The organism is Pseudomonas sp. 3B-A001-10F, assembly GCF_056313565.1.
The window spans coordinates 57,672-114,252 of sequence record NZ_JBQYFW010000004.1; the positions used below are offsets into that span (position 1 = coordinate 57,672).

The window sequence follows — 56,581 nt, forward strand, 5'->3', positions numbered from 1 at the left end:
CTGGCCAAGGAAGATCCGCGCCTGCGCGTGCTGCACCTGGCGGAAAACCAGGGCAAAGCCGTCGCCTTGCGCATGGGCGCTATCGCAGCGCGCAGCGAGTATCTGGTATGCATCGACGGTGATGCGCTGCTGGCGCCGAACACCGCAGCCTATCTGGTCGCACCGATGCTGGATAACGCACGCCTTGGCGCGGTGACCGGTAACCCGCGGATCCGAACGCGCTCGACGCTGGTCGGGCGGGTGCAGGTCGGCGAGTTCTCATCGATCATCGGCTTGATCAAGCGCACGCAACGGGTATTCGGGCGGATTTTTACCGTCTCCGGGGTGATCGTCGCGTTCCGCCGTACCGCGTTGAACCGCGTCGGTTACTGGAGCCCGGACATGATCACCGAAGACATCGATATCAGCTGGAAGCTGCAACTCGACCACTGGAGCATCTTCTACGAGCCGCGCGCGCTGTGCTGGATCCTCATGCCGGAAACCCTCGGCGGTCTGTGGAAGCAACGACTGCGCTGGGCGCAGGGCGGTGCCGAAGTGCTGTTCAAAAACATTCGTGGTATCTGGCAGTACCGTCACCGTTACCTGTGGCCGCTGCTGTTCGAATACTGCCTGTCGACCGGTTGGGCGTTCACCTTCCTGTTGTCGGTGATCTTCTGGGCCGTTGGCAAATTTGTGGTCATGCCGGAGGCGATCGCGGTGGATCACCTGATGCCGCCGGCATTTACCGGGTTGCTGCTGGCCTTCGTCTGCCTGGTGCAGTTCGCGGTAAGCATCGTCATCGATCGGCGCTATGAGCCGGGATTGGGCCGCACGATGTTCTGGGTGGTCTGGTATCCGTTGGTGTTCTGGCTAATCAGCCTGCTGACCACGTTGGTCAGCTTCCCGAAAGTCTTGTTCGGCCAACATCAGAAACGTGCGCGTTGGGTCAGCCCTGACCGCGGCATCAAACCGATTGGCGACGACGAAGAGGAGGTTATCAAATGAAAATCATCCGGACCCGCCAGCGGCCCTTTCTGGTCGTGATCGACGTGATCCTTACGGTCATTGCCTGGGTTGGCCTGCTGTTTCTGCTGATCCGTGGCTTGTGGCCGCTTATTGAGACTCACGCGGGCGGGCCGCTGCTTGATAAATCGGCGTTCGACGCGCTGGGCACCTTGCAGATTTATCTGTGGATTGCCTTGGTCAACGCGGTGATTCTGATTTCCTGGGCGCGCTATCAGCATCGCAAAAGCCGCAGCTTCGCCCAGCGCCGCTTGCCATCGCCGGTGATTGACGATGAAGGGCTGAGCAAGAGTTTCAAACTCTGCGATGAGCGCTTTCAGAAACTGCGCACGCCTGGGGTGATGACCATTCATAACGATCAGGAGGGTGACATCAGCCATGTGGTGACACATTTCTGGCCGGTTCATCCGCAGGAGTTGCCACCGCCGCTGGCACCACTGGAGCATCCGCGGGTGATCTTTCTGCATGCTGAAGATGACGATAATCGCGAACCCCTTCCCCGTTAACTAATCGTTCCCACGCTCCGCGTGGAAATGCCTCTAGGGACGCTCTGCGTCCAGTGACGCGGAGCGTCACGGGCTGCATTCCGACGCAGAGCGTGGGAACGATCAAGCGTAATCGCGGATCAATGTCCAGGCCTCTTCCATTGCCAGCGGTTGCTTCATCCGTTCGGCCAACAGCGCCATTGCACGTTCTTCTTCGCAGGCGACTGCAGCGACCAGCACACCGTTTCTGCCGAACAGACCGATAAAGGGCGGATTTTCGGGTTCGCCGAGAAACTCCACTTCATCCCAGTGTTCGGCGTGGCCGAGGTAGTCGTAATTCTTGCCGAAGTGCCAGGTCCAGAAAAACGGCACATCGAGGTAATGCTCCTCGCCACCCAGCATATTGGCAGCCGCGATTCGCGCATGCTGCTGGGCCAGGCGCCAGTGTTCGATGCGTTTCGGCTGGCCGTGAAACGGGAAAGTAGCGATGTCGCCGATCGCCCACAGGCCGTCCGTAACGCGCATACCGTCATCGACGCGCAATGACTGATCTTTTTCCCTCGGCAGTGACGCGAAGGCCTCGGTGGCCGGGTGCACACCGATCCCGGCCAGTACCAGATCCGCCGAAAGACGCAGGCCATTGTCCAGCAATACGGCCTCGACTTTGCCATCGCCGATGATCTCGGTGGCTGCGTGTTCGGTGATGAACTTCACCCCGTTCTGTTCGTGCAGCGCGCGGATCGCCTTGCCCACGGCTTCACCGAATTGTGCAGCGAAGGGAATCGCGTGGCGAGCCAGTACCGTGACGTCGAGGCCATATTGGCGTAGGGCCGATGCGCATTCGAGGGCGATGAAGCTGTCGCCGATGATCACCGCGCGTTGCTCCGGTCTGGCTGAGCTCATGATCTGCTCTGCCTGAGTTTTTGAGCGTAAAACGAACACCTGAGGCAGGTCGGCGCCGGGTAACTTCAGCGAGTTGGGCTCACCGCCAGTGGCCAGCACCGCGGCGTCATAACTCAGCGTCTGGCCGTCGATAAGGTGCAAGGTTTTGTTCGGCGCGTCGATTGCGCTGATTTCGCCTTGTTGACGTTCAATGCGCTGGTCTTTATAGAAATCATCTTCACGCAGCGGCGGTATTTCTTGCGGTGGCATCTCCCCGGCAAGGACAAATTTGCTCAGCACCGTACGGTCGTAACCCGCCCCCGGCTCGTGATCAATCATCACGATCCGGCCACCGAAACCCTTTTCCCGCAACGCCACCGCGCACGCTGTACCTGCCGCGCCGGCACCGACAATCACGAAAGTGCGCGAATCGTCCGCCGGCGGCGTATGCGGGTCGGGCAACGGCTGATCATCGACCCAAACCTCGTCGCCACGCAGCTCCAGCGGATAGCGCTTGAGGCTGTCGAGCGCCGGGGGCTCGCACAACGCACCATCCTCGGCGCGAAACGCAGCCTTGTGCCAAGGGCAAATCAGCCGTCCGTGACACAACGCACCGTCAGCCAGCGGTGCGCCGGCATGTGGGCATTCGCCCTGATAGGCACGTAATTGCCCACCGGCGCGCAGCAGCACGATCTTGCACGCGCCGATTTCAACTTGCAGGCCACGGTCTTCTGGGACATCGGCGATACGGGCGACACGGTGCACTGGCATGATCGGCTTCCTCGCGGGCATTTCTCTTGTGAGTTTGCGCGGTAGTGCGAGGTTCAGCCATTTGCTACTGCCACGGCGCGAACGGTACAGCTATAGTTTGCAAGCCGACGACGGCCCAACTGCACAAGGTGCTCCCGGAATGACCCGATTGACCTCTCTCAACCCATGGCTGGCGGCTCTCGCCGTCACCCTTTGCGTGCAGTTTCCGGCGCAGGCCCAGGAGCGTTTCACCCTGAACATCCCGGGTGTTTCCGATAACCGCCTGTTCACCTCGGCCGCGGCCAGCGATGCGCCCGGTTGCGGCGGCAAGAACCAGTCGCCGGCGCTGAGCTGGAACGCTGGACCTGTCGGCACCCAGAGCTACGCGATCGTCATGCACGACCCGGATGGCCAGAAAGGCCTGGGCGTCGATCACTGGATTCATTACGGCATCAAAGCCACCACGCACCAGATTGCAGCGGGCGTCGGTGCCAAATCCGCGCTCGAAGGTCTCGGCGGCACCAACAGCAAGGGCAACACCCATTACATGGGGCCGTGCCCGCCAGTGGGCGACAGTGCGCACCACTACATCATCCAGATCTACGCGCTGGATCTGGCCCCGGACGCCTTGCCCGCCGGTCTGACCCGCGCCGAGCTGATGGAAAAAATCAAAGGCCATGTGCTGCGCAACAGCAGTGCGGTGCGCCGTTATCACCGCTGAGAATATTTTTAGCGGCGTTTAACCCGAACTGAAAGGGCTGCCCGTCTCAGGGGATGAATGATCAAAATCATCCCGAGGTCAGCCCCCATGTCTCATTCTCTTTTGCGTCCTGTTGCGGTTGGTGTGCTGCTGGCGCTCGCCGGTTGCGGTGCTTCGTCCACACCCGATTCTGCTGCTGTGCCAGCGCCGGAGGAGCCTGAGGTGTTGGTTCAGCAGGAAGCAGTCATGGCCGGTGGGGCGATGGCCAAGCGTATGGCTTATCCTGCGCCCATCGCCAGTTTCGCGGCGATGCCGGCTGCAGACAGTTATCCACAGGGCTACCGTGACGAGCCGCGCGAGCAATATCAAAAACTGGCCGACAACCCGATCCACAGTGTCGTCGAAACCCCGGTTTCAACCTTCAGCGCTGATGTCGACACGGGTGCGTACGCTAATGTCCGGCGCTTGCTCAATCAAGGTCGACTGCCACCGGAAGGTGCGGTGCGCCTGGAGGAACTGGTCAATTACTTCCCCTACGACTACGCGCTGCCCAGTGATGGCTCGCCCTTCGGCGTGACCACCGAACTGGCCGCTTCACCGTGGAACCCGCACACGCGCTTGCTGCGCATCGGCATCAAGGCCTCCGACCGAGCCGTGGCGGAACTGGCCCCGGCCAATCTGGTATTTCTGGTCGACGTGTCCGGCTCGATGGATCGCCGCGAAGGCCTGCCGATGGTCAAAAGCACGCTGAAATTACTGGTCGATCAGTTGCGTGATCAGGATCGCGTTTCGTTGGTGGTGTATGCCGGCGAATCGAGAGTGGTGCTGGAGCCGACTTCTGGACGTGAAAAAGCGAAAATTCGTACAGCCATTGAGCAATTGACTGCAGGCGGTTCGACCGCCGGCGCTTCAGGCATCGAATTGGCCTACCAAATGGCACAGCAAGCCTTCATCCCCAAAGGCATCAACCGCATCCTCCTGGCCACTGATGGTGACTTCAATGTCGGCGTCAGCGACTTCGCCAGCCTCAAGCAAATGGCTGTGGATAAACGCAAAAGCGGGATTTCGCTGACGACCCTGGGTTTCGGTGTGGATAACTACAATGAACACTTGATGGAACAACTGGCCGACGCAGGCGACGGTAACTACGCCTACATCGACAATCTGCGCGAGGCACGCAAAGTATTGGTGGATCAGTTGAGCTCGACCCTCGCCGTGGTGGCGCAAAACGTCAAACTGCAGGTGGAATTCAACCCGGCGCAGGTCAGCGAATATCGCCTGCTCGGCTACGAGAACCGTGCGTTGAAGCGTGAGGATTTCAGCAATGACAAAGTCGATGCCGGCGAAATCGGCGCAGGACACACGGTGACCGCGCTGTACGAAATTGTTCCGGCGGGCGAAAAGGGCTGGCTGGAGCCGTTGCGTTACGGCAAATCTGACGCCGCTGTTTCGGCAAAGAGCGGGGAATTGGCAATGCTGCGTGTGCGTTATCAACAGCCTGAAGGTGGGAAAAGTTTGCTGATCGAGCGGCCGATTGCCAATCGGGTCACGCCTGCCAGCGAAGACCTGCGCTTTGCCGCTGCAGTTGCCGCGTTTTCCCAGCAGCTCAAGGATGGTCGTTACACCGGCGACTTCAGCCTGAAAGATACGGAGACACTGGCCCGTGGCGCGCGTGGCGATGATCGCTTTGGCCTGCGTAACGAGTTCGTGCAACTGGTCGAGCTGGCGCAGAGCTTGCGCAACTCAACTGTAGCGAGCGCACAGCCCACTGAACGACGGATTGAATAAGTGAGTCGTCTGAAAGGCTTCATCAGTCAGCTGTTTGCCTCGGCAGACAGCTCAACTGCCAGCAGCGACGAATCGCTGCTGGCGCGTTATCGCGAGGGCGACAGCGCGGCGTTCGAGATCTTGTACGCGCGCCATCGTCAGGGTTTGTACCGGTTTCTGCTCGGTTTGAGCGGCAAACCGGAACTGGCCGACGAGGTGTTTCAGGAAACCTGGTTGAGCCTGATCCGCAGTAGCAGTCAGCCACAAGGGCGGGCGACATTTCGGACGTGGTTGTTCCAGATTGCCCGTAATCGCCTGATCGACCACTGGCGCAAACACGGCGCCCGGCAACCGCTGCATGACAGCTATGACGAGCAAAATCACGCTGTCACCGATGAGGCGAACGATCCCGAACAACTGCTCAGCCTCAGTCGTGATAGCCAGCGTCTGGAAAGCGCCCTGCAAACCCTGCCCGCCGACCAGCGCGAGGTGTTCTTGCTGCGCGCCCACGGCGACCTCGACCTGGCACAAATCGCCAGCCTCACCGAAACATCGCTGGAAACCGTCAAAAGCCGCTTGCGCTATGCCCAGCAAAAACTGCGTCGGCTGCTGGCCGAGGAGGTACTGACATGACTGACGCCCGCCAGACACCCGAAGATTCGCTGATCAAGCATGTGCGCGAACAGCACAATGCCGAACCGCCAGCGCACCTTGATGCGTTCATCCTCAACGCTGCGCAGCGTCAAACCCCTGCGCCGAAACCAAGCCTGTGGCAACGCTGGGCGGATTTATGTCGCAAACCACGCTGGCAAGTTGCGTTCGCCAGTCTCGTCGGCGTGGCTTTGATGTTATCGCTGGTACAGCGCGCCCCTGAACCGCTGCGCCAGTATGACTACGCGCCAGCCCCCGAGCTTGCCGTACCGATGACCGACACGGACTCAGCGCAACTGCACCGATTGTCCGCTCCGGCCGGCGCCATGCCGGCACCTGCGCCGATGATGGAAATGGCGGCGCCGATGCAAGATCAAGCCATCAGCGCCGATGAAGCCAAATTCAGCAAACGCGCCACCGCCCCGGCCAACGGCCTCGACGCACAACTGCGCGAAGTCCTGCGCCTGCGCGAATCCGGCCAGTCGCAAGCCGCCGACAGCCTGTTCAACAACCTGCACAAACGCTACCCGAACACCGATCTCGACGCCCGACTCCAACAGCTGCAGAAAAAATGACCGCCTGACCCCTCAGCCATTTGGCATTGCCCCGCAAAAACGCGCACTATCGGGGCATTGCCGATGCGCTGGAGGACAACGTGGCAGCAAAAATTGACCGCATCGCCCAACTGCTCAACTGCCCGGAGAAGGGCGAAGAGATGCGGCGAGCGATTACCGAGACGCGTAAGGAATTTCTGCTGAATCAGCCGGAAGAGGATGTCGTTGATGAAGACGACGTTTTTGAAGAGGTTGAGGAGGAAGAGGATGACGATGATTACGACGAGTTCGACTGGACGACGGAGTAACGTCGTTCCGGTCCATTTGCGTCACCCACAAAAAAGCCCCGGACCATCACAGTCCGGGGCTTTCTCGTTTAAATCAATGGTGCACCAGGCGGGATTCGAACCCACGACCCCTGCCTTCGGAGGGCAGTACTCTATCCAGCTGAGCTACTGGTGCAGCGGGCGACATCATACCTAGGTCGACTCGGGGCGTCCATGCCGGGTTTTGGCGGGTATTGTCAGTGCGCGTGTCGGCAGAAAGCGCTGCATTCCATAAAGCGGTAACGTCCTGCAAAACCCTCGCTTGGCGCTTTGGCAGGGTTGATCTAAGGTTTTCCTGCGGCGGGGACTTTTGGCTCGTTGATCTGAAAAATTCCACAAACGCGGCGTTTTTGTTCTTTTTTTCGAACGACCTATTGTCCTTTACCCCCTTTGATCCTACGATCCGTTTGAGATTTCAAACGCTCGTTGACCGGGCGTTGAAGCGCCGGTGTTTCGAATCGTGCACGGTTGATGCGCCACGCCCGGTCACTGATTTCCCTGACGGCAGCCTTGCGAGGCGCCTTTCTACAATCATAATTTGCTCCGCGCAGGCCGCGGTGCTGTTAAGGAAAGCCGACATGCAGCTTAAAGACACCCTGTTGTTCCGCCAGCAAGCCTTCATTGATGGCGCTTGGGTCGATGCGGACAACGGTCAGACGATCAAGGTCAACAACCCGGCCACCGGCGAAATCCTCGGTACCGTGCCAAAAATGGGCGCTGCCGAAACCCGCCGTGCCATCGAAGCTGCTGACAAGGCGCTGCCGGCCTGGCGTGCCCTGACCGCCAAAGAGCGTGCCGGCAAGCTGCGTCGCTGGTTCGAACTGATGATCGAGAACCAGGACGACCTCGCACGCCTGATGACCCTCGAACAGGGCAAGCCGCTGGCCGAAGCCAAGGGCGAAATCGTTTACGCCGCTTCGTTCATCGAGTGGTTCGCCGAAGAAGCCAAGCGCATCTACGGTGACGTGATTCCGGGCCACCAGCCAGACAAACGCCTGATCGTGATCAAGCAGCCAATCGGCGTGACCGCCGCGATCACCCCGTGGAACTTCCCGGCGGCGATGATCACCCGTAAGGCCGGTCCAGCACTGGCTGCCGGTTGCACCATGGTGCTCAAGCCTGCTTCGCAAACTCCGTTTTCCGCTTTCGCGTTGGCCGAACTGGCCCAGCGCGCGGGTATTCCTGCGGGCGTGTTCAGCGTGGTCTCCGGCAGCGCTGGCGACATCGGCAGCGAGCTGACCAGCAACCCGATCGTGCGCAAACTGTCCTTCACCGGTTCGACCGAAATCGGTCGTCAACTGATGTCGGAATGCGCCAAGGACATCAAGAAAGTCTCGCTGGAACTGGGCGGCAACGCGCCGTTCATCGTGTTCGACGACGCGGACCTGGATAAGGCCGTCGAAGGCGCGATCATTTCCAAGTACCGCAACAACGGCCAGACCTGCGTCTGCGCCAACCGTCTGTACATTCAGGATTCGGTCTACGACGCGTTCGCCGAGAAGCTGAAAGTGGCGGTGGCGAAACTGAAGATCGGCAACGGTCTGGAAGACGGCACCACCACTGGCCCACTGATCGACGAAAAAGCCGTGGCCAAGGTGCAAGAGCACATTGCTGATGCCGTAGCCAAAGGCGCCACCGTGCTGGCTGGCGGCAAGCCAATGGAAGGTAACTTCTTCGAGCCGACCATCCTCACCAACGTGCCGAAAAACGCCGCTGTGGCCAAGGAAGAAACCTTCGGTCCACTGGCGCCGCTGTTCCGCTTCAAAGATGAAGCCGAAGTGATCGCGATGTCCAACGACACCGAGTTCGGCCTGGCCTCCTACTTCTACGCTCGCGACCTCGGTCGTGTGTTCCGTGTCGCGGAAGCGCTGGAATACGGCATGGTTGGCGTCAACACCGGGCTGATCTCCAACGAAGTCGCGCCGTTCGGCGGCATCAAGGCCTCGGGCCTGGGCCGTGAAGGCTCCAAGTACGGCATCGAAGATTACCTGGAAATCAAATACCTCTGCCTGGGCATCTAAGCCCTGTAAGAGACCGCTGCAAACGCAAAGGGCACGAGAGCGCTGTCCCTTTGCGTCGTTTCAAACCGGAATTTTCTCTGCGGCCAGGAACGCCGTGGCAGTCGATCATCGCATGCTGCCACCGTCGATTTCTCCCGCTAATCCTTGAACCACGCCGCCCGATGAGCGGCGAATGAGGACTGTAATGAGCAAGACTAACGCTGAACTGATGGCCCGTCGTACCGCAGCTGTTCCACGTGGTGTTGGCCAGATTCACCCGATCTTCGCTGAATCGGCGAAGAACGCCACCGTGACTGACGTTGAAGGTCGTGAATTCATCGACTTCGCCGGCGGTATCGCGGTACTGAACACCGGCCACGTGCACCCGAAAATCATCGCCGCCGTGACCGAACAGCTGAACAAGCTGACTCACACTTGCTTCCAGGTACTGGCTTACGAGCCGTACGTTGAGCTGTGCGAGAAAATCAACGCCAAGGTGCCAGGTGATTTCGCCAAGAAAACCCTGCTGGTCACCACCGGTTCCGAAGCCGTTGAAAACGCCGTGAAAATCGCCCGTGCCGCCACTGGCCGCGCTGGCGTGATCGCCTTCACCGGCGCTTACCACGGTCGCACCATGATGACCCTGGGCCTGACCGGTAAAGTCGTGCCGTACTCGGCCGGCATGGGCCTGATGCCAGGCGGCATCTTCCGCGCGCTGTACCCGAACGAACTGCACGGCGTGAGCATCGATGATTCGATCGCTTCCATCGAACGCATCTTCAAGAACGACGCTGAGCCGAAAGACATCGCCGCGATCATCATCGAACCTGTGCAGGGTGAAGGTGGTTTCTACGTTGCGCCGAAAGAGTTCATGAAGCGTCTGCGTGCCCTGTGCGACCAGCACGGCATCCTGCTGATCGCTGACGAAGTACAGACTGGCGCTGGCCGTACCGGCACCTTCTTCGCCATGGAGCAGATGGGCGTTGCTGCCGACCTGACCACTTTCGCCAAATCCATCGCAGGCGGCTTCCCGCTGGCCGGTGTGTGCGGCAAGGCCGAATACATGGACGCCATCGCCCCGGGTGGCCTGGGCGGCACTTACGCCGGTAGCCCGATCGCTTGCGCCGCTGCGCTGGCGGTGATGGAAGTGTTCGAAGAAGAGCAACTGCTGGACCGCTGCAAGGCTGTCGGCGAGCGTCTGGTTACTGGCCTGAAAGCTATCCAGGCCAAGTATCCGGTGATCGGCGAAGTCCGTGCCTTGGGCGCGATGATCGCGGTCGAGCTGTTCGAAAACGGCGACAGCCACAAGCCGAACGCCGCCGCTGTAGCGTCCGTTGTGGCCAAGGCGCGCGACAAGGGCCTGATCCTGCTGTCCTGCGGCACCTACGGCAACGTTCTGCGCGTCCTCGTACCGCTGACCTCGCCGGACGAGCAACTGGACAAAGGTCTGGCGATCATCGAAGAGTGCTTCTCGGAGCTGTAAGCCGCGCACTGTGTGATCGGATAGACAAAAAAACCCGCTTCGGCGGGTTTTTTTCGCCCCGTGAACCTATCAATTGCTTTAGCGCTGTATCGAATGGCCAGCATTGGCTAAGGTTCAGGCATTGCAAGGGAGAGCGCGCATGACTGCCGTTGATTTACCCGCCGTACCCCGAGTGCTGATTGCCGAGGCCGATCCGTGGTCCCGGGACCTGCTCAAACAAGTGCTCCTGAACGTGCGTTGCGATGCGCGGATAGACTTGTGCGCCGACGGGCAGCAAGCCCTGTCATTGCTCAGTGAAGTGCCGTATGACCTGGCGATCGTTGATTGGGAGTTGCCCGGCATCGATGGTTTGAGCGTGCTGCGCAGCGTGCGTCAGCGCAAACGCAACCCGCCGTTGCCGTTCATCCTGATGAGCAGCCGTAACGACAGCGCCAGCGTGCGCGAAGCGATTCCGTTGGCGCCGACGGCCTATCTGACCAAACCACTGAACATGGAAAGCCTGACCGAGCGTTTGCAGGGCTTGCTGCTGAATGCCGGTGAAGAGGTTTTCTGTGAAGTACCGGCATTGGCGCCGGGCATGACCTTGTCGGTGTTTCTCGAGCGACGTCGTGAGCAGGCTGACGGTGCGCCGTTGATGACCGATGTGCAGGTGGCGGTGAAGCGCAGCCTCAATCCCAATGGCCTCGATCTGAAGCTGTTGGAAGATGAGATCAAGACCGACCCACAAATCACGGCGGTGCTGATCGCTGCGGCCAACAGCGCGGCGCAGCACCATGGCGCGCCGGTGCAGACACTGGCGCAGGCCCTGCATCGGCTGGGCACCGGGCAGAGCATGAACCTGATTCTGGGGCTGGCACTCAAGCGTAGCGCCAGGCTCAGCGATCCATGTCTGGCGGACTATGCCGAACGTTACTGGGGGTTGTCGCTGCACACTGCTGAATATGCGCGCACCCTCGCGCGGCTGCTCGATCTCGATCAGGAACGCTGCTACTGCGCGGGCATGCTGCATCGCCTGGGTGATCTGGCGTTGTTGCGTTGTCTGCAGGAGTGGAAACAGGCCGGTGGAGAGCTGGATGAGTGGGAGGAGGTGGGCGACGCGCTGGCCGAGTTTGGTGCGGCTTATGGTTCGGCGTTGCGTACCCGATGGCGCCTGCCGCTGGAATTGCGGGAGCTGATTGCGTCGGTCTACCAACTCGGCGGCGGGGTGTATTCCCGTGAGGCGTTGGTGATGAACATGGCGGCGCAGATGGCGCATCTGACCGAGCATGAAGGCGTTGAGGAACTGGCGAAGAGTCGCACGGCGCGGTTGCTGAAGATTGGCTTGCCGGAATTGATGCGGATGCGCAAATAACCTGACTTACGCAAACCCCTGTAGGAGTGAGCCTGCTCGCGATAGCGGAGTGTCAGACACCAACGGTTCGTTTGACACTCCGCTATCGCGAGCAGGCTCACTCCTACAATGGATCTCTGTGTAGCTGAGATACGGGTCAGGCAGAAATAATGCGGTTCTTGCCCTGTCGCTTGGCCTCATACATCGCCGCATCCGCGCGGGCGAACAGGCTGTCGAGGCTGTCGTCGGTCTCGGTCAGACTGGTCAACCCCTGGCTGACGGTGATACCGAACGTCTGGCCATCATGGCTGAAACTCAACCGTTGAATCTCCTGCTGCAGCCGTTCCGCCACTTGCATGGCCATGTCCGGCGCACAACCGGGAAATACCGCTGCAAACTCTTCGCCGCCAATCCGCCCGAACAGATCTCCTCGACGTAATGACCCGCGCCCGCACTCGGCAATCCGCTGCAACACGTTGTCGCCTTCGGGATGACCGTAGGTGTCGTTGATCATTTTGAAATCATCGATATCCAGCAGCAGAAAGGCCATTTGCGCGCCCTGCACCCGCGCTACTTCGAACTCGCGATTGGCGCACTCGAAGAAGTGCCGGCGATTGCTGCTTTGTGTCAGCACGTCGGTAGTCGCCAAACGGTGCAGCTCGGTTTCCATCTGCTTCTTTTCAGTAATGTCTTCGGCGATGCCGACGATGATCACCGGCTGACCGGGTTCGTCCTGACGGTTGATGAAGCATTTGTCGCTGAGCCAGCGCACCTGGCCGTCGGCGGCGATGATCCGGTATTCGCGATCTTCCACCGCGCCTTTGTGCAGGACTTCGGCGAGGCTGCGTTCGGCGTAGTCTAGATCGTCGGGGTAGATGCTGTCGCGCCACTGGTTGTAGTCGGCGAGCAGCAGGCCGGCGGAACGGCCGAAAATCCGTTCATAGGCGGGGCTGACGTACAGCACCTGCCGGGTTTCCCAGTTGAAGGCCCAGAGCACGGCGTTGACGCTGACCAGCAAGGAGCTGAACAGCTGCTCGCGTTCGCTCAGTCGAGCGACTTCACCTTGGGCGTGCATCAACGCCATGAGGGTTTGCGCGGCTTCGGGCCACTGCGGGAAGGATGAGTCTTTTTGATTGTTGTTGACCATCGGCACAGATCTCAAAGGACGTGCCGCAATTCGACAACGGCCACAGTACAGCCCGCCGGGATGGCGAAGTGTCTTTGAGATAGGCGATTTTTGGCGAAGTTCCGAAGGGTGCACCCGGGAGCCGGGTGCACCGATCAACGGTCTCAGACCGCTGCAGGACGCAACGAGTAGGTTTTCAACTGATCAGCAAATTCGCGCAGGGACTGGATGCCGCTGGCTTCTGCCTCGTGAATCCACTCTTTGATGGCCGCGAGCATGTCGTGGCCATTTGCACTGGTCTTGACCCAGATCTGCTGCAGGGCCAGGCGTTTTTCGTAGATTACCTTCAGCGCCTGGCTGTGCTCGAGCATGGTCTGGATGCGCAAGTGATGGCGATCTTCCAGCAGGCTGGTTTCCCGCGACAGCAGACGTTTGGCGCGGTGGAACTGGTGACGCACCGAATGATCGACCTTGGCCAGCTCTTGCTTGACCAGCGGGCCGATTACCAGCTTGCGGTACTGGGCCATGATCTGGAAGCGGTTGTTGAGGATGGCCATCGCGGTGTCCATGTCCAGATTGCCCTTGCCTTCGACACGGTGGGCAATTGGCGCGACACGCTGGACCTTGGCCAGACGCAGGAAGCAGAAGACTTTGATCCATGCCCAGCCGAGGTCGAACTCCCACTTTTTCACCGACAGCTTGGCCGAATTAGGGTAGGTGTGATGGTTGTTGTGCAGTTCTTCGCCGCCGATCAGGATGCCCCAAGGCACCAGATTGGTCGCCGCATCGCGGCATTCAAAGTTGCGATAGCCGACGGCATGGCCCAGGCCATTGATCACGCCAGCGGCCCACACCGGGATCCACATCATCTGGATCGCCCAGATGGTGATACCGATGGTGCCGAACAGCAGGAGGTCGATGACGCCCATGATCGCCACGCCCAGCAGCGGGTAGCGGCTGTAGACGTTGCGTTCGATCCAGTCTTCGGGGCAGTTCTTGCCGTAGATGCGCAGGGTTTCCGGGTTCTGCGCTTCGGCACGATACAGCTCGGCGCCGGTGCGAAGTACGGTGGAAAGGCCTTTGATGACCGGGCTGTGCGGGTCATCTTCGGTTTCGCACTTGGCGTGATGCTTACGGTGGATGGCGGTCCACTCGCGGGTGTTCTGCGCCGTGGTCAGCCACAGCCAGAAACGGAAAAAGTGCTTCAGGCCAGCATTCAGCTCCAGCGAGCGATGGGCCGAGTAACGGTGCAGATAGACCGTGACGGCAACAATCGTCACGTGGGTCATCAACAGGGTGACCGCGACCAGAGACCAGGCCGACAAGCCAAGAAAACCTTCGTACCACATAGGCTATAGGGCCCTCGATAAAGATAAAAACAGCCGTTGCATTATCACCAAGCACACAGATAAAACCAGTCGCCCTTTCAGATAAGAGTCGCTGGATGTTTCTTGACCTATAATTCCAACCTTTTTGTAGGGACATGGACAGCCGAATGCGTGCCACTTACCGCGATGCTTTGCGTGCAGCGCTGCTCTATCTCGTGCTTGCCGCTGTCTGGCTGCAAGGTACTGATCATTTATTAAACAATTTCTTCGATAACTCCGTCGATCTTGCCCGATGGCAACTGATCAACGGTTACGTGTTTGCGGCGCTCAGCGCCGGGCTGATCTTTCTGGCGCGGGCGCGCTTGTGCGAGTTTCTCGGAATCGGTGCGCGGTTGCGCGAGCGCCACGCTGATCGCGAACGCCTGCGTCAAGCGGCGGCCGTGTTCGATTGCACCCGCGAAGGGGTATTGGTCACCAATCACCAAGGGCTGATCGTGCACGTCAATCGGGCGTTTATCGAGATCACCGGTTATCGGCGTGAAGAAGTCCTCGGGCAGCAGCCGAGCCTGTTCAAGTCCGGCCATCATCCGCCCGGCTTCTACCAAGCGATGTTCGCCACCCTGGAGTCGCAGGGCGAGTGGAGCGGCGAGATCTGGAACCGGCGTAAAAGCGGCGAGATTTATCCACAGTGGCAAACCATCCGGGTCATTCACGATGATCAGGGCCGGCTCAGCCATTACGTTGCGGTGTTTTCCGATATCAGCGCCATCAAGGATTCCGAGCATGAACTCAAACACCTGGCGCACCACGATCCGCTGACCGATCTGCCCAATCGCCTGCTGTTCAGCGACCGCGCCGAGCAGGCGCTGGCTTCGGCGCAGATCCACAAGCGCGGCTGCGCGTTACTGATGCTCGATCTCGATCATTTCAAAATGATCAACGACAGCCTTGGCCATAACGTCGGCGATCGCTTGCTCAAGGCAGTCGCGGCGCGCCTGCAAGAACTGTTTGGCCCCGGTATTACCCTGGCGCGCCTGGGCGGCGACGAGTTCGCGGTGTTGGCAGAGAGTTGTCCACAGCCGGTGCAGGCAGCGGCGCTGGCGCAACGGATTCTCGATGCGCTGAAGGAGCCGTTCAGCATTGATGGCAATCAGTTGTTCATCAACGCCAGCCTCGGCATCAGCCTGTTCCCCAGCGACGCGCTAAGCGCCGAGCAACTGTTGCGCAATGCCGATGCGGCGCTGTTCAAGGCCAAGAGCAGCGGCCGCAACGGTTATGCCTTGTATACCGAAGAACTCACCGCCCACGCCCAGCAACGTGTGGAGATCGCATTCGAGTTGCGCCGGGCGCTGGAGCAACAGGAACTACGAGTTTATTACCAACCGGTGCATGACTTGAAAACCAGTCGCTTGATTGGCGTTGAAGCGTTGGTGCGCTGGCAGCATCCGCAACGCGGTCTGGTCTCGCCTGCGGAGTTCATCCCGATTGCCGAACGCACCGGTTTGATCGCTGACATCGACGCCTGGGTCATGCAGCAGGCGTGTCGGCAAATGTGCCAATGGCAGCAGGCCGGAGTGGTGTTGTCGTTTGTCGCAGTGAATGTCTCGTCGCGCCTGTTTGCCCGGCGCGAGTTGTACCAGCAGGTGGCGCAGGTGCTGCACGACACCGGACTGGATCCGGCATATCTGGAGCTGGAAGTCACTGAAAGTGCAGTGATGGATGATCCGGAAGTCGCGCTGGAGCAGATGCACCGTTTGCGCGAATTGGGTATTCGCCTGGCCATTGATGATTTCGGCACGGGTTACTCGTCACTGCTGCGGCTCAAGCGCTTGCCGGTGCAGAAGCTGAAGATCGATCAGGGTTTCGTTACCGGGTTGCCGTGGGATGAGGATGACGTGGCGATTGTCCGGGTGATCATCGCGCTGGCCCGAAGCATGGGCATGCAGGTGCATGCCGAGGGCATCGAGCAGGTTGAGCAGGCGGCGTTTCTGCTTGAGCAGGAATGTGATCTGGGGCAGGGCTACTGGTTTGGGCGACCGGCTCCGGCGCAGGAGATTGATTGGGCGAGAACTCCGATGGCTAGCTAAGACAGGGGCAAACTTGTTCCTGCGCTCAGCAAAGGGGCGCTCTGCGTCGGCCCAAAATCGCGGCGCAGAGCGCCGCCGGCTGCATTCCTTTGCTGCGCGTGGGAACGATCAGTTTTTCAGTTATATAAACATTCTTAAATAGTCTTTTTAAGAATATCTGCGCCTCTCTTATATTGCTCCCACGCCGAACGCAGTGCCGCCCACTGCCAGGCAAATCCCATTCAAAGGAGCAGCACCATGAGCGCATCCCTTCGCAGCGTTGACGGTCAGGACGAAACCACCATCTTGCGTGAAATCCAGAGCGCTCTGCGCGATCTGCGTTTCGGCGCGGTGGAGATCACTGTGCACAACGCCCAGGTCGTGCAGATCGAACGCAAAGAGAAATTCCGTTTGCAGCAACCGGGCAAACAACCGGGCTAAAAGATCGCAGCCTGCGGCAGCTCCTACAGGGGGCTGTGCGTAGGAGCTGTCGAAGGCTGCGATCTTTGAACCGACAACACGATTCCCGAAATACATAAGAAAAAGCCACCACCCAGAATTCCAGGAGCTTTCACCATGTCGTCGATTCGCCGTTACGCTTTGGCCGCCCTGGCCAGTGCTGTGTTTGCCGGTTCCGCCGTTGCCAAGGATTACGAACTGCTCAACGTGTCGTATGACCCGACGCGCGAGCTGTATCAGGACTACAACGCTGAATTCATCAAGTTCTGGCAGAAAGATCACGCCGGCGACACCGTGAAAATCCAGCAATCCCACGGCGGTTCGGGCAAACAGGGCCGCGCGGTGATCGACGGTCTGCGGGCTGACGTCGTGACTCTGGCGCTGGCTGGCGACATCGACGAAATCGCCAAACTCGGCAAGACCCTGCCCGCCGACTGGCAGAAGCGGCTGCCGGAAGCGAGCACGCCGTATACCTCGACCATCGTCTTCCTGGTGCGCAAAGGCAACCCGAAAGGCATCAAGGACTGGGGCGATCTGGTCAAGAACGATGTTTCGGTGATCACCCCGAACCCGAAAACCTCCGGCGGTGCGCGCTGGAACTTCCTCGCCGCATGGGCCTACGGCCTGAAAGCCAACGGCGGTGACGAAGCCAAAGCCAAAGAATATGTGCAGACCCTGTTCAAGCACGTGCCGATTCTCGACACCGGTGCACGCGGTTCGACCATTACCTTCGTCAACAACGGTCAGGGTGACGTGTTGCTGGCGTGGGAAAACGAAGCGTTCCTGGCACTGAAAGAAGATGGCGGCGCCGATAAGTTCGACATCGTCGTGCCTTCGTTGTCGATCCTCGCCGAGCCACCCGTGGCCGTGGTCGACAAGAATGCCGAGAAGAAGGGCAACGAGCAGATCGCCGAAGCTTATCTGAAGCACCTGTACAGCCCGGCCGGCCAGGAAATTGCCGCGAAGAACTTCTACCGTCCGCGTGATAAGGACGTGGCTGCGAAGTACGCTCAGCAGTTCCCGAAACTGGAACTGGTGACCATCGACAAGGACTTCGGCGGCTGGAAAACCGCGCAGCCGAAATTCTTCAACGACGGTGGCGTGTTCGACCAGATTTATCAGGCGCAGTAATCTGACTTCAGCCACACATCAAGCCTGAAGCCAGGCGCAGAAAATGTGGGAGCGAGCTTGCTCGCGAAAGCGCAGTGTCAGACGACGTGGAGTTGGCTGATACTCCTTCTTCGCGAGCAAGCTCGCTCCCACATGGGTGCGTTCAGCGGATCGCTTTTTAACCAAGGACTTTTATGTCGCGTCGTATCTCCCCCGTCATACCCGGCTTCGGGCTGACGCTGGGCTACACCTTGGTGTACCTCAGTCTGATTGTGCTTATCCCGCTGGCGGCGATGTTCGTCCACGCCGCGCAACTCACCTGGGATCAGTTCTGGACGATCATCTCCGCACCGCGCGTGCTGGCCGCCCTGAAGCTGAGCTTCGGCACCGCGCTGTGTGCCGCGATCATCAACGGCATCATTGGCACGCTGCTCGCTTGGGTGCTGGTGCGCTACACCTTCCCGGGGCGCAAGGTGATCGACGCGATGATCGATCTGCCGTTCGCCCTGCCGACAGCGGTGGCCGGTATCGCGCTGACCGCGCTGTATGCGCCGGCCGGTCTGGTCGGGCAATTCGCCGCTGACCTCGGTTTCAAGATTGCCTACACCCCACTCGGTATCACCCTGGCGCTGACCTTCGTCACCCTGCCGTTCGTGGTGCGCACGGTGCAGCCGGTGCTGGCCGACATTCCCCGTGAAGTCGAGGAAGCCGCCGCGTGCCTCGGTGCTAAACCCTTGCAGGTGTTCCGCCACATCCTCGTTCCCGCATTGTTGCCCGCTTGGCTGACCGGTTTTGCCCTGGCCTTCGCCCGTGGCGTCGGTGAGTACGGTTCGGTGATTTTCATCGCCGGCAACATGCCGATGAAAACCGAGATCCTGCCGCTGCTGATCATGGTCAAACTCGACCAATACGATTACACCGGCGCTACCGCCATCGGCGTGCTGATGCTGGTGGTTTCCTTCGTCCTGTTGCTGCTGATCAACTTGCTGCAGCGGCGCATCGAAACCCCATAAGGAGGCGCGAACATGTCCCAATCGTCTATTGCGGCCGCCTCTTCGGCCAACGCTGCACGCCGTGGCAGTGCCACTTCGCGCAGAATCCTGATCGGCCTTGGCTGGCTGGTCTTTTTCCTGTTTCTGTTGCTGCCGTTATTCATCGTGGTATCGCAGGGTTTGAAGAATGGCCTCGGCGCATTTTTCACCGCGATCTTTGAGCCGGATGCGCTTTCGGCGCTGAAACTCACCGTATTCGCCGTGCTGATTTCGGTACCGCTGAACCTGGTGTTCGGGGTCAGCGCCGCGTGGTGCGTGAGTAAATACTCGTTCCGCGGCAAGAGCATGCTGGTGACCCTGATCGACCTGCCGTTCTCGGTGTCGCCGGTGATCGCTGGTCTGGTCTACGTGCTGATGTTCGGCGCGCAGGGTCTGTTCGGGCCGTGGCTGCAGGATCACGACATCCAGATTGTCTTCGCCCTGCCGGGCATCGTACTGGCGACGATTTTCGTCACCGTGCCGTTCGTCGCTCGTGAGCTGATTCCACTGATGCAGGAACAAGGCACGCAGGAAGAGGAGGCCGCGCGTCTGCTAGGTGCCAATGGCTGGCAGATGTTCTGGCATGTCACTGTGCCGAACATCAAGTGGGGCCTGATCTATGGCGTGGTGCTATGTACCGCGCGGGCCATGGGTGAATTCGGTGCGGTGTCGGTGGTCTCCGGGCACATTCGCGGGGTGACCAACACCTTGCCGCTGCACGTCGAGATCCTCTACAACGAATACAACCACGTGGCCGCGTTCGCCGTGGCGAGCCTGTTGCTGATCCTGGCGCTCTTCATCCTGCTGCTCAAGCAGTGGAGCGAAAACCGTATCAACCGCCTGCGCGCCAGCGCCGCGGAGGAATAATTCATGTCGATCGAAGTGCGTAACGTCAGCAAGAATTTCAATGCGTTCAAGGCGCTGGACAACATCAGCCTGGACATCCACAGCGGTGAACTGGTCGCATTGCTCGGCCCGTCGGGCTGCGGCAAAACCACGTTGCTGCGGATTATCGCCGGCTTGGAAACCCCGGATAACGGCAACATTGTCTTCCACGGCGAAGACGTCTCCGGCCACGACGTGCGTGATCGCAACGTCGGTTTCGTGTTCCAGCACTACGCCTTGTTCCGCCACATGACCGTGTTCGATAACGTCGCGTTCGGTTTGCGCATGAAACCGAAAAACCAGCGTCCGAACGAAAGCCAGATCGCGGTCAAGGTGCATGAGCTGCTGAACATGGTGCAGCTGGACTGGCTGTCGGATCGTTATCCGGAGCAGTTGTCCGGCGGTCAGCGTCAGCGTATTGCTTTGGCCCGCGCACTGGCGGTGGAGCCGAAAGTGCTGCTGCTGGATGAGCCGTTCGGCGCCCTCGATGCCAAGGTGCGTAAGGAGCTGCGTCGCTGGCTCGCCCGCCTGCACGAAGACATCAACCTGACCTCGGTATTCGTGACCCACGACCAGGAAGAAGCGATGGAAGTCGCTGACCGCATCGTGGTGATGAACAAGGGTGTGATCGAGCAGATCGGCTCACCGGGCGACGTCTACGAAAACCCGGCCAGCGATTTCGTTTATCACTTCCTCGGCGATTCGAACCGCTTGCTGTTGAGCGACGACAACCACGTGCTGTTCCGCCCGCATGAGGTGTCGCTGTCCAAACATGAGCTGGAAGATCACCACGCTGCTGAGGTGCGTGACATTCGGCCGTTGGGCGCGACCACGCGGGTGACGCTTAAGGTCGAAGGGCAGACGGATCTGATCGAGGCCGAAGTGGTGAAAGACCACGACAGCCTGATCGGCTTGGCCAAGGGTGAAACTCTGTTCTTCAAGCCGAAGGTCTGGCAGAAAGTCGCTAGCCTCTAACTGATCGTTCCCACGCTCTGCGTGGGAATGCATCCCGTGACGCTCCGCGTCACAGTGGACGCGGAGCGTCCATGGCGGCGTTCCCACGCAGAGCGTGGGAACGAGCAGGGTTGAAGTCTAGATTGCCGCACGATTCGGATTAACTCGTACCACCCCCGCCCGCGCCTCGATCTGCTCTTTCAATTCATGCCGCATGCCGAGCATGAACGCCACCTCGGCCACGACAAACAACGGCCCGACAATCAGCCCCGAGACATCATCGACAAACGCCGGTTTGCGCCCTTCATAGTGATGCCCGACAAACTGGATCACCCAGCCGACCACAAACATCGCCAGACCACTGCTCAGCCAGACCATGGTGCTCTGCTGCGCCAGCACATGCCCGGCCCAGACTGACAGCCCCATCAGCAGCGTCATCAGCACCCCGAACTTCACCTCCAGACGCAGATAAAACCACGCCGAGGCCAGCGCCACGACAACGGCTGGAGATATCCACAAGCCGCCCAGCGACCATTCTGGCCGCGACAACAAAACCGCCACCGCCACCACGATCAGCGGAATGCCGATAAAGTGGCTGGCGATATTACGCGGATCACGGTGGTAGGCGGCGTATTGACTCAGATGGTCGACGAGGCTTTTCATTGTTGTTCCTCCGGTAGGGTTGATCGCATCATCCCTCGGGATCAGGGTTCGCTCTGTCAGGCAGGCGACAATCCAGGAGTGTTTATGCAAATACGTTCACGGCTGATGAGCGGCCAGTGGTTCAGTCATCTGCCGGCGTCCTTTCAGGATAGTCTGTTGGCTACGGCCCGGGAGCGGCGGCTGACGGCAGGGCAGCGGCTGTTCCAGCGCGGTGATCCACCGTGCGGTTTATACGCGGTGCTCGACGGCGCCGTGCGTATAGGCGCGGTGAGCGAGCAGGGCAAAGAGGCGTTGTTGAGTCTGGTCGAGGCGCCGCACTGGTTCGGCGAAATCTGCCTGTTCGATGGCCAGCCGCGCACCCATGACGCCTATGCAGTCGGGCCGTGCACCTTGCTCAATATCCCTCAGGCGACGTTGCTCAAACTGCTCGACGAACACCCGGTGTACTGGCGGCATCTGGCGCTGCTGATGAGCCATAAACTGCGCCTGACCTTTATCAATCTCGAACAACTGAGCCTGCTGCCAGCCCCGGCACGCTTGGCCCATCGTTTGCTGATGATTGCCGAAGGCTACGGCGAGCTCGATGCACCACGCCGCGTTCTGCAACTGCCGCAGGAGCAGTTGGCATCGATGCTGTCGCTGTCGCGGCAGACCACCAACCAGATCCTCAAGGATTTGCAGGGGCAGGGGATTATCGGACTCGGGTATGGAGAGATCGAAATCCTTGATGCCATGCGATTGCGCGCTCTCGCCACGATCTAGGATCTAACACCGAACCATGTAGGAGTGAGCCTGCTCGCGATAGCGGTCTGTCAGTCACAGATTGATCAACTGACAGATTGCTATCGCGAGCAGGCTCACTCCTACAGGGGCATTTGTGTAGGGCTCAGGAACCGCGATAGGTCGAGAAACCGTACGGGCTGAGCAGCAGCGGGATGTGGTAATGCTGATCGGTCTGCTTCACTTCGAAGATCACCGGAATCTCCGGGAAGAAGGTGTCGTGCTTGATCTTCTTGTAGTACTCGCCGGTCTTGAACACCACGCGGTATTCACCCGCTTCAAAAGGCTGTCTGGCCGGGAACAGTTCGGCAATTCGCCCCTGTTCATTGGTCGTGCCTTGAGCCAAGGGCTGCCAGTTCTGGCCGACGTGTTTTTCCAGTGTCACGTCGATGCCCGGCGAAGGCAGGCCGTTTTCCAGATTGAGCACGTGCACGCTCAGGGGATTGCCGGCAGCCAGAGCCAGACTGGAAAAAGCGCTCAGGCCGAGCGCGGCGAAGGTCATGCGCAAAGTGCTCATGGATGCATCTCCTTATTGGGAACGGGTAGTGGCCAGACCGGTTTTCCCGGCAGCCTTGATCGCACAGTTTTCGTCTTGCTCGCCGCCGCCGGAACCGGCTACACCCATCGCGCCGACCAACTCATTAGCAGCGAACAAAGGGATGCCGCCGCCGAGCAACAGCAACTCGTCGAGGGTGTTGAGGTTGGCGGTTTCCGGGTTGCTGCGAGCGCGTTCGGCGAACAACCGGGTCGCGGTCTTGGTCGACAGCGCGGTGTAAGCCTTGCGCTGGCTGGCAACAGTGTTGTGCGGGCCTACGCCATCGCCGCGCAGGGTCACTAGAAGATTGCCGCCCCGATCGAGCACCGACACCGTGCCGGTGCAGTTGGCCATTGCCGTGTCGGCGAGCAGCCGTGCAGTTTTCAGGTCGAGATCAGCGTGACGCGGCAGCTCAGGACTGGCGACAGCGACGCCACTGAGGCCGATCATCAGGCTTGCAACGAAGTATTTGAAAGTCATGAACAGGCTCCAAAAGCGAAGGTGGTCACCTTAATCGCCGGTCTTCGTCAGAACCTCGTCAGTCTGATTACAAGTTTGTAATGGGCAACGCCTTCGAAGGCGCCTAGCCTGTGTGCCTGATCAATCGAGGTGTGCCATGCGTTTGCTGGTCGTAGAAGATGAAGCCAAAACCGCGAATTTCCTCGCCAAAGGCCTGGGCGAGTCGGGTTTTGCCGTAGACGTGGCGCTCAATGGCCTCGATGGGCGCTATTTTATCGAGCAGCAGGAGTACGACCTGATCATCCTCGACGTGATGCTGCCGGGCCTCAACGGTTGGCAATTGTTGCAACTGATCCGCCAGCGCGGCGCCACGCCGGTGCTGTTCCTGACCGCCAAGGACGCCATTGAAGATCGCGTGCGCGGCCTCGAGCTGGGCGCCGATGATTACCTGCTCAAGCCCTTCGCCTTCGCCGAACTGCTCGCGCGGGTGCGCACGTTGTTGCGGCGCGGGCCGATGCGCGAAGCCGAGTCGTACACCATCGCCGATCTGGAAATCGACGTCCTGCGCCGCCGCGTCAGCCGTGGTGGCCAGCGCATTGCCCTGACCAACAAGGAATTCGCCCTGCTGCAATTGCTCGCCAGTCGCCAGGGCGAAGTGCTGTCGCGCACGCTGATTGCCTCGCAGGTGTGGAACCTGAATTTTGATAGCGACACCAACATGGTCGAAGTGGCGGTGCGGCGTTTGCGCGCGAAAGTCGATGACCCGTACATGCCGAAACTGATCCACACCGTGCGCGGCGTCGGCTATCAACTGGAAGCTCCGGACGATGCGCTCTAGGTCGATCGCCTGGCGCCTGGCGCTGGCGTTCGCATTGGTTTGCGCCTTGGTGTTGAGTGCTATCGGTGTGTTTCTCTACCGTTCGCTGGCCTCGGAAATCGCCTACCGCGACGACCTCGCGTTGCTCGGTCGACTGGAGCAAGTGCGCGCGTTGCTCGCTGACAGCGACAGCCTCGATGCCTTGCAGGCGCGGCCACGGCTGTATCAGAACATGCTCGGTAATCTCGACAGCCTGTTGCTGGTGCGCCGCGCCGATGGCTCCAGTGTGATCGCTATCAACCCACGGCAACGCGAGTTGCCCGCGCTGAACGCGATCCCCCGCGAGCAAACGCCGCAGCGCCGTGATGTGTTGACGTGGCAAGCGCCGGACGGTGCCGAACTCGCGCTGTTGTCCGGCGAAGCGCAGGGGCCGAACGGCGAACCGCTGACCGTGATCGCCGGCAAAGTGCTTAGCGAGCGCGAACAGATGCTCGGCAGCTATCGCTTTCGCCTGTACTTATCTGTTGGACTGGGTGCTTTGCTGGCCTTTGCCTTGGGCTTGCTGTTGCTGCGCCGGGGTCTGCAACCGTTGCGGCAGTTGAGCGAAGCGGTACGCGGTATCGATCTGCGTAGCCTCGATCAACGCTTGCCCGCCACCGGCACGCCCGCCGAACTGCTTGAGCCGGTGCAGGCGCTCAACGGCATGCTGGCGCGGCTGGACGACAGCGTGCAGCGCCTCTCGCAGTTTTCCGCCGACCTCGCCCACGAGATACGTACGCCGCTGCACACCTTGTTGGCGAGCAACGGTCAGGCGCTGAATCATCCGCGCAGCACCGAGGAGTATCAGGAAGTCCTCGCCTCGAACATGGAAGAGTTCGAACGGCTCAAGCGCATGGCGGAAAACCTGATGTTCCTTGCCCGCGCCGAGCAGGCCGAGCGCGCGCTCAATCTGCAAACCCTGGATTTGCACAGCGTTGGCAGTGAACTGTGTGATTACTTTGAAGCCTTGGCCGATGACCGCGACCTGCGGCTGGACAATCAACTGCATGGCGAACTGCGTGCCGATCAGCAGTTGCTGCAACGGGCGCTGGGCAACTTGCTGGCCAATGCCGTGCGTCATGCTGACTCCGAAACCGTGATCAGCCTGCGCCGCCGTGACGAGTCGGGCTGGTGCTGGTTACAAGTGCACAACCATGGCCCGGCCATTGCCACGGAGCATCTGGGCAAACTGTTCGACCGCTTCTACCGCGTCGATCCTTCGCGCGCGGAGCCGGGGGATTCGGGTGGGCTGGGGTTGGCGATCGTGCAGTCGATCATGCAGTTGCATGGTGGGCAGGTGCGGGTGAACAGTGATGTTGGCGGCACCATTTTTGAGCTGGGCTTTGCGTTGAATTAAAAGGCGCTATCGCGAGCAGGCTCACTCCTACAATTGGAATGCGTTCCCCCTGTAGGAGTGAGCCTGCTCGCGATGGCGCCAGATCAGACAAACTGATTCTGGATCAGCGCAACCCATCACGAAACTGCCCCGGCGTCAGCCCCGTCCAGCGTTTGAACGCGCGGCTGAAACTGCTGGTGTCGGCAAAACCCAGCAAATAACTCACCTCACTCAACGAGCACTGCGGATCGCGCAGGTGCAGCAGCGCCAGATTCTCACGGCTCTCATTGAGCAATGTGTCGAAGCGACAACCCTCATCCGCCAAGTGCCTTTGCAGGCTGCGCAAACTCAGGTGCAAGGCCTGGGCAATGCGCTCTGCACTTGGTTCACCTTCCGGTAATTGTTCTTCAATCGCATCGCGCACCTTACGCTCCCAAGTCAGCGGCTGGAGTTGGGCCATGGTGCGTTTGAGCACCGCTTCATTGTGTTCGGCGAGTTCCGGATTGGCGTCGTCGAGGTGGCTGTCGAAGTCGGCGAGGGCGAACTCCAGGCGATCCTCGAGGCAGCCGAAATGCACCGGAGCGCGAAAGACTTTGTGCCATTGGTGCGCATCGCTCGGTTCCGGGCGGCGCAGGTACACAGCCAACGGTGCGTAATCACGGCCAAGGCGATTACGGCAGGTGCGCACGTAGATCGCGGTGAAGGCGTCGATGGCTTCGAAGGCTGGCGCGGGATTGCCTGACGGAATTTTCAGACGAAATTGATAGCGGTCGTCGCCACGACTCAGCTCCAGTTCCAGCGCATCGCTGACCACCGGGTGATAGCGCACGATGCGTTCGAACACTTCACGCAGGCTACCGCTGGCCACCAGTGCATAACCGAGCGCGTGGAACGTAGTTGGACTGACGAAGCGTGACACGCGCAAGCCAATCGCCGGGTCGCCGCTGACCTGCACGGCAATTTCCCACAGGCGCGTGGTGCCGGACAGTGGATAGCGCGCGTTGGGATCATCCATCAAGCTCGGATCGAGCCCGGCCTGTTGACACAGGGCAATGCTGTCCAGCCCCAACGCATCGAGTTGCTTGCGCAAGGCACGGGTCCAGCTGGCGAGGGAGGTCGGTTCCTTCATGCTGATTGGCGCTTCCGGTCAACAGGTTGGCGTTCTCGGCTACCGCAATTGAAGCCTTGGCGAGGCACGATGCGAACATCATAAACCCGAGGATGGAAGCATGGACGGTACTTCTGCAAGTCCCCAGCGACACAATGCGGCCCAGCGATCAGCGCATATTCGTGAAGTGGTGCTGGCCAAAGGTGTCGAACTGCGCGAGCGCTACCCGATTCTCCAGCATCAGGATGCGCTGGGCGCGGGGATTCTGGCCGTTGCCCTGATCGGGATGATCGGCTCGGCGACGCTGTACATCACCGGCCATATGGCGTGGTGGGTTTGTCTGTTGCTCAACGCGTTTTTTGCTTCGTTGACCCATGAGCTGGAACACGACCTGATCCACAGCATGTATTTCCGCAAGCAACGCGTGCCGCACAATTTGATGATGGGGTTGGTGTGGCTGGCGCGACCGAGCACTATCAATCCGTGGATTCGCCGGCATCTGCACCTCAATCACCACAAGGTCTCCGGCACTGAAACCGACATGGAAGAACGCGCGATCACCAACGGCGAGCCGTGGGGCTTTGCGCGGTTGTTGATGGTTGGCGACAACGTGATGTCGGCGTTCATCCGCATGCTGCGAGCCAAAACCTGGGCGCACAAGTTCAGCATCATCAAGCGCACGCTGAAGGTCTACGCGCCGCTGGCGCTGGTGCATTGGGGCGCGTGGTATGTGTTTCTCGGTTTTCATGCGGCCAATGGCATTGCGTATCTGCTGGGCGCGCCGATTGAATGGTCAGCGACGACGTTATCGGTGATGCAGGTAATCGATATCGCCGCCGTGGTGATCATCGGCCCGAACGTGTTGCGCACGTTTTGCCTGCACTTCATCAGTTCGAACATGCATTACTACGGGGACGTCGAACCGGGCAATGTGCTGCAGCAGTGTCAGGTGCTCAACCCTTGGTGGCTGCGGCCATTGCAGGCGTTCTGCTTCAACTTTGGCAGCAGTCACGGGATCCATCATTTTGTCGTGAAGGAGCCGTTTTACATTCGCCAGATGACCGTGCCGGTGGCGCATAAGGTGATGCGGGAGATGGGGGTGCGGTTTAATGATTTCGGGACGTTTGGGCGGGCGAACCGGTTTGTTCGTCGGGATGAAATCGCGGTGTCTGGGGAGGCGGTGGAGGTCTGACGGGCTGCCCTCACCCTAGCCCTCTCCCGGAGGGAGAGGGGACCGATCGGGGGATATTGAAGAGTTACGCCGACGTGAAAGTGCTTCGTTGAATCCATAATCGACTCGTTTTCACAGGTCGATATTTAACAGAAGACACTTCGATTAGCTCCCTCTCCCTCTGGGAGAGGGCTGGGGTGAGGGTGTTCTTGATCTTCCCCTCAATCCGGCTGAAACGGCGACTCACTCAAAATCACCCCAGTCTCCTCGACATACTGCTGCCAATGCCCGATCAACGCGCTGAGCTTCTCCGGCCGGCTCAACGCCAGATCATGAATCTCCCCCGGATCACTGCTCAAATCATACAGCTGCCAGGTCGCCGGCCCGACCGGCCCGGGGATCCACACCGCTTTCCACGACCCCTGGCGAATCGCCCGACGCCCGAACAATTCCCACCCCGTCACCGTGTGCTCGTCATGCACCTGCGCAGTCTCACCCGACAAGAACCCCAGCCACGATTTGCCACGTAACGGTGCGACCGGTTTTCCGTGCCACAACTTGCCCGGATGCCGCACACCCGCCAGATCGAGAATCGTCGGTGTGACGTCCATCACCGTGCCGAAACCATGGCTGATCTGCCCTTTGATCGCCAATTGCGGATAGTACAACAGCGCCGGCACCCGGATCCCGCCTTCAGTGGTAAACGCCTTGAACAACCGTGATGGTGCGGTCGCCACCTGTGCCCAGTTCGGCCCGTACCAGACATAGGAGTTAGCCCGGCCAATGTTGTCGAGGCTGTTGTCGTAATGCTGGCTGAGGTACGTCACCAGTTCCGGGCCGAATTTCGGAAATGCTTCAAGCAGCGCGCCTTCGGCACCGTTGTCGGACATGAACAGGATGAACGTGTTGTCGAGCTGCCCCTGCTGGCGCAGATAATCGACAACCCGACCGATGTTCCAGTCCATGCGCTCGACCATCGCTGCGTAGACCTCCATGGCCCGCGCGGAAATCTGCTTTTGCTCCTCGCTCAACGCGTCCCACTGCTGGGTCAACTGAATCAGTGGATGTGGCTGGACGTCCGGCTCGATCAGGCCGAGTTCTTTGAGCTTTTCCAGACGCTCCAGACGCAGCACTTCGGGGCCAGCGTCATAGCGGCCACGGTATTTCTCGACGATCTCGGCCGGTGCCTGCAACGGCCAGTGCGGTGCGGAGAACGGCAGGTAAGCGAAGAACGGCCGGGTCTGGTCACGTTCCTTGAGGTACTGCAGCAACTTGTCGCCGAAGGCATCGGAGGAATAGAAATCCTTCGGCAATTCGTCGAGAAACGTATCGTCTTCAATGTACAGCGCCGGCGTGGATTTCAGCAGGCCGGGTGTTTGCTCATCGTAGGTTGGCTCGAAACCGTAATGGTTGGCCGCGCCCGGCAGCAGCGAAAACGAACGCTCGAAACCTCGCGCATGCGGCGCCAATTCAGCCTTCAAACCGAGGTGCCATTTGCCACTCATCAAGGTTTGATAACCGGCCTCGCGCAGCAACTCCGGCAGCGCCACCACCCGATCGTTGAGATAGCCCTCATAACCCGGTTTACCGATCAGTTCCGGCGTCAGCGTTTCGGCCATGGTGCCGATCCCTGCGATGTGGTGGTCGGTGCCGGTCAGCAGCATCGAGCGGGTCGGCGAGCAGGTCGGTGCGGTATGAAAATCGGTCAGGCGCAGGCCATTGTTGGCCAGGGCATCAAGGTGCGGCGTGGCGATTTCGCCGCCGAACGCGCCGATGTCGGAAAAGCCGAGATCGTCGGCCAGAATCACCAGAAAATTGGGACGTTGCGGCATCGCAAAACTCCTGTTCAGCAGGCAATGAACGTTAGCGGCAGATCGCGGATCTGCACCGGCACGCTCGGTTGGTAATGGTCGTCACTGGTCAGCTCGTGCAGCAGCTCTTCACGCAACTGATGGAAGTCGAAACTGCTGCGCTGGCGCGGATGGGGCAGGGCGATGTCGACCACCTGCTTGATCCGTCCCGGACGCGGCTCCATCACCACCACGCGGTCGGCGAGGAAGATCGCTTCTTCGACGTCATGGGTGACGAGGATCGTGGTGATTTTTGCGCGCTCGCGGATCGCCAGCAGCTCGTCCTGCATCTGCTGGCGGGTGAGTGCATCAAGGGCACCGAAGGGTTCATCAAGCAGCAGAATGCGTGGGCTGGCGACCAGGCCGCGAGCGATCGCCACACGCTGGGCCATGCCGCCGGACAGCTGATGCGGGTAGGCACGGGTGAAATCGCGCAGGCCGACCAGGTCAATGAAATCGTTGATTCGCTTTTGTTTCTGCGCAGCAGTCAGCGGTTCGTTGACCAAGCCCAGACCGATGTTGTCGGCAACGGTCAGCCACGGGAACAAACGGTGTTCCTGAAAGACAATGCCACGCTCGCCGCCGATGCCGCTGACGGCTTTGCCATCCACGGCAATCTGCCCGCGAAACTGCGTATCAAGGCCCACCAACAAGCGCAGCAATGTCGATTTGCCGCAGCCGCTGGAACCGACAATGGCGACGAACTCGCCCTCGGCGATGTCCAGGTTGAATTCGCGAATCGCCTCCAGTTCGAAACCGTCGACGTCGAAGGATTTGCCTACGTGATTGAAGCTGACAATCGGTGCGTTCATGCGTGTCTCCAGCGGGTCGCGCGAATTTCCAGGCGTTGGCCAATGAGGTTGAGCAGGGCGCCGGTGATGCCGACGAAAAGCATGCCGGCCATGATCAGGTCCATGCGCAGCAGTTGTTGCGCGCCGATCATCTGGCTGCCGATGCCGCCGTTCGACGGCATGAAGTATTCGGCGCCGATGGTGCCGAGCCAGGCGTAGATCAGGCTCAGTCTGAGCCCGGCGAAAATCCCCGGCGCGGCGCCCGGCAGTACCAGTCGACGCAGACGCTGGCCGAGGCTCAGGCGCAGCACTTGTGCGGCTTCGTTGAGTTGCGGTGAGAGATTGGCGACGCTGCGTTGCGTGGCGATAAACAGCGGGAAGAAAGCGGCAAGGGCGACGAACACCCACTTGGCCAATTCGCCGAGACCGAACCAGGCAGTGAGCAGCGGCACCCAGGCGAAAATGGCGATCTGGCGGATGGCCGCGAGGGTCGGGCCGAGCAGGCGTTCGCTGATGTTCGACAGGCCCAGCAGCAGGCCCAAGGCAAATCCGAGTCCGCCGCCGAGCAACAGGCCACCGAGTGTGCGACCAAGACTGAGGGCCATGCCGCTGATCAACGTGCCGTCGAGCACGCCAGCCCATGCCGTGCTCAAAACGGCCAACGGGCTGACCAGAATATTGGCGTCGACCCACTGCTGGTCACTCGCCAATTGCCACAGCGCCAACAAGCCCAGCGGTAGCAGCCACGGTTGCAGCCGCTGCCAGCCGTCATAACGCGGGCCGCGACGAATTTCGGCGGTGGCGGGGTGCGGCCAGTGCACCAGCTTTTTGTCCAGCAGACCGATGCCGCGATCCATCGCCACGCCGATCAAACCGATGACCACGATGCAGACGAAAACGATGTCGAGCATGAACAGTTGTCGCGCCCAGACCATCAGGTAACCGATGCCTTCGCTCGAGGCCAGTAGTTCGACGGCCAGCAACGAAGTCCATCCGGCGGCCAGCGCCAGACGCACGCCAGCCATGAACGCAGGGAGGGCGGCGGGCAATACCAAGCGCCGAATCAGCAGGCGCGGCGGCAGGCGCAGAACAGCGGCGGCTTCACGCAATTTCGGCTGGGCATCTCTTACGCCGACCAATGTGTGCAGGGTCACCGGCACCACGATCGCTTTGATCAGCACCACCAGTTTCAGCACTTCGCCGATGCCGAAAAACACCATGAACAATGGAATCCACGCCAGCGTCGGTATTTGCGACAGGCCGGCGAAGGTCGGGAAGATCAAACGTTCAAGACGCTGACTGAAGCCCAGTGCTGCGCCGAGCAATGCACCGGCCGAAACCCCGGCAAGCAGGCCCCAGAACAAACGCTGCAGGCTGATCCACAAATGGCTCCATAACTCGCCTTGAGACAGCTCGACAGCGCTGTTCCAGACCAGCGACGGCGCCGGCAAGATCTGCTCGCTCATCCATTCATTGCGTGCGGCCAGCCACCATAGGGCGAACAGGCTGAGCGGCAGCAGCCACGGCAACAGGCGCTGGTTCAGGCAGGGCCAGGTACGGCGGCTTTTCAGCGGCGGCGCGGGGAGTGGAAGACTGAGCAAGGATTGGCGGGCCATGGGTGACCTCCGTTGTCGGGTTGGCTCAAGATCAAGATCAAAAGATCGCAGCCTTCGGCAGCTCCCATGGGGGAATGCGTCCTTGAATTGACCCCTGTAGGAGCTGCCGAAGGCTGCGATCTCTTGCAGTATTAACTAAGAGCTAATGGTTATAAATAATCTTCAATAAGTTGTTTTTAGAGATAAGCAGCGCCATTTAAGGCCTCCAGCCCACACGCATCCAATGCATTCGAAGAATATTTTCGATGCTGTTAATGCATATGCCGCTACGAGCCCCGGCGCTGCTCGCTTAGCGTTAAAAGCTATAAAAATGTGCATTTATAGTATTTAAGCGTAGGTAGTCATTCGGCCTACTTTCGGCTCCTCAACGCCCGTCGTGATCAAGGAGCAGCACCCATGAACCTCCCCTTCAAACGTGTTTTCAGTCTGTTTGCCGTTCCTGCTCTGGTGGGCCTGCTGGCGTTTACCGCGCATGCCGACGAACTCAAGGAAATCAGAATCGCCGTGCCCGACCTGAGCGCGGGGACTCAACACAGCGGCGGCGGTGTGGTCGACGTGCTGCGCGATCAGCAGATCTTCGAAAAGGCCTTTGCCGATCAGGGCATCAAGATTCAGTGGAGTTTCTTCAAAGGTGCGGGACCGGTGATCAATGAAGCGTTTGCCAACGGTCAGGTTGATCTGGCGTATCTCGGCGATCTGGCGGCAATCATCGGCAAGTCCAATGGTCTGGATACGCGTTTGCTCAGCGCCAGTGCGCGTGGGGTGAAGCAGTATTTGGGGGTGGTACCGGGTTCGGGGATCAAGACGTTGCAGGATCTCAAGGGCAAGCGCGTGGCGATCTTCCGTGGCACCGCGACGCAGTTGTCGTTTGATGCGGCGCTGGCCAGTCAGGGCCTGAGCGAGAAGGATCTGAAAGTGATCAATCTGGATTTCAATGCAGCGGTCGCGGCGTTGGCAGCCAAGCAGATCGATGCGTCATGGGGCAGCTCCGGGTTGAGCGCATTGCAGGCCAAGGGGCTGGCCGAGTTGCCGCTGAACACCAAAGATCTCGGTGGCGCAGGCAGCGTGCAGTCGGTATTGGTCGGCACGGGCAAGTTTGTCGACGCGCACCCGGAGGCGGTGGCCAAGTTGCTCAAGGCGCAACAACAGGCCGTGGAGTGGTTGACGCAGGACGGCAACAAGGCCGCATACGTGCAACTGGTCTCGGGTTTGGCCAGCTATCCGCCGGTGATCCTGACCCAGGATCTGCAGGATCAGAAGTTGAGCGAAGTGTTCCCGTCGACGCTGGATCCGGTGTTCCTTGGCAGCTTGCAGGACAAAGTTGATCTGGCGGCGCAGCAGAAGCTGATTCGCAAGCCGTTCAAGGTGAATGATTGGGTGGCGCCTGAGCTGGCAGCGGCCAAGCTCTAAAGTACGCCGATCGTTCCCACGCTCTGCGTGGGAACGCATCAATGGACGCTCTGCGTCCGCTTTGGGACGCGGAGCGTCCCGGGCTGCATTCCCACGCAGAGCGGGGGAACGATCTCTTCAAACAGCGACGCTGACGTCCTGCCGATCCACCGCCACCAACGTCTCGATCATCGCCCGTGCCGCCGGCGACAGGCGAAACCCGGTACGACTGACAATCCCGCAACGCGCATTCATGCTCTCCAGGTTCTGCGGCAGATTGCGCCAGTGCAGCAACACCAGCGAACCCTTGGCAATGTCCTCGACAAACGCCTCTTCGGTGCCCACGCCGATCGCATTCGATTGCAATACCACTTTGACCAGCGCCGGAAAGTGCTCGGTCTCGATGGTTGGGGAGAAATCGATGCGGCCGCTGAGGTTCGCCAATAATTTGCGAATCCCCGGCGGGATCAGCGTGGTCGCCAGCGGATAGTCGAACATGTCGTTGGTCGACAGGCTTTCCTTGGCCAGTAACGGATGCCCGGGCCGGCAGAAAAACACCCCGCGTTTGGGCGTCAGTGCCTGGGTCTGGAAGTTTGGATCGGACTCGAAATGGCGGATGTCGGCGATAAAGAATTCGATCTCTTCACGGCTCAACGCGCGGCTGAGTTTTTCCCAGTTATCCACCTGAAAACAGGTGCGCACTTTCGGGTGCGCGTTGATGAATTGCGCCACGGCGTCCGGCACCAGTTTCACTGCTGGAGCCGGGCCGCAACCGAAGTGCACTTCGCCGGCATCGAGCTTGGTCATCTGCGTCACTTCGGCACTGAGCAGCGCGGCACCCTGCACCAGGCTCAGGGCGTGTTGCAGCACCACTTGGCCTTCGGGCGTGGGGCGCAGATCCTTGTTGCCGCGATCCACCAGGACGCAGCCGAACTCCTGCTCGAGCCCCTGAATACTGCGGCTGAACGCCGGTTGAGTGATGCCCATCGCGTCGGCCGCGCGGACAAAACTGCGGTGTTCGTTGAGGGCGATGAAGTAACGCAATTGGCGAAGATCCATATGCTTTTCCGGCATCCTAAAAATAGCTCGAAGGCATTTGCGACGAGGGTTGCTAGAGGTTTTAAATGCAAGCTCTTATTCCGTCAATGAAGCATGTGAATATCTATTAGATGTAAATGGAATATAGATAGAGCGTTGTTTCGCTGCCGTCCAAAACCGTAAGCAGTCGATGAGGGTCTACCCATGAGCAATGCCGCACTCGCAGTAAAACCCGCTGTCCACGCGCTGGAAATTCATCCGGTCGCCGGTCGTATCGGCGCCGAGATCCGTGGCGTGCACCTGTCCGGTGAGCTGGACGCCGCCACCGTCGAAGCTATCCAGCAGGCTCTGGTTCAATACAAAGTCGTGTTCTTCCGTGAGCAGACCCAACTCGACGATCAGCGTCAGGAAGCCTTCGCCCATTTGCTCGGCGAGCCGGTGGCGCACCCGACCGTGCCGTCGCGTGAAGGCACGCGTTATCTGCTGGAGCTGGACGGTGCTGAAGGTCAGCGCGCCAACTCCTGGCACACCGACGTGACTTTCGTCGACGCCTACCCGAAAGCCTCGATCCTGCGCTCGGTCGTCGCGCCGGCATTCGGCGGCGACACCCTGTGGGCCAACACCGCGACGGCGTACAACGGCTTGCCGACCGAGCTGCGTGAACTGGCCGACAAACTGGTCGCCGTGCACAGCAATGAATACGACTACGCCAGCGCCAAGCCGGACGTCTCGGCGGAGAAGCTTGAGCGCTATCGCAAGGTCTTCACTTCGACGGTTTACGAGACCGAGCATCCGGTGGTGCGAGTGCATCCGATCAGCGGCGAGAAGAGCTTGCTGCTGGGGCATTTCGTCAAACGCATCAAGGGTTACTCGCAGGCGGATTCAGCGCATCTGTTCGGGCTGTTGCAGAGTCATGTGATCCGTCAGGAAAACACCGTGCGCTGGCGCTGGAAAGCCGGTGATGTGGCGATCTGGGATAACCGCTCGACGCAGCATTATGCGATTGATGATTACGGTACTCAGGATCGGGTGGTGCGTCGGGTGACGTTGAAGGGTGAAGTGCCGGTGGGCGCGAATGGGCAGCGCAGTCAAACCATCAAGGGTCGTGACTGAAGATCAACAGCCCCTCATCGGAACGCCGCCCGCCCAGCCCTCTCCCAGAGGGAGAGGGAGCCGATCGAGTTGTCTTTCGGGATACATCGACCTGAACAATCCGGTCGATGTTGGATTCGGCAAAGCAGAATCAGGTCGGCGTATAGCTAAAAAACAACTCGGTCAGTCCCCTCTCCCTCCGGGAGAGGGTTAGGGTGAGGGGCTCTTCCCGCTACCAAACACCAATCTGAACAACCTTCTCGGTTTCCGGCTCACCATAACGAAACCGCTGCCCACGCCCATCTATCTCCTGATGACTGATCGTCGTACGCCGCTTCAACCCCCGCACCCACTCAAACAAATATCCCGCATGCTCCTCGCGCACCGCCGCGAATTCCGGGTCATCACCCAAATCCCGCAACTCCTGCGGATCATTCAGCAGGTCAAACAACTGCGGTCGAAAGCCGTCGTACGCCAGGTACTTCCAGCGCTCGCTACGCACCATGGTCATCCGGCAGCGATCGATCGGCTGGCCCAGACGCTCACGCGCCGGCGCCTGGAAGGCGTAGTCGTATTCGCTGATTGCATAGTGGCGCCAATCCGGATTTTCGCCGTGCAGAAGCGGGATCAACGAACGCCCTTCAAGCCGATGCTCTGCCCCCGGCAATCTCAGTGCTTCAAGAAAGGTCGGCAACGCATCGATGGTTTCCGCGAGTCGATCATCCACCGTGCCGCGCGTGACATCCGCCGCCGCCCGAGGATCACGCACGATCAACGGCACGCCCACCGCCTGCTCCAGCAAAAACTCCTTCTCGCCGAGCCAGTGATCACCGAGAAAGTCGCCGTGATCGCTGGTGAACACGATCAGCGTGTCATCCCAGCGACCGTTGCTCTGCAGAAAATCGAACAGCCGTCCGAGTTGATCATCCACCTGCTTGATCAGACCCATGTAAGTAGGGATTACAGTCAATCGTACTGAATCGCGGGAGAAGTTGAGGCTTTCCTCATGTTGGCGAAACGCAGTGTATACGGGGTGTTTGCTGGCTTCGGAGGGCGTCGGGCGGACCGCTTCGAGAATCGATTTCGTACTGTACAAGGCGTGGTACGGTGCTGGTACGATATAGGGCCAGTGCGGTTTGATATACGAAAGGTGTAAACACCACGATTTCTCGCCTTGCTCGGTAATGAAGTCGATGGCTCGATTTGTAGTGTAGACAGTCTCTGAGTGTTGCTCGGGAATTCGTGCTGGCAAATTCGCATGACGCATTTGCCAGCCGCTGAGGATTTCACCGTGCTCGCCTTCGGCGGCGTTGGCCCAGTCGTGCCAGGGGTTTTTGCCGTCGAACCCCTGCTCGCGCAGATAATGGGTGTAGGGCGCGGATTCTCGTTTGTCGTCGAACAACGGATCGTCGGGGTAGATGCCGTCGTGGCGCATGTAGGGTTCGAAGCCGACTTCGTTGAGGATTTCGGCCTGTTCGCTTTCGGGATTGATCGCCAGGCGTTGCAAGGCATCGACATTCGCTGTGGCGTGGGTCTTGCCGACCAGCGCAGTACGAATGCCGTGGGGGCGCAGGTAATCGCCGATGGTCAGTTCTTCCAGCGGCAACGGCACGGCGTTCCACGCCACTTGATGGCTGCTGACATAGCGTCCGGTGTAGGCCGACATCCGCGACGGGCCGCAAATCGTGCCTTGGGTGTAGGCGCGGCTGAAACGCACGCCGGCTGCAGCCAGGCGATCGATATTCGGCGTGTGCAGATGCGGATGGCCGTAGCAGGACAGGTAATCGCGGCGCAGTTGATCGCACATGATGTACAGCACGTTGCGCACGGGGTTTGGCGGGGTGGGCATGGGGTTCACCGGTCAGAGAGACAGGTGGGGTTTTTCGCTTTCAGTGAGGGTGTTCGGCAAGTGCATTTGGGGAATGGGTTTTATGCAGGAAATGCATCGGTGCCTGTGCCGGCCTCTTCGCGAGCAGGCTCGCTCCCACAGGGTTGGTGGCGATCACACATTCTGTATTCACCACAATCCATTGTGGGAGCGAGCTTGCTCGCGAAGAGGTCCGATCAAACGGCGAGATTCTGTAGTGAGCAAACCTCTTCATCCTGCTGATCAATCGCCTTGATCTGCTCAATCATCGCCTCCGCCAACGGCGACAACCGATACCCTGCGCGGCTGACAATCCCGTAGCGGGTGTACAGCTCCTCAAGATCATCCGCCAGTCCTTCGATGCGCAAGCACACCAACTCACCTTTGGCCTGATGCAGCGCGTCGGAATACGCCCCGACAATCCCGATCGCATCCGAACGCAGCACCACGCTGAGCAGGCTCGAGCTGTTTTCACACTCCACATTGGGTGTGAAATCCGGCCGCCCACTGAGGTCGACTATGACTTTGCGCAGGTTCGGCGGACGAATACTTACCGCCAAGGGATAGCTCATCAATTGCTCGGCGGTGACCCGCTCAAACCCGGCCAAAGGGTGGCCGGCACGGCAGCAGAAATGCCATTTGCGCGGTCGCAACCGGTAGGTCAGGTAATCCGGATCTGCCTCGAAGTGCCGAGTGTCCGCGACGAAAAATTCAAACTCTTCGCTGAGTAACCGCTTGCTCAGACTCTGCCAGTCATCGACCTGAAACTGCACCCGCGCTTTCGGATAGCGGCCGATGAAGCTGCCAATCGCCCGAGGGATCAAACCCGCCGCCGGCGCCGGCCCACAACCGAAGCGTAATTCCCCCGCTTCCAGCCCATTGAACTGACTGATCTCGTTGGCCATCTGCTGCGCGCCACTGACCAGTCGCCGCGCGTGCTCAAGCAGGACCTGGCCCTGTTTGGTCGGCGGTAATTCCTTGCGCCCGCGATCGACCAACTGGCAGCCGACGCTGTGCTCGAGCGCCTGAATGCTGCGGCTGAACGCCGACTGCGACAGGTTCACCGCCTGCGCGCCGGCGACGAAGCTGCGTTGTTCAGCCAGGGCGATGAAGTGACGAAGTTGGCGCAAGTCGATATGCATTTTTCACATAAAAAATATCCGGGAAATGCATTGGATATGCATTAGGTCGACTCCTTATAAAGGCAATCTCTTATGCAGTAAATATTTGTAAATACATAAATAAATAACTTAAAAGAATATGCAGAGCTGAAGGTGTCTGTGTGTTTTTTGACCAGGAGCCGCGCCATGAGTCCGTTGAACCTTGCGTCACCCTTAACACCACGACGGCTCAAACGCCTGCCTCTGGCCCTGTTGCTGGCAGGGAGCGCAAGCTGGACTCACGGCTACGCCGCCGAAGCAGAAACCCCGGCGCCGGTGCCGGCCGGCAAGCCTGCCGCTAACAGTTCACAGCTGGAAACCGTGACCGTCACCACCCGCCGCCGCGAAGAAAGTTCGCAGGACGTACCGACGCCAATGAGCGTGGTCAGCGGGCAGAATCTGGAGACGCAGCGGGTCTACCGGATTCAGGATTTGCAACAACTGGTGCCCAGCGTCAACGTCGCCTACATGCACGCGCGGCAGTCCAGCGTATCGATCCGCGGCCTCGGTAATAACCCGGCCAGCGATGGCCTGGAAGGCAGCGTTGGCCTGTACATCGACAACGTCTATCTGGGCCGCCCGGGGATGGCGGTGTTTGACCTGATGGATATCGAACAGCTCGAAGTCTTGCGTGGGCCGCAGGGCACGTTGTTCGGCAAAAACACCACCGCCGGGGTGATCAACATCAGCACCCGCGCGCCAACCTTCACCCCTGAGCGCAGCATCGAAACCTCGGTGGCTGAGGACGGTTACTTCCAGACCAAGGGCACCATTTCCGGCCCGCTCAACGATCAACTGGCCGGGCGTTTTTCGGCCTATCGCACGCGCAGCGACGGTGACATCAAAAACGAATACGACGGCCATGATCTCAACGGCGGCTCGCGCGAGGGCTTCCGCGCGCAGCTGCTGTTCAAGCCCAACGAAGATTTCAACCTGCGCTGGATCGGCGACTACAACGAAGAGGATTCCAGCGCCGGCACCCGCGTGTTGTACAACACCGGGCCGACCATCAACGGCGTCAATCTTTACCAGTCGCGCGCCAATGCCGCCGGCGCAACGCTGGTCAACGGCTCGCACCGCAAGGTTAATCTGGACAACGATCAGCATGTCACCGTGCATCAGGGCGGCACTTCGGTGGAGGCTAACTGGACGCTTCCGAGCGATTTCACGCTGACCTCGATCAGCTCCTATCGCTTCTGGAATTTCACCCCGCGCAATGACGACGGCCTCAACGTGCCGGCGAGCTACAACGCCGGGGTGTCGGTGGAAGACAAACAGTACTCGCAGGAATTTCGCCTGGCCTCGCCCAAGGGCGAGTTCTTCGATTACGTCGTAGGCGCGTACTACTTCGGCTCGGATCTGGACAACAAATCCTTCGCTTATTACGGCCCGCAAGCGGATATCTGGAATGGTACGGCGCCCGGTGCGCTGGCCAACGTCACCAGTGTCGGCAACGGCCATATCAAGACCGACAGTTTTGCATTGTTCGCCCAAGGCACCTGGCACCTCACCGAGCGACTGGACTTCACCGCCGGGGTGCGTGGCACGTATGAAGAAAAATCAGCCTGGGTCACTCGCGATGCGCCGCTCGGTGGCGCCGCCGTTACGGGCGCTGCGGCCACGGCGCGGCGCGGTCGTGCCGGCGCTTACGATTCCGGCGATCTGAATCAGTACAGCTCGAGTCCTTCCGGGCTGCTCAACCTCAGCTATCGCATCACTGATGATGTGCTCGGTTACGCCACGTTATCCCACGGCGAGAAGTCCGGCGGGGTCAACCTCGCCGTCGGTTCCGCACCGGTAGCGGGTGCCGATTCGCTGCTGATCGGCACCGAGCGCGCGAACAACGCCGAACTCGGCTTCAAGAGCACGCTGTGGGATCACCGTCTGCAACTGAACGCCAACGTCTTCTGGACTCAGGTCAACGCTTACCAGACCAACGCCTACGACGCGGAAAACCGTGTGCAGTACCTGACCAACGCCGGTTCCGTACGTTCACGCGGGGTCGAGTTCGAAAGCACGGTGATCCCGCTGCGCGGCCTGACCCTGAACATCAACGGCTCCTACAACGACGTCAGTTACCTCTCGTACAAAGATGCCCCGTGCCCGCCGGAAGTCAGCCAGGCGCCGGGCGCTCCAGCGTCCTGCGACCTCAGCGGCCATCAGGTGGTCGGCGCTTCGAAATGGATCGGCAACGCCAACGGTGAATACAAATGGAATCTGGATAACGGTTTCGAACCTTACGTCACTGCCAGCTACGCGTTTCGCTCGAAAGCCGTCGGTACCGTCGAGGATTCCGACTACGGGCAGATCCCGAGTTACGCCGTGGTCAATTTTTCCACCGGTCTGCGCGGCGACTTCAACCAAGGCCAGTGGGACGTATCCCTGTGGCTGAAAAACGCCTTCGACAAAACCTACTACACGACCCTGTGGACGGGCGGCAACGGCGGCTATGAAGGCCTGCTCGGCACACCGCGCACCCTCGGCGTCACCGGTCGCTACGACTTCTGATTCGTCACTCAAGGAACTGCATCATGTTGCGTATCAAAACCGCTTTGCCGGTGTTGCTGTCCGGCGCAGTGCTCAGTGCCGGCGCCTTCGCCGCACCGAGTGTTTACCCGACCGGCGTGACCCGTTATGACCCGAACAAGGCTTTCAATCAGTACGTGATTTTCAGCGGCGCCGACAAGCAGACGCACCTGATCGACATGAACGGCAACGAGGTGAAAACCTGGCCACAGGCAGGTTTCCCGTCAGCGATCATCGACCCGAAACTGGTCGGCGGCGAGCGCGGCCATGTGCTGTTGCAACTGAGTGAAAAGGATCCCGGTAAACTCGGTTCGGCCGGCAACGGGCTGGGCAATCAAAGCGTCGGCGAGCTGGACTGGAACGGCAAAGTCGTCTGGCAGTGGGGCGACAAGGCACCCGGTGGCGCAGCGCAACAACACCATGATCAGCGCCGTTTGAGCAACGGCAACACCGTGGTGCTGGCGAACAAGGTGCACAAGGTCAAAGGCTTTAAAGTGCCCGAGGTGATTGACGATGCGATCTATGAAGTCAGCCCCGACGGCGCGCTGAAATGGCAGTGGCTGGCCTCGGAGCATCTGAATGAATTCGGCTTCACCGCCGAGCAGTTGAAGCTGGTGCGCGCCAGTGAAAATCCGGACTACCTGCACATCAACAACCTCAGTCTGGTCGGGCCGAACAAGTGGTTCGATGCCGGTGACAAGCGCTTCAATCCGGACAACCTGCTGATCGATTCACGCAACGCCAACTTCATCGCGATCATCGACAAGAACAGCGGCAAAGTGGTCTGGCGTCTCGGCCCGAACCTGCCGCTGATCAACCCGAAAACTGCGCAAAAATTGCCGCGCCCGGTGGATCAGTTCGTCGGTCAGCATGATGCGCACATCATTCCGGCCGGGTTGCCTGGAGCCGGTAACTTGCTGGTGTTCGATAACCAGGGATCGGCGGGTTATCCGAACGTCACCCTTGGGCTGATTTCCGGTTCGCGAGTATTGGAAATCGATCCGCTGAAAAACGAGATTGTCTGGCAGTACAGCGCGGCGAATTCGAAGCAACCGGGTTGGGCGTTTTACAGCTCGTTTATCAGCAGCGCGCGGCGCTTGCCCAACGGCAACACGCTGATCGACGAAGGCATGAACGGACGGTTTTTCCAGGTGACGGCCAGTGGTGAAAATGTCTGGGAATACGTCAGCCCGTATCTCGGCAAGGCGCCGGGCAGCGACGCGATCAGCAATTGGGTCTATCGGGCGTTGCCTGTGAGTTATGACTGGGTGCCAACGGGTACGCCACGCTCCGAGACGGCGGTTAATGCCCCGGTTGTCGGCGCGCAACAAACCAATGCCAGTCGTTAGTTGAATTGGAACTATTGCTCGAACGAACGGCGATAAGTTATGAGCGGGTTGAAGGGTGCTTATTGCAAATTCGTTAGTAAGTCGCGTGGACAATAATTGAATGTGCAACCATCCTGACTGTCGTGAGTTTCCAGGAGGAAACTTGCTCTCATCGGAAGATACTTATCCCAACGATAAAGGAAATCGAATCATGTCGAGCATTAATGGCACTTATGTGAACGCTAACGCTGGCGCCAAACTGACGATTACCGATGGCAACGATTCCAACGGTACATTCAGTGGCACGTTCAGCCAGGGCGGCGTTAACTATGACGTCAGCTACGGGCATTACCATTTCCAGAACAGCACCGGACAACCTACCACCATCACATTTGTCGGTCTGAATGGTAATAGCGGATTTCAAACGTGGTCATTGTTTTCTCCTGATCACAATTACGCGAAAGTTCGTGCGGCCGGTTCCCGTACTAATTTTGACGGTGAAGTAGTGACCCTGGCAGGGGAATTCGTCAAACAATAATCCGCGCGCAATTGATAAAGGCCGACGCACGAAAGTACGTCGGCCTTTTTTATTGTTCCAGCAAAATAATAATCAACTATCTACTTGGTATTAGTTGTCCCGCAAAACCGGGTCAGGCGAATTTGATGCGTTGCGTGAATACTTTCAATGCCTGAAAAGCATGCGAATTTTCCCGCATCGCTACAGCCCACGTAGCACGTGGCTTTGGCGGAATTGATCAATTCATATATTCCATAAAGGCCTATGCATAACGTTAAAGATTACTTTCGGAGATAAGCGCCAAGCCCAATGATTCATCCATCGATTCGCCGTGGGGAATTCAACAAACGGTTGATCGGCAGTGTTTGTAGAGAACGCAAAAAGACCGCAGGGAGTGAATCAATGGGCAATGTCCAGACCGCCGCCAGCGCAGAGGAATTGCTGTGGCGTCAGACGCCGGGTGGCGAGTTGGTCGATCTCGGCCGGCCGCATCGTGTGCCGTTGGGACAGCTGCGTTTGCAGCGTGCGCCCAAAGGAATTTTGAGTCGGCGCGAAACCCTTCTGCTCGGCGTGCTCGCATTGGTGGTGCATGGCGCGGTGATCTACTGGATCAGCCAGAAGCCGACGCCGGTGCTGCCGATCGTGCCGCCGGAAATTCCGCCGATGACTATCGAATTCTCGCGCCCGGCACCACCAGCACCACCGGTTGTCGAGCCGCCACCACCTGCGCCTGTGGTTGAGCCACCGCCGCCGGTAGAAGACGAACTGGCGGTAAAACCACCGCCGCCAAAACCCGTTCCGAAACCCAAACCGGTGGTTAAACAGGCCCCCAAACCAGCGCCGAAAGCCGTCGAGCAACCACCCGCGCCGCCACAACCGGCAGCTCCGGTTGCAGCGCCAGCGCCACCTGCTCCCCCCGCGCCGGCACCGGTAACCCCGGCCTCAGCGAACGCCGCGTACCTGAAAAACCCGGCACCGGAATACCCGTCGCTGGCTCAGCGTCGCGGTTGGGAAGGCACGGTGTTGCTGCGCGTGCATGTGTTGGCCAGCGGCAAACCGGGTGAGATCCAGATAGCCAAAAGCAGCGGCCGGCAACAGCTCGACGACGCGGCGCTGAACGCCGTCAAACGTTGGAGTTTCGTCCCGGCCAAGCAGGGTGATGTCGCCCAGGACGGCTGGGTCAGCGTGCCCATCGATTTCAAGATTCATTAAACCGAAACCAAATTCGCGCGAAACGTTTACACGAGGGAATAATCATGACGTTACTGGCATCTCCACTGGAATCCATCGAAAGCGCGGTGATCTGGCTGCTGGTGGTTTTTTCCGTCGCCACCTGGGGCCTGGCACTGCTCAAGGCTGTGCAGTTCGGGCGGCTGAAGGCGCAGGATCGGCGTTTTCATAAGCGTTTCTGGGCGGCGTCGAGTCTGGATTCAGCCGCTGAATTGAGCGAGACCCAACCCGGCGCCGCAGCGCGGGTGGCACAGGCCGGTTACGCGGCGATTCAGGTGGGCGAGACGCCACAGGCGAATGATTTGAGCCAGGCGATCAACCACCAGGATCGCCTCGAGCGCGCATTGCGTCAGCAGATCGTTCGCGAACGGCGTTCGCTGGAAACGGGCCTTGCAGTGGTCGCAAGTATTGGTAGCACCTCGCCGTTTATTGGTTTGTTCGGCACGGTGTGGGGAATCATGGAAGCGTTGAAAGGCATCAGCGCCGCAGGCTCGGCGAGCCTGGAAACGGTCGCCGGGCCGATTGGTGCAGCATTGGTCGCCACGGGTGTGGGGATCGCCGTCGCGGTGCCGGCGGTGCTGGTTTACAACTACTTTTTGCGTCGGTTGAAACTGACGGCGGCGGATCTGGATGACTTCGCCCACGACTTCTACAGCTTGGCGCAGAAGAGTGCATTCCGCGTGTTGATCCACCCGACGGCGCACAAGGTCGCAACGCCGGGCAATGCGGCAAAAGTGAAGGAGGCGTCCTGATATGGCCTTCTCCACGCAGGACAGTGATGAGGTGCTCAGCGAGATCAACGTGACTCCGCTGGTGGACGTGATGCTGGTGCTGCTGGTGGTGTTTATCGTCACCGCGCCGCTGCTGACCAACGCGATTCCGATCAACCTGCCGAAGACCGAAGCGGTGGCGCCGGTCGAGCAGAAGGACCCGCTGGTGGTGAGCATCGATGGCGCCGGCAAGCTGTTTATCAACAAGGATGAGATTCAGCCGGACTTGCTCGAATTCAACCTCAAGTCGGCCAAGGCCAAAGACCCGGAAGTGCGCGTGCAATTGCAGGCCGATGACGGGGTGAACTACGGCGAAGTGGCGCGGGCGATGGCTTCGATTGAACGGGCGGGGATTACCAAGTTATCGGTGATTACTGCGCGGTAACAGGATTTACGTTTTTCCGGGGCCGTCTCCTTGGCAGGGTGCGGCCCTTTTTTTGTTTCTGGCATTAGAAGCAGAACCCTCACCCTAGCCCTCCCGAAACGTCGGACCGCCCATAGGGAGAGGGAACTGATCTCGGTTGTTCTCACGAGTTACGCCGACCTGAAATACCCAGTCAAACTCAGGATTTGAACGGCATGAAGATCGGCTCCCTTTCCCCCTCGCCCCCATGGGGGAGAGGGCTGGGGTGAGGAGGAAAAGATTTCCAGCCAGGCACACATCTAATATTCAATTCAGGTCTTAATAAATAGCTTCTTATTCCTTAACGAATATAAATCCCCTCCCTATACTCGTTCAGGAACAGACACGACGCAGGAGAGCTCCCCATGCGCAACGAATCAATCCGCTACCTGATTGTGCCGGGCTGGCAAGGATCGCCAGATGATCATTGGCAAAGCCACTGGCAGAACAGCCTTCCAAACAGTGCGCGGGTCGAGCAGGCCGATTGGCTGACGCCGCGTCGTGAAGACTGGGTGGCGGCACTGGCCGAGGCGATTGCCTCCGACAGCACGCCTGTCATCCTTATCGCCCACAGCCTCGGCTGCATCACCGTTGCCCATTGGGCAGCCACTGCGCCGCTGCAATACCTGCGTCAGGTGCGTGGCGCCTTGTTGGTCGCGCCGGCAGATGTCGAGCGTCCGGCATGTGCCCCGGCGCTGCGCAATTTCGCACCGATTCCGACTGATCTGCTGCCGTTTCCGAGCCAGGTCGTCAGTTCCGACAACGACGCCGCCGTGAGTGCGCCGCGCGCGCTGGAGCTGGCGCGCAACTGGGGTGCCGAGGCGGGAATTCTCGCCGGTGCCGGACACATCAACGTCAAGTCCGGGCATCAGCGTTGGGAGCAGGGTTTTGCTTATCTTTATCGCCTGCAAAACCGTATGGAACACCACGCCCGCCGCCGCGCCTGATCTTTTTTCTTTCAACGCCCCCGTCTGCCGGCGGTTTTGGGCGGGAGCCTGCCATGAGTTTCGAAACCTTCGGTCTGCCGTTGCTGACCTTTCCCGATGCGGAAAAAAGCCCCCTGAGCATTCGCGCCAAGGCGCTGGTGTTCGTCGATCCGCGCTCGCGTCAACTGCGTGAGGAGCTCGAGCAACTGGCGCCGCGCTCGACTTCGGTATTGATCCGTGGCGAGACCGGTACGGGTAAAGAATTGCTCGCCCGGCACATCCATCGCGCCAGTGACCGCAGCGGTCTGTTCGTTTCGGTCAATTGCGGGGCGATCAGCCCGACCTACGCTGATGCCGAGCTGTTCGGCTACGCTGCCGGCAGTTACAGCGGCTCGGCCAGCAGCCGTGCAGGCTGGTTCGGTTCGGCCAACGGCGGCACCTTGTATCTGGATGAAATCGGCGACTTGCCGCTGCCGATCCAGATCAAATTGCTTGCCGCGTTGGAGAACCACGAAGTCACTCGTGTCGGTGCGCATCAGCCAAGTCCCGTGGATGTGCGCCTGGTCGCGGCCACCAGCATCGATCTGGCGCAAGCGGTGGACGCCGGGAAATTCCACGAGCGCCTTTATCACTACCTCAGCGAGGGCCACCTCGAATTGCCGGCGTTACGTGCGCGTACCGGCGATATCCTGTCGCTGGCCGAGTATTTCCTCGGCATCTACAGCCAGCGTCTCGACCTTCCTGTACCGCTGATCAGCGAAGCGGCGCAGCACGTGCTCGAACAACACAGTTGGCCGGGCAATACCCGCGAGCTGGAAAACGTCATTCACTTTGCCTTGCTGGTGAGTACCGGTGACGAGATTCTGCCGGAGCACCTGAACCTGCCCGAGGCGTCTGGCCCGCAGCTTCAGATCGAACGGCTAGTGACACAAATCAACATAGGCGGCAGCGTCGCCGAGCGTAAGGCATTGAAAGATTTGCTGATTCGTTTGAGTGAGACGTTGTAACCGTTTCGTTCAACATGAACAAAATGGAATATGAAGCTGAATAAACGTTATTGTCCGGGAATAAAAAATCCCGGTATTGTCCGACCCACGCCAGCGATATCACTTCACTGGCACACGTATTAATGCCGTCGTCGATGACGACCGTGATTTTCGATAAGGACACTGCATGAAAAAGGTTCTGTTGTTTACCGCATTGGCGGCTGCTCTGACTGCTTCCCTGGCCAATGCTGGCGAAAAACTGGTGGTTGCCGCGACCCCGGTTCCGCACGCTGAAATCCTTGAGCTGATCAAACCGACCCTGGCCAAAGAAGGCGTGGATCTGGAAATCAAAGTGTTCACCGACTACGTTCAGCCGAACGTACAGGTGGGCGAGAAGCGTCTGGACGCCAACTACTTCCAGACCCTGCCGTACCTGAACAGCTTCAACCAGGGCAAATACAAGGACGACAAGTCCAAGTACCTGGTGACCGTGCAGGGCGTGCACGTTGAACCGTTCGGTGGTTACTCGAGCAAGTACAAGACCCTCGCTGAACTGCCGGACGGCGCCACCATCGCCATCCCGAACGAAGGCAGCAACAGTGGCCGCGCACTGATCCTGCTGCAGAAGGCTGGCCTGATCGAGCTGAAAGACCCGAAGAACGCTCTGGCAACGCCAAAAGACATCGCCAAGAACCCGCACAACTTCAAGTTCAAGGAACTGGAGTCGGCCCTGCTGCCACGCGTTCTGAAAGAAGTTGATCTGGACATGATCAACACCAACTACGCGCTGGAAGCCAAGTTGAACCCGCAGAAAGATGCGCTGGTGATTGAAGGTGCTGATTCGCCGTACGTGAACTTCCTGGTGGCCCGTGAGGACAACAAGAACAGCGACGCGATCCAGAAACTGGCCAAAGCCCTGACCAGCCCGGAAGTCAAAGCGTTCATCGAGAAGAAGTACAACGGCGCGGTACTGCCGGCGTTCTGATCTGACGCTTGAACCACCCCTTCAAGGTGTGAAAACGCCGATGGCCAGTGATGGGCATCGGCGTTTTTGTGTGTGCGTTGAAAAGCCCCTCACCCTAGCCCTCCCGAAACGTCGGACCGCCCAGAGGGAGAGGGGACTGATTGGGGGATGCTGTAGAGGTACGCCGACGTGAAAGATCTCTGCTGAATCCATAATCGACTCGATGATTCAGGTCGACGTAATTCGCCAGACACCTCGGTCGGCTCCCTCTCCCCCTGGGAGAGGGCTGGGGTGAGGGTGCTTTTGATCTTGAGCTCAGGCCACTTGGGCCTTCAATGCCCTTCTCAACGCCACCAACAATTTCACAATCTCCTGCGGATCCAGTCGCTGCGGCACTTTTACGTCCATGTTCTCTTCCTTGTTATGAGGTTGGCCGGGGGAGTCTGGCCAAAAGCTGTTCGTCCTTGGAGGGCTTTCATGAAAAAAAGATCCTTCCTACAGCGCAAAGAAAAATAGCCTTCTTATTCCTTCCCGGCAAACCCACAAGATAGTTTTTTGGGTGATATCAATATGCTTTAACGGTATTTAAATTCTTTTTTTTATACCTATAAAGTCGGTGTCTGCCGGACAGCCATCCGCTGCCCATGGACTGCACCACCGTCGCTTACCGAGCGGCGTTCAGGACGTTTCATGACCTTCGATTACGCATTTATCCTCAGCACCCTGCCGGCGTTTCTCAAAGCCGTGGGCGTAACGCTGCAGGTCGGTTTTATCGCCATTGGCACCTCGCTGCTGGTGGCGCTGCTCAACGCGACGATTCTGGTGTTCCGCACGCCGTACCTGCAAAGACTGGTGAGCCTGTATGTGGAGCTGGCACGCAACACGCCGTTGCTGATTCAGTTGTTCTTCGTCTACTTCGCCTTGCCGGCGTTGGGGATCAAAGTCTCTGGTTTCACTGCCGCGATCATCACCATGACCTTTCTCGGCGGCGCTTACCTCACCGAAGTGCTGCGCGCCGGCGTCGATGCAGTGCCCCAAGCGCAACTGGAATCAGGGCGCTCAATCGGCCTGTCCCATGGCCAGTTGCTGCGCTACGTGATCCTGCCGCAAGCGGGGATTCTCAGCCTGCCGTCGTTGTTCGCCAATTTCATTTTCCTGCTCAAGGAAACCACCGTGGTTTCGGCGGTGGCCGTGCCGGAAATCCTCTACACCACCAAGAGCTACATCGCGCTCTACTACAAAACCTACGAAATGCTCGCCGTGCTGACGCTGATCTGCGTGCTGCTGTTCTTGCCGCTGTCGCTGCTGCTCAGCCGTCTGGAAAGGAGGCTCCAGCATGGCCAGTTCGGGTCTTGAACTGCTCTGGGTGTCGTTGCCGCAACTGGCCAAAGGCGCCGGGCAAACTTTGTCGATCTCGTTCCTGAGCATCGCCATCAGCACTGTCGGCGGCGTGCTCTACGGTGTGCTGCGAACGCTCAACGTGAGGTGGCTGAACGCGATCCTGCGGGTCTATCTGGAGTTGTTCCGGGCGATTCCGGTGCTGGTATGGTTGTACCTGTTGTTCTTCGGCTTGCCGATTTTCTTCGGACTGAGCCTGCCAAGTTTCTGGTGCGCGGTGCTGGTGCTGTCGCTGTGGGGCGCCAGCGAGGTGGGCGAAGTGGCGCGCGGTGCGCTGCATTCGTTGCCGCGCGGGCAGCGTGAAGCGGGGCTGTCGATCGGCCTAAACGCCGCACAACTTTATGGCTACGTACTGCTGCCGCAAGCGTTGAAGCGCATGACGCCGCCGACCATCAACGTCTACACGCGGATCATCAAGACCAGCTCGCTGGCGGTGTTGATTGGAGTAGTAGATGTGATCAAGGTTGGTCAGCAGATCATCGAGCGCACTTACGAATCGGTGCTGATCTACGGCGCGCTGTTCCTGTTTTTCTTTTTTATCTGCTACCCGCTCTCGGCCGCTTCGCGCGTGCTGGAGCGGCGCTGGACGCAAGCATGAGCGCATTGATCGAGTTTCACGGTTTCAACAAATTCTACGGCGAGCAGCAGGTGCTCAACGGCATCGACCTGCAAGTGCAGAGTGGCGAAGTGATCGTCATCCTCGGCCCCAGCGGTTGCGGCAAAAGCACCTTGCTGCGTTGCCTCAATGGTCTGGAGGAAGCCCACAGCGGCAGCCTGAAATTTGTCGGCCGCGAGCTGCTGGACAAGTCCACCGACTGGCGCGAGATCCGCCAGCAGATCGGCATGGTGTTCCAGAGTTATCACCTGTTCCCGCACATGAGTGTGCTCGACAATTTGCTGCTCGGTCCGCTGAAGGTGCAAAAACGTCAGCGCCGCGAAGCGCAGCAGCAAGCCGAAGCGCTGCTCGAACGCGTTGGCCTGGCGGACAAGCGCGATGCCTTCCCGCGTCAGCTCTCTGGCGGCCAGCAGCAACGCATCGCCATCGTCCGCTCGCTGTGCATGAACCCACGGGTGATGCTCTTCGACGAAGTCACCGCCGCCCTCGACCCGGAAATGGTCAAGGAAGTTTTGCAGGTCATTCAGGGCCTGGCCCGCGAAGGCATGACCCTGTTGATCGTCACCCATGAAATGGCCTTCGCTCGCGCGGTGGCCGATCGCATCGTGTTCATGGATGCCGGGCGCATCCTTGAACAGAACCCGCCCGAGATTTTCTTTACGAACCCGCAAACCGCACGCGCGCAGCAGTTTCTGGAGAAGTTCTCCTTCGTGGCAACACTGCCAAAAACGAATCCGACAAAGGAACTGGAACTGTTATGAAAACTGCCGCTTTTTTACTGCCTCTGCTCAGCCTCGTCTTGCTTGCCGGTTGCAGCAAAACCGAAGAACCACCGAAGCCGAAAGTCGCCAGCGAAAGCACTGCGCCGGCCGGTTATCTGGACAAGATCAAGGCCCGCGACAAGTTGATTGTCGGTGTCTTCACCGATAAACCACCATTCGGTTTTGTCGACGAAGCGGGGCGCTACGTCGGTTTCGATACCGACATCGGCCGCCGTTTCGCCAAGGATCTGCTTGGCGATGAAAACAAGGTCGAGTTCGTCGCCGTGGAACCGGCGAGTCGCATTCCATTTCTGCAAAGCGACAAGGTCGACCTGATCCTCGCCAACATGACCGTCACGCCTGAGCGCAAGGAAGCGGTGGAGTTCACTAACCCGAACCTCAAGGTTGCGGTGCAGGCGTTGGTGCCGCAAAGCAGCTCGGTGAAAAACCTCGATGATCTGGCAACCCGCACCACCATCGTCACTACGGGCACGACCGCCGATATCTGGCTGACCAAGAATCATCCGGACTGGAAATTGCTCAAGTTCGAGAAAAACTCCGAATCGCTGCAAGCCCTGGCCAATGGTCGTGGCGATGCGTACGCACAGGACAACCTGGTGTTGTTCAGCTGGGCCAAGCAGAACCCGGGCTATCGCGTGCTGGATGAAAAACTGGGGGCTGAAGCGCCGATCGCGCCGGCGGTGAAGAAGGGCAATCTCGAGTTGCGTGACTGGGTGAATACCGAGCTGACCAAGCTGGGAGAGGAGAAGTATCTGCTCAAGCTGTACGACCAGTATGTGCGTAAAGAGCTGAGTGATGACACCAAACCTGAGAGCGTGATTGTCGAGGGTGGCAAGTGGCAGGGGTGATTGCCTGTTAGGTTGGTGGTGATGCTTGCCCCTCACCCCAGCCCTCTCCCGAGGGAGAGGGAGCCGACCGAGGTGTCTTGCATCAGACATCGACCTGACAAACCGAGTCGATTATGGATTCACAGACGCATTTCGCGTCGGCGTCACTTCGATTTTGGATTCACAGATGCATTTTCACGTCGGCGCCACTCTTGAGCATCCCTCGGTCAGTCTCCTCTCCCCCCGGGAGAGGGTTAGGGTGAGGGGCTTTTGGCTGGAACGCTCAATCCGGCCAGTTCCACGCCGGCTCATCCAGCACCCGCTGGCCGACAATCCCGGTCTGCCCCAGGGTTTTCTCCAACACAATGCAATTGCACTCCGGGTCTTCCTGCAACGCCGAAATCAACCGCCGCGCATGCGACACCACCCACACCTGACACTGCTCCGAGGCACGGATAATCAACCGCGCCAACGCTGGCAGCAGATCCGGGTGCAGGCTGGTCTCCGGTTCGTTCAGCACCATCAGCGACGGCGGCCTCGGCGTCAGTAGCGCCGCAACCAACAGCAAATAACGCAACGTGCCGTCCGACAGCTCCGCCGCCGATAACGGCCGCAACAAACCTTCCTGATAAAACTCGATGGCAAACCTTCCACCGGCCTGCGCTTCGATATGCACCCGCGCGCCAGGAAACGCATCGGTAATCGCCGCACGCATCGCATCGCCATCACCAATCTCGATGATGGTCTGCAACGCCGCCGCCAGATCACGGCCGTCGTGATGCAGCACCGGCGTGCGTGTGCCCAATTGCGGCTGGCGCACCGGTGCATCGGCATCGCTGCGAAAGTGATCGTAAAAGCGCCAGCGACGAATGAACTCGCGCATTTGAAACACTTCCGGCGAACTGCGCAGGCTGCCGACCTGATCAAACAAACTATCGAAATTCGGCGTGTGTTGCGCCAGCACATCCCATTTACGCTCGGCGCGTGCGCGGATCATCGGGCCGTCACGATCCACCAGCAGGCTGGCGGGGCGGTAAAGCGGGCCGGCCCAGATGCATTCGCGCTTGATCTGCGGGTCGAGGCTGAAGCGCGAAGGAATGGGGCGCGACTGCTCGGGCAGCATGAAGTGGCCGTTGGAGTCGGGTAGGCCGAGGCTGATCGAGTAGCTGAAATCTTCCCCGGCGAACCCCAGGCGCAGTCGCTTCACGCCTTGGCGTACCGTCGACTGGATCGGCACCTCACCATTGCGCATGCGTCGGCTGATGGTTTGCGGCCCGGCCCAGAAGGTCGACTCTAGCCCACCCTCACGGGCCAGCGCATTGACCACCCCGCCCTGAGCGGTTTCCGCTAGCAGGCGCAAGGCCCGGTAGAGATTGGACTTGCCGCTGCCGTTGGGGCCGGTGATCAGGTTCAGCCGGCCGAGCGGGATCACCAGTTTGTTGATCGAGCGGTAATTGGCCACCGCGAGAGTATTGAGCATGGAATTCCTTCTCTTGAGGCGCCCATTGCAGGAGCTGCCGCAGGCTGCGATTTTTTGACTTTGTTTTCAGAAGATCGCAGCCTGCGGCAGCTCCTGCAGGGAAATATGGGGATCGAACGGGCGAACGTTGAACCCTGTTCTAAGCTCACAGTCGTATCGTCACTTGCACGTTCGTACACAGGAAGGAGTCTGCATGGCGAGTCCCGGTTTGAAAACAGCGGTCATGCTGAGTCTGCTCACTTTGCTGACCGCCTGCGGCGAGAAAAAAGCCCCTGAGGAATACCTTCCGAGGGTCTTTGTACAGGAAGTGAAACCCACGGATTACGCCGCTTCGGTGACATTGACCGGTGACGTGCAGGCGCGCGTGCAGACCGAACTGTCGTTCCGCGTCGGCGGCAAGATCATCCAGCGCATGGTCGATGTCGGTGACCGGGTCACGGCCAAGCAAGTGCTGGCCAAACTCGACCCCAAGGATTTGCAGACCAACGTCGACTCGGCTCAAGCCCAGGTCGTCGCTGAACAGGCCCGGGTGAAACAAAGTGCGGCCGCCTTCGTGCGCCAGCAAAAACTCCTGCCCAAGGGTTACACCAGCCAAAGCGAATACGATTCCGCCCAAGCTGCGTTGCGCAGCAGCCAGAGCGCCTTGAGCGCGGCGCAGGCGCAACTGGCCAACGCCAAGGATCAACTCAGCTACACCTCACTGATCGCTGACGCGCCGGGCGTGATCACTGAGCGTCAGGCCGAAGTCGGCCAGGTGGTACAGGCCACGGCACCGATTTTTTCGTTGGCCCGCGATGGCGACCGTGACGCGGTGTTCAATGTCTACGAATCGCTGCTGGCCGAGCGTCCTGCGGATCCCTCGATCGTCGTCAGCCTGCTCGATAACCCTGCCATCAAAACCACCGGCACGGTGCGTGAAATCACTCCGGCGGTGTCGGCGCAGTCCGGCACGGTGCAAGTCAAAGTCAGCCTCGACAGCCTGCCACAAGGGATGCAGCTGGGCTCGGTGGTCAGCGCCACCGCCAAGGGCAGCGGCAAGTCGGCAGTCGAATTGCCATGGTCGGCGCTGACCAAAAATATCAGTGATCCGGCGGTGTGGATGGTCGACGATAAAGGTGAAGCGCAGTTGCACAACGTGACCGTCGGCCGCTACCTGATCGGCAAGGTCATCATCAGCGAAGGCCTCAAGGGTGGGGAGAAAGTCATTGTCGCCGGTGGGCAGTTGTTGCATCCCGGCATGAAAGTCGAAATCGCTGAAAACACCTACAAGGGTCTGCAACCGGGAGCACAGCCATGAAGCGTCTGGGGCTGTTATCCGTGGGTGTGTTGCTGGCGGCGTGCTCGAAAAGCGAGCCACCTCCGGAGCCGGTACGTCCGGTGTTATCGGTCAAAGTTCAAGCGTTGAGCGAGGAAAGCCTCGGGCGTTTTGCCGGCAGCATCCAGGCGCGTTATGAAAGCAACACCGGTTTCCGCGTCGGTGGCCGCATCGCCAGCCGCAACGTCGATGTCGGAACCGAAGTGCAAAAGGGCACGCTGCTCGCCACCCTCGATCCGTCTGATCAGCAGAACCAATTGCGTTCGGCCCAGGGCGACCTGGCCAGGGTTCAGGCGCAACTGATCAATGCCCAGGCCAATGCCCGCCGTCAGCAGGCGCTGTTCGATCGTGGCGTAGGGGCGCAGGCACAACTGGACATCGCCACCACGGACTTGAAAACCACCCAGGCCTCGCTGGACCAGGCACGGGCGGCGGTCAATCAAAGCAAGGACCAGCTCGGCTACACCGAACTGCGTTCCGACCATAAAGCCGTGGTCACCGCGTGGAACGCCGAAGCCGGGCAAGTGGTGACGGCGGGCCAGCAGGTCGTGACTCTGGCGCAACCGGACATCAAGGAAGCGGTGATCGATCTGCCCGACACCCTGGTCGATCAGATTCCCTCCGACGTGGTGTTTCTGGTGGCCGGGCAACTCGACCCGAGCATCAACACCACGGCAACCCTTCGCGAGATCGAACCGCAGGCGCAAAGCGCCACGCGTACTCGTCGGGCACGCCTGACTCTGGCCGAGACACCGGACGGTTTCCGCCTCGGCACGGCGATCAGCGTGACCCTCAGTTCGGCGATCAAACCGCGCATCGAATTGCCGGCTACCGCTTTGCAGGAGGTCGACGGCAAACCACGGATCTGGGTCATCGACACCCAGAGCAAAACCGTCAGCCCCCGCGACGTCAGCGTGATCAGCCGCACCGACAGCAGCGTAGTGCTCGCGGGCGGCGTGAAGAACGGCGAGCGCGTGGTCAGCGCCGGCGTCAACAGCCTCAAACCCGGACAATCGGTAAAACTTGACGAGGACAGTCAATGAAAGGCTCTTTCAACCTCTCCGAATGGGCCCTCAAGCATCAGTCATTCGTCTGGTACCTGATGTTCGTCGCGTTGCTGATGGGCGTGTTCTCGTACTTCAATCTGGGCCGCGAAGAAGATCCGTCGTTCACCATCAAGACCATGGTGATCCAGACCAAATGGCCGGGCGCGACCCAGGAAGAAACCCTCGCACAGGTCACCGACCGCATCGAGAAAAAACTCGAAGAACTCGACTCCCTCGACTACGTGAAAAGTTACACGCGCCCCGGCGAATCGACGGTTTACGTGTACCTGCGCGACACCACCAGCGCCAAGGACATCCCGGAAATCTGGTACCAGGTGCGCAAGAAGATCGACGACATTCGCGGGCAGTTCCCCAAAGGTATTCAAGGGCCCGGGTTCAACGACGAGTTCGGTGATGTGTTCGGCTCGGTCTACGCCTTCACCGCCGACGGCCTGACCATGCGCCAGTTGCGCGATTACGTAGAACAGGCGCGGGCCGAGATCCGCAATGTACCGGGGCTGGGCAAGATCGAAATGATCGGCCAGCAGGACGAAGTGATTTATCTGAACTTCTCCACCCGCAAATTGGCGGCGTTGGGTATCGATCAGCGTCAGGTTGTGCAGAGCCTGCAATCGCAGAACGCCGTGACCCCGGCGGGTGTGATCGAGGCCGGCCCTGAGCGGATTTCCGTGCGCACTTCGGGGCAGTTCGCCTCGGAGAAAGATCTGGCCGAGGTCAATCTCAAGCTCAACGACCGTTTCTATCGCTTGGCTGACATCGCTGACATCACTCGCGGTTACACCGATCCGGCTACCCCGGAATTCCGCTTCGACGGCAAACCGGCCATCGGTCTGGCGATTGCCATGC

52 protein-coding genes and 1 tRNA gene (2 of these 53 only partly in view) are annotated in these 56,581 nt (G+C 59.6%); 38 read left to right on the plus strand and 15 right to left on the minus strand.

The annotated features are described in order from the left end of the window. Positions 1-984 carry the 3' portion of a poly-beta-1,6-N-acetyl-D-glucosamine synthase gene (pgaC, locus tag AC0ZWN_RS05780; RefSeq protein ID WP_460410048.1) on the plus strand. It extends 372 nt beyond the left edge of the window, so 984 of the gene's 1,356 nt are visible here — the last part of the coding sequence; its start codon lies beyond the left edge, outside the window; its stop codon occupies positions 982-984. Continuing rightward, positions 981-1,508 (plus strand): poly-beta-1,6-N-acetyl-D-glucosamine biosynthesis protein PgaD, encoded by a 528-nt coding sequence (pgaD, locus tag AC0ZWN_RS05785; RefSeq protein WP_476334366.1) that lies wholly within the window; start codon positions 981-983, stop codon positions 1,506-1,508. The genes pgaC and pgaD overlap by 4 nt, the downstream gene beginning before the upstream one ends. 102 nt (positions 1,509-1,610) lie before the next feature. Here the strand turns inward: pgaD and AC0ZWN_RS05790 are convergent, their stop codons facing one another. Next, entirely contained in the window at positions 1,611-3,140 is a 1,530-nt protein-coding gene (locus tag AC0ZWN_RS05790; RefSeq protein ID WP_476334367.1) for an FAD-dependent oxidoreductase, read from the minus strand. A 139-nt stretch (positions 3,141-3,279) separates the two neighbouring features. On the opposite strand from AC0ZWN_RS05790, the gene AC0ZWN_RS05795 reads away from it, so the two are divergent. From AC0ZWN_RS05795 to AC0ZWN_RS05815, 5 genes are all read left to right on the plus strand, one after another. After that, entirely contained in the window at positions 3,280-3,840 is a 561-nt protein-coding gene (locus AC0ZWN_RS05795) for a YbhB/YbcL family Raf kinase inhibitor-like protein (RefSeq protein ID WP_093440364.1), read from the plus strand. Positions 3,841-3,927: 87 nt separating this feature from the next. After that, positions 3,928-5,607: a vWA domain-containing protein gene (locus tag AC0ZWN_RS05800; protein ID WP_476334368.1), complete on the plus strand. Its 1,680-nt coding sequence runs from the start codon at positions 3,928-3,930 to the stop codon at positions 5,605-5,607. Between the two features lie 30 nt (positions 5,608-5,637). Continuing rightward, positions 5,638-6,219, plus strand: a complete 582-nt coding sequence (locus AC0ZWN_RS05805) for an RNA polymerase sigma factor (protein ID WP_476334499.1) — start codon at positions 5,638-5,640, stop codon at positions 6,217-6,219. After that, complete coding sequence (locus AC0ZWN_RS05810; RefSeq protein ID WP_476334369.1) at positions 6,216-6,812, plus strand: hypothetical protein; 597 nt, start codon at positions 6,216-6,218, stop codon at positions 6,810-6,812. Before AC0ZWN_RS05805 ends, AC0ZWN_RS05810 begins: the two co-directional genes overlap by 4 nt. Before the next feature lie 20 nt (positions 6,813-6,832). After that, on the plus strand, positions 6,833-7,099 hold the full coding sequence (locus AC0ZWN_RS05815) for a hypothetical protein (protein WP_460130502.1): 267 nt from the start codon (positions 6,833-6,835) through the stop codon (positions 7,097-7,099). A 77-nt stretch (positions 7,100-7,176) separates the two neighbouring features. On the opposite strand, the gene AC0ZWN_RS05820 is transcribed toward AC0ZWN_RS05815, so the two are convergent. Beyond that, positions 7,177-7,253: transfer RNA gene (locus tag AC0ZWN_RS05820), tRNA-Arg, on the minus strand. Between the two features lie 442 nt (positions 7,254-7,695). Between AC0ZWN_RS05820 and gabD the strand changes: the two genes are divergently transcribed. The 3 genes from gabD (at position 7,696) to AC0ZWN_RS05835 (ending at position 11,951) form a co-directional block, all read left to right on the plus strand. After that, positions 7,696-9,138 carry an NADP-dependent succinate-semialdehyde dehydrogenase gene (gene gabD / locus AC0ZWN_RS05825; protein WP_093440380.1) on the plus strand — a complete coding sequence of 481 codons (1,443 nt, stop codon included), beginning with the start codon at positions 7,696-7,698 and terminating at the stop codon, positions 9,136-9,138. 184 nt (positions 9,139-9,322) lie between these two features. Next, positions 9,323-10,600 (plus strand): 4-aminobutyrate--2-oxoglutarate transaminase, encoded by a 1,278-nt coding sequence (gene gabT, locus AC0ZWN_RS05830; RefSeq protein ID WP_007917687.1) that lies wholly within the window; start codon positions 9,323-9,325, stop codon positions 10,598-10,600. 139 nt (positions 10,601-10,739) lie between these two features. Continuing rightward, positions 10,740-11,951, plus strand: a complete 1,212-nt coding sequence (locus tag AC0ZWN_RS05835) for an HDOD domain-containing protein (RefSeq protein WP_476334371.1) — start codon at positions 10,740-10,742, stop codon at positions 11,949-11,951. Positions 11,952-12,087: 136 nt separating this feature from the next. On the opposite strand, the gene AC0ZWN_RS05840 is transcribed toward AC0ZWN_RS05835, so the two are convergent. After that, on the minus strand, positions 12,088-13,077 hold the full coding sequence (locus tag AC0ZWN_RS05840; protein ID WP_476334372.1) for a GGDEF domain-containing protein: 990 nt from the start codon (positions 13,075-13,077) through the stop codon (positions 12,088-12,090). A gap of 143 nt (positions 13,078-13,220) precedes the next feature. Further along, positions 13,221-14,405: a delta-9 fatty acid desaturase DesA gene (gene desA / locus AC0ZWN_RS05845; RefSeq protein WP_034151820.1), complete on the minus strand. Its 1,185-nt coding sequence runs from the start codon at positions 14,403-14,405 to the stop codon at positions 13,221-13,223. A gap of 146 nt (positions 14,406-14,551) precedes the next feature. On the opposite strand from desA, the gene dibA reads away from it, so the two are divergent. From dibA to AC0ZWN_RS05875, 6 genes are all read left to right on the plus strand, one after another. After that, positions 14,552-16,471, plus strand: coding sequence for a phosphodiesterase DibA (gene dibA, locus AC0ZWN_RS05850; protein ID WP_476334373.1), 1,920 nt, complete (start codon positions 14,552-14,554; stop codon positions 16,469-16,471). 237 nt (positions 16,472-16,708) lie between these two features. Further along, a complete protein-coding gene (gene oscA, locus AC0ZWN_RS05855; protein ID WP_034151822.1) occupies positions 16,709-16,891 on the plus strand; it encodes a sulfur starvation response protein OscA in 183 nt (60 codons plus the stop codon). A gap of 135 nt (positions 16,892-17,026) precedes the next feature. Next, complete coding sequence (locus AC0ZWN_RS05860) at positions 17,027-18,040, plus strand: sulfate ABC transporter substrate-binding protein (RefSeq protein ID WP_034151823.1); 1,014 nt, start codon at positions 17,027-17,029, stop codon at positions 18,038-18,040. A 173-nt stretch (positions 18,041-18,213) separates the two neighbouring features. Beyond that, positions 18,214-19,032 carry a sulfate ABC transporter permease subunit CysT gene (gene cysT / locus AC0ZWN_RS05865; protein ID WP_038367238.1) on the plus strand — a complete coding sequence of 273 codons (819 nt, stop codon included), beginning with the start codon at positions 18,214-18,216 and terminating at the stop codon, positions 19,030-19,032. A gap of 12 nt (positions 19,033-19,044) precedes the next feature. Then, on the plus strand, positions 19,045-19,917 hold the full coding sequence (cysW, locus tag AC0ZWN_RS05870; protein ID WP_038367233.1) for a sulfate ABC transporter permease subunit CysW: 873 nt from the start codon (positions 19,045-19,047) through the stop codon (positions 19,915-19,917). Positions 19,918-19,920: 3 nt separating this feature from the next. After that, complete coding sequence (locus AC0ZWN_RS05875; RefSeq protein WP_034151825.1) at positions 19,921-20,910, plus strand: sulfate/molybdate ABC transporter ATP-binding protein; 990 nt, start codon at positions 19,921-19,923, stop codon at positions 20,908-20,910. Positions 20,911-21,027: 117 nt separating this feature from the next. On the opposite strand, the gene AC0ZWN_RS05880 is transcribed toward AC0ZWN_RS05875, so the two are convergent. Next, complete coding sequence (locus tag AC0ZWN_RS05880) at positions 21,028-21,552, minus strand: Mpo1 family 2-hydroxy fatty acid dioxygenase (protein ID WP_095047053.1); 525 nt, start codon at positions 21,550-21,552, stop codon at positions 21,028-21,030. An 84-nt stretch (positions 21,553-21,636) separates the two neighbouring features. Here AC0ZWN_RS05880 and AC0ZWN_RS05885 point away from each other — a divergent pair, with 84 nt between their 5' ends. After that, positions 21,637-22,314 (plus strand): Crp/Fnr family transcriptional regulator, encoded by a 678-nt coding sequence (locus tag AC0ZWN_RS05885; RefSeq protein WP_093440412.1) that lies wholly within the window; start codon positions 21,637-21,639, stop codon positions 22,312-22,314. Positions 22,315-22,438: 124 nt separating this feature from the next. On the opposite strand, the gene uraH is transcribed toward AC0ZWN_RS05885, so the two are convergent. Together uraH and AC0ZWN_RS05895 are read right to left on the minus strand one after the other, a co-directional pair. Then, positions 22,439-22,849, minus strand: coding sequence for a hydroxyisourate hydrolase (gene uraH, locus AC0ZWN_RS05890; RefSeq protein ID WP_476334375.1), 411 nt, complete (start codon positions 22,847-22,849; stop codon positions 22,439-22,441). A 12-nt stretch (positions 22,850-22,861) separates the two neighbouring features. Beyond that, positions 22,862-23,347, minus strand: a complete 486-nt coding sequence (locus AC0ZWN_RS05895) for a GlcG/HbpS family heme-binding protein (protein WP_476334376.1) — start codon at positions 23,345-23,347, stop codon at positions 22,862-22,864. Between the two features lie 136 nt (positions 23,348-23,483). On the opposite strand from AC0ZWN_RS05895, the gene AC0ZWN_RS05900 reads away from it, so the two are divergent. Together AC0ZWN_RS05900 and AC0ZWN_RS05905 are read left to right on the plus strand one after the other, a co-directional pair. Then, positions 23,484-24,164, plus strand: a complete 681-nt coding sequence (locus tag AC0ZWN_RS05900) for a heavy metal response regulator transcription factor (RefSeq protein ID WP_016987597.1) — start codon at positions 23,484-23,486, stop codon at positions 24,162-24,164. Beyond that, on the plus strand, positions 24,154-25,539 hold the full coding sequence (locus AC0ZWN_RS05905) for a heavy metal sensor histidine kinase (protein ID WP_476334377.1): 1,386 nt from the start codon (positions 24,154-24,156) through the stop codon (positions 25,537-25,539). Before AC0ZWN_RS05900 ends, AC0ZWN_RS05905 begins: the two co-directional genes overlap by 11 nt. 103 nt (positions 25,540-25,642) lie before the next feature. On the opposite strand, the gene AC0ZWN_RS05910 is transcribed toward AC0ZWN_RS05905, so the two are convergent. Next, a complete protein-coding gene (locus AC0ZWN_RS05910; protein WP_095125247.1) occupies positions 25,643-26,647 on the minus strand; it encodes an AraC family transcriptional regulator in 1,005 nt (334 codons plus the stop codon). A 100-nt stretch (positions 26,648-26,747) separates the two neighbouring features. On the opposite strand from AC0ZWN_RS05910, the gene AC0ZWN_RS05915 reads away from it, so the two are divergent. Beyond that, positions 26,748-27,818 carry a fatty acid desaturase gene (locus AC0ZWN_RS05915; protein WP_476334378.1) on the plus strand — a complete coding sequence of 357 codons (1,071 nt, stop codon included), beginning with the start codon at positions 26,748-26,750 and terminating at the stop codon, positions 27,816-27,818. Positions 27,819-28,018: 200 nt separating this feature from the next. Here AC0ZWN_RS05915 and AC0ZWN_RS05920 read toward each other — a convergent pair whose 3' ends face one another. From AC0ZWN_RS05920 to AC0ZWN_RS05930, 3 genes are read right to left on the minus strand one after another with little or no spacing between them, the layout of a single operon-like run. Beyond that, a complete protein-coding gene (locus AC0ZWN_RS05920) occupies positions 28,019-29,629 on the minus strand; it encodes an arylsulfatase (protein WP_476334379.1) in 1,611 nt (536 codons plus the stop codon). A 14-nt stretch (positions 29,630-29,643) separates the two neighbouring features. Further along, positions 29,644-30,459 (minus strand): ABC transporter ATP-binding protein, encoded by an 816-nt coding sequence (locus AC0ZWN_RS05925; protein ID WP_476334381.1) that lies wholly within the window; start codon positions 30,457-30,459, stop codon positions 29,644-29,646. Further along, a complete protein-coding gene (locus AC0ZWN_RS05930) occupies positions 30,456-32,054 on the minus strand; it encodes an ABC transporter permease (RefSeq protein ID WP_476334383.1) in 1,599 nt (532 codons plus the stop codon). The genes AC0ZWN_RS05925 and AC0ZWN_RS05930 overlap by 4 nt, the downstream gene beginning before the upstream one ends. A gap of 396 nt (positions 32,055-32,450) precedes the next feature. Here AC0ZWN_RS05930 and AC0ZWN_RS05935 point away from each other — a divergent pair, with 396 nt between their 5' ends. Then, complete coding sequence (locus AC0ZWN_RS05935) at positions 32,451-33,464, plus strand: ABC transporter substrate-binding protein (protein ID WP_093440450.1); 1,014 nt, start codon at positions 32,451-32,453, stop codon at positions 33,462-33,464. A gap of 117 nt (positions 33,465-33,581) precedes the next feature. Here AC0ZWN_RS05935 and AC0ZWN_RS05940 read toward each other — a convergent pair whose 3' ends face one another. Then, positions 33,582-34,502, minus strand: coding sequence for a LysR family transcriptional regulator (locus AC0ZWN_RS05940; RefSeq protein ID WP_123449499.1), 921 nt, complete (start codon positions 34,500-34,502; stop codon positions 33,582-33,584). Between the two features lie 183 nt (positions 34,503-34,685). On the opposite strand from AC0ZWN_RS05940, the gene AC0ZWN_RS05945 reads away from it, so the two are divergent. Further along, on the plus strand, positions 34,686-35,594 hold the full coding sequence (locus tag AC0ZWN_RS05945) for a TauD/TfdA dioxygenase family protein (RefSeq protein WP_095113908.1): 909 nt from the start codon (positions 34,686-34,688) through the stop codon (positions 35,592-35,594). 211 nt (positions 35,595-35,805) lie between these two features. On the opposite strand, the gene AC0ZWN_RS05950 is transcribed toward AC0ZWN_RS05945, so the two are convergent. Both AC0ZWN_RS05950 and AC0ZWN_RS05955 read right to left on the minus strand, forming a co-directional pair. After that, positions 35,806-37,422 carry an alkaline phosphatase family protein gene (locus AC0ZWN_RS05950; RefSeq protein WP_476334386.1) on the minus strand — a complete coding sequence of 539 codons (1,617 nt, stop codon included), beginning with the start codon at positions 37,420-37,422 and terminating at the stop codon, positions 35,806-35,808. A 215-nt stretch (positions 37,423-37,637) separates the two neighbouring features. Beyond that, complete coding sequence (locus AC0ZWN_RS05955) at positions 37,638-38,582, minus strand: LysR family transcriptional regulator (protein ID WP_093440466.1); 945 nt, start codon at positions 38,580-38,582, stop codon at positions 37,638-37,640. A gap of 165 nt (positions 38,583-38,747) precedes the next feature. Between AC0ZWN_RS05955 and AC0ZWN_RS05960 the strand changes: the two genes are divergently transcribed. The 13 genes from AC0ZWN_RS05960 (at position 38,748) to AC0ZWN_RS06020 (ending at position 51,894) form a co-directional block, all read left to right on the plus strand. Continuing rightward, the gene (locus AC0ZWN_RS05960) at positions 38,748-41,108 is read left to right on the plus strand and encodes a TonB-dependent receptor (protein WP_476334388.1); all 2,361 of its coding nucleotides are present in this window, start codon (positions 38,748-38,750) and stop codon (positions 41,106-41,108) included. A 23-nt stretch (positions 41,109-41,131) separates the two neighbouring features. Further along, positions 41,132-42,475 (plus strand): aryl-sulfate sulfotransferase, encoded by a 1,344-nt coding sequence (locus AC0ZWN_RS05965; protein ID WP_476334389.1) that lies wholly within the window; start codon positions 41,132-41,134, stop codon positions 42,473-42,475. A gap of 190 nt (positions 42,476-42,665) precedes the next feature. Then, on the plus strand, positions 42,666-42,992 hold the full coding sequence (locus AC0ZWN_RS05970; protein WP_476334391.1) for a hypothetical protein: 327 nt from the start codon (positions 42,666-42,668) through the stop codon (positions 42,990-42,992). A gap of 381 nt (positions 42,993-43,373) precedes the next feature. Next, the gene (locus tag AC0ZWN_RS05975) at positions 43,374-44,183 is read left to right on the plus strand and encodes an energy transducer TonB (protein ID WP_093440478.1); all 810 of its coding nucleotides are present in this window, start codon (positions 43,374-43,376) and stop codon (positions 44,181-44,183) included. A 44-nt stretch (positions 44,184-44,227) separates the two neighbouring features. Beyond that, positions 44,228-44,953, plus strand: a complete 726-nt coding sequence (locus AC0ZWN_RS05980) for a MotA/TolQ/ExbB proton channel family protein (RefSeq protein WP_093440486.1) — start codon at positions 44,228-44,230, stop codon at positions 44,951-44,953. Between the two features lies 1 nt (position 44,954). Next, positions 44,955-45,356 (plus strand): ExbD/TolR family protein, encoded by a 402-nt coding sequence (locus AC0ZWN_RS05985; RefSeq protein ID WP_003220570.1) that lies wholly within the window; start codon positions 44,955-44,957, stop codon positions 45,354-45,356. Between the two features lie 383 nt (positions 45,357-45,739). After that, positions 45,740-46,321, plus strand: a complete 582-nt coding sequence (locus tag AC0ZWN_RS05990) for an alpha/beta hydrolase (protein ID WP_257356762.1) — start codon at positions 45,740-45,742, stop codon at positions 46,319-46,321. Between the two features lie 53 nt (positions 46,322-46,374). Continuing rightward, a complete protein-coding gene (locus AC0ZWN_RS05995; protein ID WP_476334392.1) occupies positions 46,375-47,307 on the plus strand; it encodes a sigma 54-interacting transcriptional regulator in 933 nt (310 codons plus the stop codon). 166 nt (positions 47,308-47,473) lie between these two features. After that, entirely contained in the window at positions 47,474-48,271 is a 798-nt protein-coding gene (locus AC0ZWN_RS06000) for a MetQ/NlpA family ABC transporter substrate-binding protein (protein WP_007918708.1), read from the plus strand. 669 nt (positions 48,272-48,940) lie between these two features. Continuing rightward, on the plus strand, positions 48,941-49,606 hold the full coding sequence (locus AC0ZWN_RS06005; protein ID WP_095047072.1) for an amino acid ABC transporter permease: 666 nt from the start codon (positions 48,941-48,943) through the stop codon (positions 49,604-49,606). Then, positions 49,587-50,246, plus strand: coding sequence for an amino acid ABC transporter permease (locus AC0ZWN_RS06010; RefSeq protein ID WP_095047073.1), 660 nt, complete (start codon positions 49,587-49,589; stop codon positions 50,244-50,246). Before AC0ZWN_RS06005 ends, AC0ZWN_RS06010 begins: the two co-directional genes overlap by 20 nt. Further along, positions 50,243-51,025, plus strand: a complete 783-nt coding sequence (locus AC0ZWN_RS06015; protein WP_095047074.1) for an amino acid ABC transporter ATP-binding protein — start codon at positions 50,243-50,245, stop codon at positions 51,023-51,025. Before AC0ZWN_RS06010 ends, AC0ZWN_RS06015 begins: the two co-directional genes overlap by 4 nt. Further along, positions 51,022-51,894, plus strand: coding sequence for a transporter substrate-binding domain-containing protein (locus AC0ZWN_RS06020; protein WP_476334394.1), 873 nt, complete (start codon positions 51,022-51,024; stop codon positions 51,892-51,894). Before AC0ZWN_RS06015 ends, AC0ZWN_RS06020 begins: the two co-directional genes overlap by 4 nt. A 262-nt stretch (positions 51,895-52,156) precedes the next feature. Here the strand turns inward: AC0ZWN_RS06020 and AC0ZWN_RS06025 are convergent, their stop codons facing one another. Further along, the gene (locus tag AC0ZWN_RS06025; protein ID WP_476334395.1) at positions 52,157-53,353 is read right to left on the minus strand and encodes an AAA family ATPase; all 1,197 of its coding nucleotides are present in this window, start codon (positions 53,351-53,353) and stop codon (positions 52,157-52,159) included. Positions 53,354-53,546: 193 nt separating this feature from the next. On the opposite strand from AC0ZWN_RS06025, the gene AC0ZWN_RS06030 reads away from it, so the two are divergent. The 3 genes in view from AC0ZWN_RS06030 to AC0ZWN_RS06040 are tightly spaced (each overlapping or abutting the next) and all read left to right on the plus strand, a layout consistent with a single transcriptional unit that may run on beyond the window. Continuing rightward, positions 53,547-54,650, plus strand: a complete 1,104-nt coding sequence (locus AC0ZWN_RS06030) for an efflux RND transporter periplasmic adaptor subunit (RefSeq protein ID WP_476334397.1) — start codon at positions 53,547-53,549, stop codon at positions 54,648-54,650. Further along, a complete protein-coding gene (locus AC0ZWN_RS06035) occupies positions 54,647-55,711 on the plus strand; it encodes an efflux RND transporter periplasmic adaptor subunit (protein WP_093440529.1) in 1,065 nt (354 codons plus the stop codon). Before AC0ZWN_RS06030 ends, AC0ZWN_RS06035 begins: the two co-directional genes overlap by 4 nt. Further along, positions 55,708-56,581 carry the beginning of an efflux RND transporter permease subunit gene (locus AC0ZWN_RS06040; RefSeq protein WP_476334399.1) on the plus strand. It continues 2,237 nt past the right edge of the window, so the window shows 874 of its 3,111 coding nt (coding positions 1-874); its start codon is at positions 55,708-55,710; the stop codon falls past the right edge of the window. The genes AC0ZWN_RS06035 and AC0ZWN_RS06040 overlap by 4 nt, the downstream gene beginning before the upstream one ends.

Bases quoted from the DNA above. Each gene is read 5' to 3' on its own strand.
- pgaD (WP_476334366.1), top strand. From the start codon at position 981: ATGAAAATCATCCGGACCCGCCAGCGGCCCTTTCTGGTCGTGATCGAC.
- AC0ZWN_RS05790 (WP_476334367.1), bottom strand. From the start codon at position 3,140: ATGCCAGTGCACCGTGTCGCCCGTATCGCCGATGTCCCAGAAGACCGT.
- AC0ZWN_RS05795 (WP_093440364.1), top strand. From the start codon at position 3,280: ATGACCCGATTGACCTCTCTCAACCCATGGCTGGCGGCTCTCGCCGTC.
- AC0ZWN_RS05800 (WP_476334368.1), top strand. From the start codon at position 3,928: ATGTCTCATTCTCTTTTGCGTCCTGTTGCGGTTGGTGTGCTGCTGGCG.
- AC0ZWN_RS05810 (WP_476334369.1), top strand. From the start codon at position 6,216: ATGACTGACGCCCGCCAGACACCCGAAGATTCGCTGATCAAGCATGTG.
- gabD (WP_093440380.1), top strand. From the start codon at position 7,696: ATGCAGCTTAAAGACACCCTGTTGTTCCGCCAGCAAGCCTTCATTGAT.
- gabT (WP_007917687.1), top strand. From the start codon at position 9,323: ATGAGCAAGACTAACGCTGAACTGATGGCCCGTCGTACCGCAGCTGTT.
- AC0ZWN_RS05835 (WP_476334371.1), top strand. From the start codon at position 10,740: ATGACTGCCGTTGATTTACCCGCCGTACCCCGAGTGCTGATTGCCGAG.
- AC0ZWN_RS05840 (WP_476334372.1), bottom strand. From the start codon at position 13,077: ATGGTCAACAACAATCAAAAAGACTCATCCTTCCCGCAGTGGCCCGAA.
- desA (WP_034151820.1), bottom strand. From the start codon at position 14,405: ATGTGGTACGAAGGTTTTCTTGGCTTGTCGGCCTGGTCTCTGGTCGCG.
- dibA (WP_476334373.1), top strand. From the start codon at position 14,552: ATGCGTGCCACTTACCGCGATGCTTTGCGTGCAGCGCTGCTCTATCTC.
- oscA (WP_034151822.1), top strand. From the start codon at position 16,709: ATGAGCGCATCCCTTCGCAGCGTTGACGGTCAGGACGAAACCACCATC.
- AC0ZWN_RS05860 (WP_034151823.1), top strand. From the start codon at position 17,027: ATGTCGTCGATTCGCCGTTACGCTTTGGCCGCCCTGGCCAGTGCTGTG.
- cysT (WP_038367238.1), top strand. From the start codon at position 18,214: ATGTCGCGTCGTATCTCCCCCGTCATACCCGGCTTCGGGCTGACGCTG.
- cysW (WP_038367233.1), top strand. From the start codon at position 19,045: ATGTCCCAATCGTCTATTGCGGCCGCCTCTTCGGCCAACGCTGCACGC.
- AC0ZWN_RS05875 (WP_034151825.1), top strand. From the start codon at position 19,921: ATGTCGATCGAAGTGCGTAACGTCAGCAAGAATTTCAATGCGTTCAAG.
- AC0ZWN_RS05880 (WP_095047053.1), bottom strand. From the start codon at position 21,552: ATGAAAAGCCTCGTCGACCATCTGAGTCAATACGCCGCCTACCACCGT.
- AC0ZWN_RS05885 (WP_093440412.1), top strand. From the start codon at position 21,637: ATGCAAATACGTTCACGGCTGATGAGCGGCCAGTGGTTCAGTCATCTG.
- uraH (WP_476334375.1), bottom strand. From the start codon at position 22,849: ATGAGCACTTTGCGCATGACCTTCGCCGCGCTCGGCCTGAGCGCTTTT.
- AC0ZWN_RS05895 (WP_476334376.1), bottom strand. From the start codon at position 23,347: ATGACTTTCAAATACTTCGTTGCAAGCCTGATGATCGGCCTCAGTGGC.
- AC0ZWN_RS05900 (WP_016987597.1), top strand. From the start codon at position 23,484: ATGCGTTTGCTGGTCGTAGAAGATGAAGCCAAAACCGCGAATTTCCTC.
- AC0ZWN_RS05905 (WP_476334377.1), top strand. From the start codon at position 24,154: ATGCGCTCTAGGTCGATCGCCTGGCGCCTGGCGCTGGCGTTCGCATTG.
- AC0ZWN_RS05910 (WP_095125247.1), bottom strand. From the start codon at position 26,647: ATGAAGGAACCGACCTCCCTCGCCAGCTGGACCCGTGCCTTGCGCAAG.
- AC0ZWN_RS05915 (WP_476334378.1), top strand. From the start codon at position 26,748: ATGGACGGTACTTCTGCAAGTCCCCAGCGACACAATGCGGCCCAGCGA.
- AC0ZWN_RS05920 (WP_476334379.1), bottom strand. From the start codon at position 29,629: ATGCCGCAACGTCCCAATTTTCTGGTGATTCTGGCCGACGATCTCGGC.
- AC0ZWN_RS05925 (WP_476334381.1), bottom strand. From the start codon at position 30,459: ATGAACGCACCGATTGTCAGCTTCAATCACGTAGGCAAATCCTTCGAC.
- AC0ZWN_RS05930 (WP_476334383.1), bottom strand. From the start codon at position 32,054: ATGGCCCGCCAATCCTTGCTCAGTCTTCCACTCCCCGCGCCGCCGCTG.
- AC0ZWN_RS05935 (WP_093440450.1), top strand. From the start codon at position 32,451: ATGAACCTCCCCTTCAAACGTGTTTTCAGTCTGTTTGCCGTTCCTGCT.
- AC0ZWN_RS05940 (WP_123449499.1), bottom strand. From the start codon at position 34,502: ATGGATCTTCGCCAATTGCGTTACTTCATCGCCCTCAACGAACACCGC.
- AC0ZWN_RS05945 (WP_095113908.1), top strand. From the start codon at position 34,686: ATGAGCAATGCCGCACTCGCAGTAAAACCCGCTGTCCACGCGCTGGAA.
- AC0ZWN_RS05950 (WP_476334386.1), bottom strand. From the start codon at position 37,422: ATGCCCACCCCGCCAAACCCCGTGCGCAACGTGCTGTACATCATGTGC.
- AC0ZWN_RS05955 (WP_093440466.1), bottom strand. From the start codon at position 38,582: ATGCATATCGACTTGCGCCAACTTCGTCACTTCATCGCCCTGGCTGAA.
- AC0ZWN_RS05960 (WP_476334388.1), top strand. From the start codon at position 38,748: ATGAGTCCGTTGAACCTTGCGTCACCCTTAACACCACGACGGCTCAAA.
- AC0ZWN_RS05965 (WP_476334389.1), top strand. From the start codon at position 41,132: ATGTTGCGTATCAAAACCGCTTTGCCGGTGTTGCTGTCCGGCGCAGTG.
- AC0ZWN_RS05970 (WP_476334391.1), top strand. From the start codon at position 42,666: ATGTCGAGCATTAATGGCACTTATGTGAACGCTAACGCTGGCGCCAAA.
- AC0ZWN_RS05975 (WP_093440478.1), top strand. From the start codon at position 43,374: ATGGGCAATGTCCAGACCGCCGCCAGCGCAGAGGAATTGCTGTGGCGT.
- AC0ZWN_RS05980 (WP_093440486.1), top strand. From the start codon at position 44,228: ATGACGTTACTGGCATCTCCACTGGAATCCATCGAAAGCGCGGTGATC.
- AC0ZWN_RS05985 (WP_003220570.1), top strand. From the start codon at position 44,955: ATGGCCTTCTCCACGCAGGACAGTGATGAGGTGCTCAGCGAGATCAAC.
- AC0ZWN_RS05990 (WP_257356762.1), top strand. From the start codon at position 45,740: ATGCGCAACGAATCAATCCGCTACCTGATTGTGCCGGGCTGGCAAGGA.
- AC0ZWN_RS05995 (WP_476334392.1), top strand. From the start codon at position 46,375: ATGAGTTTCGAAACCTTCGGTCTGCCGTTGCTGACCTTTCCCGATGCG.
- AC0ZWN_RS06000 (WP_007918708.1), top strand. From the start codon at position 47,474: ATGAAAAAGGTTCTGTTGTTTACCGCATTGGCGGCTGCTCTGACTGCT.
- AC0ZWN_RS06005 (WP_095047072.1), top strand. From the start codon at position 48,941: ATGACCTTCGATTACGCATTTATCCTCAGCACCCTGCCGGCGTTTCTC.
- AC0ZWN_RS06010 (WP_095047073.1), top strand. From the start codon at position 49,587: ATGGCCAGTTCGGGTCTTGAACTGCTCTGGGTGTCGTTGCCGCAACTG.
- AC0ZWN_RS06015 (WP_095047074.1), top strand. From the start codon at position 50,243: ATGAGCGCATTGATCGAGTTTCACGGTTTCAACAAATTCTACGGCGAG.
- AC0ZWN_RS06020 (WP_476334394.1), top strand. From the start codon at position 51,022: ATGAAAACTGCCGCTTTTTTACTGCCTCTGCTCAGCCTCGTCTTGCTT.
- AC0ZWN_RS06025 (WP_476334395.1), bottom strand. From the start codon at position 53,353: ATGCTCAATACTCTCGCGGTGGCCAATTACCGCTCGATCAACAAACTG.
- AC0ZWN_RS06030 (WP_476334397.1), top strand. From the start codon at position 53,547: ATGGCGAGTCCCGGTTTGAAAACAGCGGTCATGCTGAGTCTGCTCACT.
- AC0ZWN_RS06035 (WP_093440529.1), top strand. From the start codon at position 54,647: ATGAAGCGTCTGGGGCTGTTATCCGTGGGTGTGTTGCTGGCGGCGTGC.